Source organism: Bacillus sp. iso_77 (assembly GCF_056173625.1).
In genome coordinates this window covers 1,438,619-1,496,289 of record NZ_CM149683.1, presented here as the reverse complement: position 1 = coordinate 1,496,289, position 57,671 = coordinate 1,438,619, and the positions used below count along the sequence as shown (strand labels likewise).

The 57,671-nt window shown below is 42.1% G+C and carries 57 protein-coding genes, 1 riboswitch and 1 other annotated feature (2 of these 59 running past the window's edge); of the genes, 1 reads left to right on the top strand and 56 read right to left on the bottom strand.

All coding sequences use genetic code 11. From position 1 onward, the window contains the following. The 6 genes from coaBC to AC0VYC_RS07570 form a co-directional block, all read right to left on the bottom strand. A protein-coding gene (gene coaBC / locus AC0VYC_RS07595) for a bifunctional phosphopantothenoylcysteine decarboxylase/phosphopantothenate--cysteine ligase CoaBC (RefSeq protein ID WP_144678832.1) crosses the window boundary here: on the bottom strand, positions 1–1,020 show its 5' portion. The gene continues 198 nt to the left of window position 1, outside the view; only the first 1,020 of its 1,218 coding nucleotides appear in the window; it begins with the start codon at positions 1,018–1,020; its stop codon lies off the left edge, out of view. Positions 1,021–1,135: 115 nt separating this feature from the next. Continuing rightward, a complete protein-coding gene (gene rpoZ / locus AC0VYC_RS07590; RefSeq protein ID WP_008344896.1) occupies positions 1,136–1,339 on the bottom strand; it encodes a DNA-directed RNA polymerase subunit omega in 204 nt (67 codons plus the stop codon). Positions 1,340–1,342: 3 nt separating this feature from the next. Next, positions 1,343–1,957 carry a guanylate kinase gene (gmk, locus tag AC0VYC_RS07585; RefSeq protein WP_178896653.1) on the bottom strand — a complete coding sequence of 205 codons (615 nt, stop codon included), beginning with the start codon at positions 1,955–1,957 and terminating at the stop codon, positions 1,343–1,345. Positions 1,958–1,966: 9 nt separating this feature from the next. Next, on the bottom strand, positions 1,967–2,236 hold the full coding sequence (remA, locus tag AC0VYC_RS07580) for an extracellular matrix/biofilm regulator RemA (protein ID WP_008344898.1): 270 nt from the start codon (positions 2,234–2,236) through the stop codon (positions 1,967–1,969). Positions 2,237–2,312: 76 nt separating this feature from the next. Then, positions 2,313–3,188, bottom strand: a complete 876-nt coding sequence (locus AC0VYC_RS07575; RefSeq protein ID WP_178896654.1) for a YicC/YloC family endoribonuclease — start codon at positions 3,186–3,188, stop codon at positions 2,313–2,315. An 83-nt stretch (positions 3,189–3,271) separates the two neighbouring features. Next, positions 3,272–5,947: a calcium-translocating P-type ATPase, SERCA-type gene (locus AC0VYC_RS07570; RefSeq protein ID WP_041090558.1), complete on the bottom strand. Its 2,676-nt coding sequence runs from the start codon at positions 5,945–5,947 to the stop codon at positions 3,272–3,274. A 165-nt stretch (positions 5,948–6,112) separates the two neighbouring features. Here AC0VYC_RS07570 and AC0VYC_RS07565 point away from each other — a divergent pair, with 165 nt between their 5' ends. Beyond that, on the top strand, positions 6,113–7,822 hold the full coding sequence (locus tag AC0VYC_RS07565) for an Rqc2 family fibronectin-binding protein (RefSeq protein ID WP_268362943.1): 1,710 nt from the start codon (positions 6,113–6,115) through the stop codon (positions 7,820–7,822). 31 nt (positions 7,823–7,853) lie between these two features. On the opposite strand, the gene AC0VYC_RS07560 is transcribed toward AC0VYC_RS07565, so the two are convergent. The 50 genes from AC0VYC_RS07560 to murD form a co-directional block, all read right to left on the bottom strand. After that, positions 7,854–8,357 (bottom strand): precorrin-2 dehydrogenase/sirohydrochlorin ferrochelatase family protein, encoded by a 504-nt coding sequence (locus AC0VYC_RS07560; protein ID WP_217967228.1) that lies wholly within the window; start codon positions 8,355–8,357, stop codon positions 7,854–7,856. After that, positions 8,338–9,123 (bottom strand): sirohydrochlorin chelatase, encoded by a 786-nt coding sequence (locus AC0VYC_RS07555; protein WP_017367214.1) that lies wholly within the window; start codon positions 9,121–9,123, stop codon positions 8,338–8,340. The genes AC0VYC_RS07560 and AC0VYC_RS07555 overlap by 20 nt, the downstream gene beginning before the upstream one ends. A 76-nt stretch (positions 9,124–9,199) precedes the next feature. Next, positions 9,200–9,955, bottom strand: a complete 756-nt coding sequence (cobA, locus tag AC0VYC_RS07550) for a uroporphyrinogen-III C-methyltransferase (RefSeq protein ID WP_035700704.1) — start codon at positions 9,953–9,955, stop codon at positions 9,200–9,202. A 28-nt stretch (positions 9,956–9,983) separates the two neighbouring features. Continuing rightward, on the bottom strand, positions 9,984–10,577 hold the full coding sequence (gene cysC, locus AC0VYC_RS07545) for an adenylyl-sulfate kinase (protein WP_008344911.1): 594 nt from the start codon (positions 10,575–10,577) through the stop codon (positions 9,984–9,986). Positions 10,578–10,590: 13 nt separating this feature from the next. After that, complete coding sequence (gene sat, locus AC0VYC_RS07540; RefSeq protein WP_008344912.1) at positions 10,591–11,727, bottom strand: sulfate adenylyltransferase; 1,137 nt, start codon at positions 11,725–11,727, stop codon at positions 10,591–10,593. A gap of 57 nt (positions 11,728–11,784) precedes the next feature. Continuing rightward, complete coding sequence (locus AC0VYC_RS07535; RefSeq protein WP_008344915.1) at positions 11,785–12,849, bottom strand: inorganic phosphate transporter; 1,065 nt, start codon at positions 12,847–12,849, stop codon at positions 11,785–11,787. Positions 12,850–12,862: 13 nt separating this feature from the next. Further along, entirely contained in the window at positions 12,863–13,564 is a 702-nt protein-coding gene (locus AC0VYC_RS07530; RefSeq protein WP_008344917.1) for a phosphoadenylyl-sulfate reductase, read from the bottom strand. A 45-nt stretch (positions 13,565–13,609) separates the two neighbouring features. Continuing rightward, positions 13,610–13,756: a YezD family protein gene (locus AC0VYC_RS07525; protein WP_008344920.1), complete on the bottom strand. Its 147-nt coding sequence runs from the start codon at positions 13,754–13,756 to the stop codon at positions 13,610–13,612. A 74-nt stretch (positions 13,757–13,830) separates the two neighbouring features. Further along, positions 13,831–13,933: riboswitch (SAM riboswitch) on the bottom strand. A 158-nt stretch (positions 13,934–14,091) separates the two neighbouring features. Then, positions 14,092–14,730, bottom strand: a complete 639-nt coding sequence (pyrE, locus tag AC0VYC_RS07520; RefSeq protein WP_017359346.1) for an orotate phosphoribosyltransferase — start codon at positions 14,728–14,730, stop codon at positions 14,092–14,094. 7 nt (positions 14,731–14,737) lie between these two features. Continuing rightward, positions 14,738–15,442: an orotidine-5'-phosphate decarboxylase gene (gene pyrF, locus AC0VYC_RS07515; protein WP_046527254.1), complete on the bottom strand. Its 705-nt coding sequence runs from the start codon at positions 15,440–15,442 to the stop codon at positions 14,738–14,740. Next, positions 15,414–16,346, bottom strand: a complete 933-nt coding sequence (locus AC0VYC_RS07510; protein WP_017359348.1) for a dihydroorotate dehydrogenase — start codon at positions 16,344–16,346, stop codon at positions 15,414–15,416. Before AC0VYC_RS07510 ends, pyrF begins: the two co-directional genes overlap by 29 nt. Further along, a complete protein-coding gene (locus AC0VYC_RS07505) occupies positions 16,340–17,116 on the bottom strand; it encodes a dihydroorotate dehydrogenase electron transfer subunit (protein WP_007499709.1) in 777 nt (258 codons plus the stop codon). The genes AC0VYC_RS07510 and AC0VYC_RS07505 overlap by 7 nt, the downstream gene beginning before the upstream one ends. Further along, positions 17,113–20,328 carry a carbamoyl-phosphate synthase (glutamine-hydrolyzing) large subunit gene (carB, locus tag AC0VYC_RS07500; protein ID WP_427243689.1) on the bottom strand — a complete coding sequence of 1,072 codons (3,216 nt, stop codon included), beginning with the start codon at positions 20,326–20,328 and terminating at the stop codon, positions 17,113–17,115. Before carB ends, AC0VYC_RS07505 begins: the two co-directional genes overlap by 4 nt. After that, the gene (locus AC0VYC_RS07495; protein ID WP_019743288.1) at positions 20,313–21,407 is read right to left on the bottom strand and encodes a carbamoyl phosphate synthase small subunit; all 1,095 of its coding nucleotides are present in this window, start codon (positions 21,405–21,407) and stop codon (positions 20,313–20,315) included. Before AC0VYC_RS07495 ends, carB begins: the two co-directional genes overlap by 16 nt. Next, positions 21,404–22,690: a dihydroorotase gene (locus tag AC0VYC_RS07490; RefSeq protein ID WP_035392124.1), complete on the bottom strand. Its 1,287-nt coding sequence runs from the start codon at positions 22,688–22,690 to the stop codon at positions 21,404–21,406. Before AC0VYC_RS07490 ends, AC0VYC_RS07495 begins: the two co-directional genes overlap by 4 nt. After that, positions 22,674–23,597, bottom strand: coding sequence for an aspartate carbamoyltransferase catalytic subunit (locus tag AC0VYC_RS07485; RefSeq protein WP_427243690.1), 924 nt, complete (start codon positions 23,595–23,597; stop codon positions 22,674–22,676). Before AC0VYC_RS07485 ends, AC0VYC_RS07490 begins: the two co-directional genes overlap by 17 nt. Positions 23,598–23,727: 130 nt before the next feature. Continuing rightward, the gene (locus tag AC0VYC_RS07480) at positions 23,728–25,056 is read right to left on the bottom strand and encodes a uracil-xanthine permease family protein (protein WP_024720322.1); all 1,329 of its coding nucleotides are present in this window, start codon (positions 25,054–25,056) and stop codon (positions 23,728–23,730) included. A 155-nt stretch (positions 25,057–25,211) separates the two neighbouring features. Continuing rightward, positions 25,212–25,754: a bifunctional pyr operon transcriptional regulator/uracil phosphoribosyltransferase PyrR gene (pyrR, locus tag AC0VYC_RS07475; protein ID WP_007499718.1), complete on the bottom strand. Its 543-nt coding sequence runs from the start codon at positions 25,752–25,754 to the stop codon at positions 25,212–25,214. A gap of 170 nt (positions 25,755–25,924) precedes the next feature. Further along, a complete protein-coding gene (locus AC0VYC_RS07470; RefSeq protein WP_007499719.1) occupies positions 25,925–26,839 on the bottom strand; it encodes an RluA family pseudouridine synthase in 915 nt (304 codons plus the stop codon). Then, complete coding sequence (lspA, locus tag AC0VYC_RS07465; protein ID WP_008344942.1) at positions 26,836–27,303, bottom strand: signal peptidase II; 468 nt, start codon at positions 27,301–27,303, stop codon at positions 26,836–26,838. Before lspA ends, AC0VYC_RS07470 begins: the two co-directional genes overlap by 4 nt. Positions 27,304–27,397: 94 nt before the next feature. Further along, entirely contained in the window at positions 27,398–27,772 is a 375-nt protein-coding gene (locus tag AC0VYC_RS07460) for a TraR/DksA family transcriptional regulator (RefSeq protein ID WP_008344944.1), read from the bottom strand. Positions 27,773–27,932: 160 nt separating this feature from the next. Next, a complete protein-coding gene (ileS, locus tag AC0VYC_RS07455) occupies positions 27,933–30,698 on the bottom strand; it encodes an isoleucine--tRNA ligase (RefSeq protein ID WP_327855513.1) in 2,766 nt (921 codons plus the stop codon). 59 nt (positions 30,699–30,757) lie between these two features. Next, positions 30,758–30,995 (bottom strand) — a binding site (T-box leader). A 59-nt stretch (positions 30,996–31,054) separates the two neighbouring features. Further along, the gene (locus AC0VYC_RS07450; protein ID WP_008344947.1) at positions 31,055–31,549 is read right to left on the bottom strand and encodes a DivIVA domain-containing protein; all 495 of its coding nucleotides are present in this window, start codon (positions 31,547–31,549) and stop codon (positions 31,055–31,057) included. Between the two features lie 26 nt (positions 31,550–31,575). After that, positions 31,576–32,352, bottom strand: a complete 777-nt coding sequence (locus AC0VYC_RS07445; protein WP_057079575.1) for a YlmH family RNA-binding protein — start codon at positions 32,350–32,352, stop codon at positions 31,576–31,578. A 54-nt stretch (positions 32,353–32,406) separates the two neighbouring features. Then, the gene (locus AC0VYC_RS07440; RefSeq protein WP_268416689.1) at positions 32,407–32,688 is read right to left on the bottom strand and encodes a YggT family protein; all 282 of its coding nucleotides are present in this window, start codon (positions 32,686–32,688) and stop codon (positions 32,407–32,409) included. A gap of 6 nt (positions 32,689–32,694) precedes the next feature. Continuing rightward, the gene (gene sepF / locus AC0VYC_RS07435) at positions 32,695–33,153 is read right to left on the bottom strand and encodes a cell division protein SepF (protein WP_017359354.1); all 459 of its coding nucleotides are present in this window, start codon (positions 33,151–33,153) and stop codon (positions 32,695–32,697) included. Between the two features lies 1 nt (position 33,154). Then, positions 33,155–33,844 (bottom strand): YggS family pyridoxal phosphate-dependent enzyme, encoded by a 690-nt coding sequence (locus AC0VYC_RS07430; protein ID WP_026050091.1) that lies wholly within the window; start codon positions 33,842–33,844, stop codon positions 33,155–33,157. 6 nt (positions 33,845–33,850) lie between these two features. Beyond that, on the bottom strand, positions 33,851–34,714 hold the full coding sequence (gene pgeF, locus AC0VYC_RS07425) for a peptidoglycan editing factor PgeF (RefSeq protein WP_034647880.1): 864 nt from the start codon (positions 34,712–34,714) through the stop codon (positions 33,851–33,853). A 212-nt stretch (positions 34,715–34,926) separates the two neighbouring features. Continuing rightward, the gene (locus AC0VYC_RS07420) at positions 34,927–35,163 is read right to left on the bottom strand and encodes a YlmC/YmxH family sporulation protein (protein WP_008344958.1); all 237 of its coding nucleotides are present in this window, start codon (positions 35,161–35,163) and stop codon (positions 34,927–34,929) included. A gap of 79 nt (positions 35,164–35,242) precedes the next feature. Further along, positions 35,243–36,019 (bottom strand): ABC transporter ATP-binding protein, encoded by a 777-nt coding sequence (locus tag AC0VYC_RS07415; protein WP_019743283.1) that lies wholly within the window; start codon positions 36,017–36,019, stop codon positions 35,243–35,245. 126 nt (positions 36,020–36,145) lie between these two features. After that, positions 36,146–36,502, bottom strand: a complete 357-nt coding sequence (locus AC0VYC_RS07410; RefSeq protein ID WP_007499733.1) for a PTS glucitol/sorbitol transporter subunit IIA — start codon at positions 36,500–36,502, stop codon at positions 36,146–36,148. Between the two features lie 26 nt (positions 36,503–36,528). After that, positions 36,529–37,539, bottom strand: coding sequence for a PTS glucitol/sorbitol transporter subunit IIB (gene srlE / locus AC0VYC_RS07405; protein ID WP_475389819.1), 1,011 nt, complete (start codon positions 37,537–37,539; stop codon positions 36,529–36,531). A 13-nt stretch (positions 37,540–37,552) separates the two neighbouring features. Beyond that, positions 37,553–38,083 (bottom strand): PTS glucitol/sorbitol transporter subunit IIC, encoded by a 531-nt coding sequence (gene srlA, locus AC0VYC_RS07400; protein WP_003210918.1) that lies wholly within the window; start codon positions 38,081–38,083, stop codon positions 37,553–37,555. A 17-nt stretch (positions 38,084–38,100) separates the two neighbouring features. Continuing rightward, positions 38,101–38,532, bottom strand: coding sequence for a transcriptional regulator GutM (locus tag AC0VYC_RS07395; RefSeq protein WP_008354650.1), 432 nt, complete (start codon positions 38,530–38,532; stop codon positions 38,101–38,103). 12 nt (positions 38,533–38,544) lie between these two features. Beyond that, the gene (locus tag AC0VYC_RS07390) at positions 38,545–39,789 is read right to left on the bottom strand and encodes an NAD(P)H-dependent oxidoreductase (protein WP_429626950.1); all 1,245 of its coding nucleotides are present in this window, start codon (positions 39,787–39,789) and stop codon (positions 38,545–38,547) included. A gap of 243 nt (positions 39,790–40,032) precedes the next feature. After that, positions 40,033–40,971, bottom strand: coding sequence for a sugar-binding transcriptional regulator (locus AC0VYC_RS07385; protein WP_024720314.1), 939 nt, complete (start codon positions 40,969–40,971; stop codon positions 40,033–40,035). A gap of 150 nt (positions 40,972–41,121) precedes the next feature. Continuing rightward, a complete protein-coding gene (sigG, locus tag AC0VYC_RS07380; protein WP_003211879.1) occupies positions 41,122–41,901 on the bottom strand; it encodes an RNA polymerase sporulation sigma factor SigG in 780 nt (259 codons plus the stop codon). 144 nt (positions 41,902–42,045) lie between these two features. Continuing rightward, complete coding sequence (sigE, locus tag AC0VYC_RS07375; RefSeq protein WP_007499746.1) at positions 42,046–42,765, bottom strand: RNA polymerase sporulation sigma factor SigE; 720 nt, start codon at positions 42,763–42,765, stop codon at positions 42,046–42,048. Positions 42,766–42,824: 59 nt separating this feature from the next. After that, positions 42,825–43,754, bottom strand: coding sequence for a sigma-E processing peptidase SpoIIGA (gene spoIIGA / locus AC0VYC_RS07370; RefSeq protein WP_017367198.1), 930 nt, complete (start codon positions 43,752–43,754; stop codon positions 42,825–42,827). Positions 43,755–44,003: 249 nt separating this feature from the next. Beyond that, positions 44,004–48,323 carry a S8 family serine peptidase gene (locus tag AC0VYC_RS07365; RefSeq protein WP_475389816.1) on the bottom strand — a complete coding sequence of 1,440 codons (4,320 nt, stop codon included), beginning with the start codon at positions 48,321–48,323 and terminating at the stop codon, positions 44,004–44,006. Between the two features lie 301 nt (positions 48,324–48,624). Further along, the gene (gene ftsZ, locus AC0VYC_RS07360) at positions 48,625–49,770 is read right to left on the bottom strand and encodes a cell division protein FtsZ (protein WP_007499752.1); all 1,146 of its coding nucleotides are present in this window, start codon (positions 49,768–49,770) and stop codon (positions 48,625–48,627) included. A gap of 33 nt (positions 49,771–49,803) precedes the next feature. Then, positions 49,804–51,126: a cell division protein FtsA gene (gene ftsA / locus AC0VYC_RS07355; protein ID WP_007499754.1), complete on the bottom strand. Its 1,323-nt coding sequence runs from the start codon at positions 51,124–51,126 to the stop codon at positions 49,804–49,806. Positions 51,127–51,285: 159 nt separating this feature from the next. Next, positions 51,286–51,654 carry a small basic family protein gene (locus AC0VYC_RS07350; protein WP_003210988.1) on the bottom strand — a complete coding sequence of 123 codons (369 nt, stop codon included), beginning with the start codon at positions 51,652–51,654 and terminating at the stop codon, positions 51,286–51,288. Next, on the bottom strand, positions 51,654–52,379 hold the full coding sequence (locus AC0VYC_RS07345) for a DUF881 domain-containing protein (RefSeq protein WP_007499758.1): 726 nt from the start codon (positions 52,377–52,379) through the stop codon (positions 51,654–51,656). Before AC0VYC_RS07345 ends, AC0VYC_RS07350 begins: the two co-directional genes overlap by 1 nt. A gap of 20 nt (positions 52,380–52,399) precedes the next feature. After that, positions 52,400–53,089 carry a DUF881 domain-containing protein gene (locus tag AC0VYC_RS07340; RefSeq protein ID WP_007499760.1) on the bottom strand — a complete coding sequence of 230 codons (690 nt, stop codon included), beginning with the start codon at positions 53,087–53,089 and terminating at the stop codon, positions 52,400–52,402. Further along, positions 53,086–53,865, bottom strand: a complete 780-nt coding sequence (locus AC0VYC_RS07335) for a cell division protein FtsQ/DivIB (RefSeq protein ID WP_007499762.1) — start codon at positions 53,863–53,865, stop codon at positions 53,086–53,088. The genes AC0VYC_RS07340 and AC0VYC_RS07335 overlap by 4 nt, the downstream gene beginning before the upstream one ends. 136 nt (positions 53,866–54,001) lie before the next feature. Continuing rightward, positions 54,002–54,913: a UDP-N-acetylmuramate dehydrogenase gene (gene murB, locus AC0VYC_RS07330; RefSeq protein ID WP_007499764.1), complete on the bottom strand. Its 912-nt coding sequence runs from the start codon at positions 54,911–54,913 to the stop codon at positions 54,002–54,004. Positions 54,914–54,943: 30 nt separating this feature from the next. After that, positions 54,944–56,038 (bottom strand): undecaprenyldiphospho-muramoylpentapeptide beta-N-acetylglucosaminyltransferase, encoded by a 1,095-nt coding sequence (gene murG / locus AC0VYC_RS07325; protein WP_024720309.1) that lies wholly within the window; start codon positions 56,036–56,038, stop codon positions 54,944–54,946. 192 nt (positions 56,039–56,230) lie between these two features. Then, positions 56,231–57,331, bottom strand: coding sequence for a stage V sporulation protein E (gene spoVE / locus AC0VYC_RS07320; RefSeq protein ID WP_039166797.1), 1,101 nt, complete (start codon positions 57,329–57,331; stop codon positions 56,231–56,233). Between the two features lie 59 nt (positions 57,332–57,390). After that, positions 57,391–57,671, bottom strand: the 3' portion of a protein-coding gene (gene murD / locus AC0VYC_RS07315; protein WP_411908501.1) for a UDP-N-acetylmuramoyl-L-alanine--D-glutamate ligase. Its footprint extends 1,066 nt past the window's final position; the window shows 281 of its 1,347 coding nt (coding positions 1,067–1,347); its start codon lies beyond the right edge, outside the window; its stop codon occupies positions 57,391–57,393.

Here is a 57,671-nt window from a genome sequence, read left to right as displayed (position 1 = left end):
TTCGATTTTCTTTTTCGCATAGTATTCTACATCCTGCGTCTCAGCTGCAAAGCCGACTAGCACCTGATGTTCTTTTCTCTTCCCAAGCTCTTTTAAAATATCTTTCGTCCGCTTAAATTCAACCGCTAGTTCACCGTCTTGTTTTTTCATTTTATGAGAATACGTCGTGACAGGCGTATAATCGGCAACGGCTGCTGATTTAATCACTATATCTGCTGTCTCGTACACCTCTAACGCTGCTTGATACATCTCCTCAGCCGATTCCACTTGCACCACATTCACATGCTCAGGCGCAGTTAACGAAACAGGTCCTGAAATGAGCGTGACATCAGCCCCCATTTGCTCGGCAGCTTCTGCAATGGCATAGCCCATTTTCCCAGAAGATCGATTTGAAAGAAAACGAACAGGGTCGATCACTTCTCGTGTAGGACCAGCTGTGACCACAACTTTTTTGCCTGAAAGCGGCAAGCTGGTTGGCTCATCAAAAAACGCACGGATGTGTTCAACAATTTTTTCCGGCTCCTCTAAGCGTCCTTTTCCAATGTAGCCGCATGCTAAATAGCCTTCACTTGGCTCTATAAACCGGTAGCCGTCTTCATATAAAGTGCGGATGTTCCGTTTGACAGCTGGATGGTCATACATGTGCACATTCATAGCCGGTGCAACCCATACAGGAGCTGTTGAAGCAAGCAAGGTCGTTGTGAGCATATCATCAGCAAGTCCTGCGGCCATTTTACCAATGGTATGTGCTGTTGCAGGGGCAACAAGAATGAGATCGGCCCAGTCAGCTACATCAATATGCGCTATGACTTTTGGATTATTTTCTTTAAATGTATCCACATACACCTCATGCCGAGATAGGGCTTGAAAGGTGAGCGGAGACACAAACTCACGGGCAGATTCTGTCATAATCACTCTTACGTTTGCGCCTGCCTGTACGAGTTTACTAGTGAGTGCAGCTGCTTTATATACGGCGATTCCTCCGCTGACGCCGAGCAAAATATTTTTTGACTGTAACATTTGTTTGTCCCCCTTAACGGCCTTTTTCACAAATTCGTCTACAATTCAAAAAAGTCAAAACCAATCATAGTTTTGACTTTTTTGAACGTATCGTATCTGCATAGCAGAAGCGATGTTATTCTTGCTCTTCTTTTTCAAATGTCAAAAGACCAGCATCGATTTCTTCAAGAGCTTTCCCTACAAATTTATAGGATTTTGTGTTTTCGATTTGTTGATCTTGATGGATTTGCATTTCACGTGCACGGCGTGCAGACACTGTGACAAGTGTATATTTTGAGTCAAGTTTGTTCATCAATGAGTCAATTGAAGGATCTAACATGGTTTATTCTACCCCCAGCATTTTTTTATATCTTGGTGCGACTCTGTCTCTTCGCAGGTGCTCTGCAAGGACGATCGCTTTAATTCTTTCACATGCAAGCTCGACATCGTCGTTTTCAACGACATAGTCATAAGCATCCATCATTTCAATTTCTTCTTTTGCAGCAGCCATTCGGTTACGAATGAGATCCTCAGATTCTGTCCCGCGTGTAATAATGCGGTTTTGAAGTTCTGAAAGACTTGGCGGTGCAAGGAAAATAAAGAGACCTTCCGGGAATGCTTCTCTTACTTGAAGTGCACCTTGCACTTCGATTTCAAGGAAAACATCTTTTCCTTCGCTCAATGTTTGTTCTACATAGTCAACAGGCGTGCCGTAGTAATTCCCGACATATTCTGCCCATTCTAACAGCTTTTTGTTTTCAATCATATGTTCAAATTCTTCCCTGGTTTTAAAGAAATAATCAACACCATTTCTTTCACCTTCACGCGGTTTGCGGGTTGTCACAGAAATAGAGTATTCAAATTTCGTATCTTTCTGGGAGAAAATGGCTTGTCTGACCGTTCCTTTTCCAACTCCCGAAGGTCCAGAGAGAACGATTAAAAGTCCTCTTTCTTTCATAATGGCGTATTACCCCTGCCCTTCATCTATGATTTCTTCTTTTACAGAAAGTCTTTGCGCGACAGTCTCAGGCTGAACGGCAGATAAGATGACATGGTCACTGTCCATAATGACAACAGCACGGGTTCTTCTTCCGTATGTTGCATCAATGAGCATGCCTCGATCTCTTGCGTCTTGTATCATTCGTTTAATCGGTGCTGATTCCGGACTGACGATCGAAATCATCCGATTCGCTGAAATGATGTTTCCAAATCCGATATTGATCAACTTTATGGTCATCTTCTTTCGTCCCCCTGTAATATAAACGTCTCTAGTCTCGCCGAAAGAGACGCACTGTAAACAGCATACACAATGACTATTCTATATTTTGCACTTGTTCTTTTATTTTTTCAATAGCGCTTTTCATTTCAACCACCAGCTTTGTTAAATGGTGATGGTTTGCTTTTGATCCAATCGTGTTCACTTCACGGTTGAGCTCCTGTACAAGAAAGTCAAGCTTTCGTCCGGCAGCGCCGCCTTGCGTCAAAATTTGCTGAAACTGCTGAAAATGACTTTTCAGCCTGGTAATCTCTTCTGTAATGTCACAGCGATCAGCAAAGATGGCCGCTTCTGTGGTCAGCCTACTCTCTTCAAGCGCCTCTCCGATCCATTCTTGCAATCTTTGATTCAATCGTTCTTTGTACTGACTCACAACCTCTGGTGCAAACACTTTGATTTCTTCTGTAAATGCCTCGAGTTCAGACAGCCTGAGTTCACAGTCTTTTTGAAGTGATGTTCCCTCCCGCTCTCTCATAAAGCAAAGCTCCTTGACAGCTTCTTCACAAGTGTCTATCAGCAAATGCTCCAGCTGCTCATTTCGGCTGACTGACTCTTCCACCTGAACAGCCTGTTCCAGCTTCAGTAAGTCATGTGCATGCTGAATACCTGAAATATGATAGCGGTCCTCAAGGTCTTTTGCGGCTTTCATATATTCATCAAGCAGCGGCCAGTCAATCTGTAAAGACCGGCTTGCAAGTTTACCGCCTTCAATCGTAACAAACAGCTCAATTCGACCGCGCTGCACGTGACGAAGAATGATTTTTTTTAATGTATCTTCGAAATATAAAAGCGGCCTCGGCAAACGGGCATGAACCTCTTTAAAACGGTGATTGACCGATTTTAGCTCAACTGACACTGTCAGTTCTCCATCCGTTTTACTCGCTTGGCCGAATCCCGTCATACTGCGTATCATGTGAAAACACCCAATTCTTTCATATTAATAAAATGAAAAAGGTAATAGCAGACACTATTACCTCAAAATTATACCATAACCAATTATTTTTTTCTTGTCAAAAGTGATCCTGCCAGTAAAAAAGTTGGCAATGCAGACATACCGATGATCAGAAGCCAATCAACTGGTGCAACTGCCACCGTTTTGAAAATCGGCTGAAGCGGCGGATAATAAATGACCACAAGCATCAGCAGCAGGGAAGACACAACGGCGCCGATCAAGTACATATTCCCAAATGGATTGCGTTCAAAAATAGACCGTTCACTGCGGCAGTCAAACACATGAATGAGTTGCGCCAAAACGAGTGTGCTGAATGCAACCGTCTGCGCATATTGAAGATTGTTCGGATCACGGTGATACACAAACATAAAGGCTAACAAAGTGGCAATCCCGATCAGAAACCCTCTTGATATGACCTTCCAACCAAGCCCTCTTGCAAAAATCCCCTCTTTCATGTTCCGCGGCTTTCTCTTCATGACATCGCCTTCTGGTTTATCCATTCCAAGTGCCATAGCCGGCAAGCCGTCTGTGACAAGGTTTACCCACAAAATTTGAATTGGAACGAGAGGCAATGGAAGCGCAAGAAGCATCGCAAACAGCATGACCAAAATCTCTCCCACATTCGATGCCAGCAAATAGCGGACAAATTTGCGAATGTTTTCATAAATATTCCGGCCCTCTTTAATAGCGGATTTAATGGTCGCAAAGTTGTCATCAAGCAAAATAAGAGAAGAAGCTTCTTTGGCAACGTCTGTTCCGGTAATCCCCATGGATATACCGATATCCGCCTGTTTAATCGCTGGCGCATCATTCACCCCATCACCTGTCATCGCGACAATATGGCCATTTTTTTGATAGGCCTTCACAATTCTCAGTTTATGCTCAGGTGATACACGGGCAAAGACGTACACATCTTCTGCTGTTTGCTCCAGCTCTTTGTCGCTTAGCTGATCCAGAGCTTTTCCATCAAGCACCTTTCCTTGCTTCGGTAAGAGACTTAAATCTTTAGCGATCGCTTTAGCCGTTTCTACGTGATCGCCTGTAATCATCACTGTTTTAATGCCAGCATCCCGGCATTCTTTAATCGCTCGTCTCACTTCAGGACGAGGTGGATCAATCATGCCCTCTAGACCAATAAATGTGAGGCCAGTTTCTGCCTGCTGAACAGAGGTGATTTTTTCTGTCAGGCTTACTTTTTTATATGCAATCGCAATGGTTCTAAGCGCTTGTCTTGCTAAACCTTGAATGGCAGCTTCTGTTTCTTGCCGGTGGGCCTTTGAAAATGAGGCGGTGCGTCCGCCGTGCATCATATGACTTGAACGGTTCATCAGCACATCTGGCGCCCCTTTGGCAATGACATACCGCTCCTTCTGATTCGTTTCCACGACGACTGACATCATTTTTCTTTCAGAGTCAAAAGGGAATTCCTCCACCACACGAAATCCCGCTTCGATGAATTGCTCTGTAAAACCCGCTTTACGCGCAGCTGTTAGAAGTGCTCCTTCTGTCGGATCGCCATCAAGTCTCATCTCTCCGTCTTTTTCAACGATGGTCGATGTATTACAAAGTGCTCCGTATAATAGCACCTTTTGCAGGCTTGGATGTTTGTCTACATGGACAAGTTCTCCGTTTAAGGTAAAATCACCTGACGGCTCGTACCCAGTGCCAGAAATATTCCATGTTTTCCCCTCTGCCCATACATGTGTCACCGTCATTTTATTTTGTGTCATTGTGCCTGTTTTATCTGAGCAAATAATCGAGGCGCAGCCGAGTGTTTCCACTGCCGGCAGCTTTCTGACAATGGATTTTTGTTTAATCATCCGCTGCACACCTAGGGAAAGTGCGACAGTGACGATCGCCGGCAGTCCTTCTGGAATCGCAGCAACAGCGAGAGATACACCCGCTAAGAACATATGATACAAATCATGACCTTGCACCACACCAAGAACAACCACAAGAACAGTTAAAAATAATGCAGCAACAATTAAAATTTTCCCCAGCTGCTCAAGGCGTCTTTGCAGCGGTGTTTCCATATTACCTGCTGAATCCAGCATACCGGCAATTTGTCCCATCGCCGTATTCATCCCTGTACCAATGACAACCCCTACACCGCTTCCCCTCGTGACAAGCGTCCCCATAAAGGCCATGTTCGTCAAATCTCCAAGTGAGACATGATCTCGCGAGAGCGGACTCGCATGTTTGACCGCTGGGATGGACTCTCCGGTGAGGGCAGATTCTTCGATTTCCAAACTCTTTGTTTCTAGTAATCTGATATCTGCCCCAATTCGGTCCCCGCTTGAAAACTTCACAATATCTCCCGGCACGAGGTGCTTTGACGGGATCTTGACCCATTCATTGTTTCTCCTTGCATAGACATGCGGCGTTGATAATTCCTTTAGTGCTTGGAGGGACTTTTCCGCACGGCGTTCCTGATAAAAGCCAAGCACACCATTTATCAGCACAATCGCCACAATCGCCACAGCATCAATGTATTCACCTAAAAAAGCAGAAATAATCGTTGCCGCAAGCAGGATTAACACCATAAAGTCTTTAAATTGCGCTAAAAAAATAACGAACGCCGACACCTTTTTCCCTTCCTGTAATTCATTTGGCCCATGCTTTTCAAGCCGCTTTTGCACATCTTTTTCTGACAGTCCGTCACCTATCGATGTATTCATTGTTTTTAATAAATCGGTTTGGTTCAGTTCATGCCAATTCATTTGACCTCGTCCACTCCTCTTTTGTTCTCTCTCTTATGCAGTGTTCTATAAGCCAGTTTATTCAGACTCGTCCTAAATCATGCTATAATAATAAGACTGCCTAAAGAACGAGAAAACGTAAGGTTCTTTCAGTAGATTTGTGTGAAAGAAGAGGGTGTATCCAACATGTCATTTGACGGCATTTTTACATACGGTATGACAAATGAATTGCAAGAAACATTAACTGGCGGAAGAATTTCGAAAATACATCAGCCATACAAGCATGAGCTGATTTTTCATATCCGGTCAAAGGGGAAGAATCATAAGCTTCTTTTATCCGCTCACCCGAGCTATGCAAGGGTACAGCTCACTGAGCACCATGATGATAATCCGAGCGAACCGCCAATGTTTTGTATGCTCCTCAGAAAACATCTTGAGGGTGGGTTCATTGAACGTTTTGAACAAATCGGGTTAGATCGGGTGATCGTGCTACACGTGCGAAGCCGAAATGAAATTGGCGATGAACAAACCCGTAAGCTGTATATTGAAATTATGGGCAGGCACAGCAACTTGATTCTCGTGGAGGACGAAACGGAGCAGATCATTGACGGACTGAAACATCTTTCTCCATCTGTGAACAGCTATCGAACGGTGCTGCCCGGACATCAATATCTTCTGCCGCCGGCACAACAAAAGCTGAATCCTTTTGACGTGACGAAGGAAGATATTTTAAAGCATTTACGTTTTCAAGAAGGGAAAATTGCCAATCAAATTGTCGATACATTCTCTGGGGTTTCTCCGCTGTTTGCTAAGGAAGCTGTCCACAGGGCCGGTCTTGCCAATCAGGAAACGATTCCAAGTACATTGCTCGAGATGTTTCAGCTCATTCGGGCGCATTCTTTTACCCCTCAGCTCACGAGAAAAGATGGGAAAGAGTATTTTTATTTATTAGAACTTCAGCACGTCGATGGTGACATGAAGACATTTGATTCTCTTAGTGAGCTACTTGACCGCTTTTATTTCGGAAAAGCTGAAAGAGATAGAGTCAAACAGCAGGCGGCTGACCTTGAACGCTTTGTTGCCAATGAAAAAAAGAAAAATGAAAACAAGCTGAAAAAACTAACAAGAACGCTTGAAGAATCTCAAAATGCGCATAAGTACCAGCTTTATGGTGAATTGCTTACTGCCAATATATATGCGATTAAAAAAGGTGATAAAGAAGCGACAGTTATCAATTATTATGATGAAGAAGGCGGGGAGATCACGATCCCGCTCAAAACAAACAAAACACCTTCTGAAAATGCGCAAGCGTATTTTACAAAATACCAAAAGGCAAAAAATGCAGTAGAGGCCGTAAATGAACAAATTGAGCGAACACATGAAGAAATTGCTTATTTTGACGAGCTGATCCAGCAGCTGTCCTCTGCCTCACCAAAAGATTTAGAGGAAATAAGAGAAGAACTGGTGGAAGGAAAATATTTGCGTCCCAAACAAAAACGCAATGCCAAAAAGAAAAAACCATCGGCCATTCAGCTTGAAGCATATGAATCTTCTCAAGGTGTTCCGATTCTCGTTGGAAAAAACAACAAGCAAAACGAATATTTGACCACAAAGGCGGCAGCTCGTGATGACATTTGGCTGCACACAAAGGATATTCCTGGATCACATGTTGTCATTCGTCACAAAGCGCCTGATGAACAAACCTTGCTTGAAGCGGCACAAATTGCTGCCTACTTCTCGAAGGCAAAAGAATCAAGCTCCGTCCCTGTCGATTATACGAAAATCCGGCATGTGAAAAAACCAAACGGAGCAAAACCGGGCTTTGTCACATATGATCAGCAGCAAACATTATTTGTGACGCCTGATGAGGATGTTGTCCTAAAGCTGAGAAAATAAAAAAGAGCCGATTAAATCTTTAGATGAGATTTTATCGGCTTTTTCTTTGTCTTTTTTTTCTTTCTATATAGAGCTCATCCAGTGCATCTACATCCTCTTGTTCAAGCAAGGTCTCAATGGCCGCAGCCAGCTGTTTAGTGCGGGCTGGGCTTGCACCACTCGTAGATATGGAGATTGTCACTTTTCCTGCCCTTACAACCTTTGGCACAATCACATTGCCTAGCTCTGACTGGCTCACACAGTTGACGAGCTGATGCGGAAGCGCTGATTGCGTCATCCACTCGTTTACTGAAGCATCATCTGTAGCAGCAACAATTAAAAATGCATCCTTTACATCTTCCGCATCCACTTTCTTTTTCTTCCAAGTCAGTTGATATGTCTCAATGAGATTCGCCATTTCATCACAAATGTCAGGGCTCACAATGGTTATGTTGCATGGCTCCATGCATAGCGCACTCGTCCTTCTAGCCGCAACCCTTCCACCGCCGGCAATTAGCACGTGTTTATTGGTTAGATCAAGATGAACTGGAAGCATGGCTTTCTCCTTGAAAACGAAACGCATCCTCTTTGTTTAAGATGGTTTCCTGCACACGTTCAATATAAGCTGCTTTTACATGGGGATGAAACCCAATATATCGGCAGACACGGACATCTCGCAGCCGCTCTCTCGCCTGATTCGCTTCACTCTCAATCTCTTTCATTAAAATGCCGGTAAATAAAAGATAAGGCACGAGATAGACAGGCGTATCATCATCTACTGTTAACTGTGCTAAGACGTCACGATAATTCGGTTCACACGCTGTAATAAAACACGGAAAAACCTCTGCACAAGGTAACATGCTTCGGACATCATCTGCAATGCCAAACACATCCCGCTTTACATCTGGATCAGAGCTTCCACGGCCAATTAAGAGAATTTTTGCGTGCTCTCCCTTGTATCCTGCTTCTTCAATCCTTGCGATAACCGCTTTCGTGACTTCTTGGTTCACGCCTATAGGTCTTCCATATGTCACCTTCACTTGTGGGAAACGTTTTTGTACTTTCACAATCTCATCTGGAATATCTGATTTGGCATGCATGGCAGTTAAAAGGAGGAGCGGGACGATCGCAATGTGGGTTGCTCCTTTTTGTACACAAGTCTCAAACCCTTCTTCGATTGAAGGGTCCGTCAACTCTAAAAAACAAATTTCTTGGATATCTGCTTCCACTAACGGCATACAGCTTTTCATAAAAGAAATGGCTTTATCCTGTGCTTCTTTTACCCTGCTTCCATGCCCAACATAAAGGACAGCTTGTTTCATTTGACTCCTCCTTGCGACCTTAGTTTTATTCAGACGAAAAGACACGATGTCTACACGTGTCTTTTCACCTTTGTTCTCATTTCTCAATCAGTGCTGGTTCAAACCAGTTCAACTTTTGATGAAAGTGAACAACATCTCCTACCACGATTAAACTTGGGTGCTCGATCCCTTCTTTTTCAACCGTTTCAGATAGTGTCGCCACCGTGCAGCAAGTCGTCTTTTGCCTTGTGGTCGTTCCCCAGTGAATAAACGCAGCTGGGGTTTCAGGATTCCGCCCATTTTTCAAAAGCAGCCGCTGGACTCTTTCCACGTTTTTGACGCCCATGTAAATGACAAGGGTATCTATCCCCGTCGCCAGCGCTTCCCACTTTTCTTCAAAATGTTCATCCTTTTGATAATGCCCTGTCACAAACGCAACATTTGAGCTGAATTCTCGGTGCGTGACTGGAATGCCTGCATAAGCAGCGGCTGCAATGCCAGAAGTAATCCCTGGGACAACTTCATACGGAATACCATGCTCAGCTAAGCATTCGATTTCTTCACCGCCACGGCCAAATACAAAGGGATCACCGCCTTTTAGACGAACGACTATGTTCCCTTCCTTCGCATGAGCAACAAGTGCTTCATTAATCGCTTCCTGTCTCATCGTATGATGATTCGGCAGTTTGCCGCAATAGATCAACTCCGCCTCCGGTTTGGCATGGGCAAGAATCTCTTGATTGACAAGACGATCATATAAAATGACATCTGCCTGCTGTATTGCCTTATGGGCCTTTAGCGTAATTAAGTCTGGGTCACCCGGTCCGGCACCAACAATGTATACTTTCCCCATCTTGCTTTCTCCCCCTGCCATCAGGCGATTATTTCGTTTTATCCTTTACATAATCAACAAGGCGCTGTTTTGACTCCTCGCGTGATAATTCACCTGTATCTAGGACGAGCTCAGGCGCAGCTGGCTCTTCGTATGGTGAATCGATTCCCGTGAAAAATGGAATTTCGCCGTTTCTTGCTTTTTTATATAATCCCTTTGGATCACGCTCTTCACACACGTTCAGATCACATTTCACAAACACTTCGTGAAATTCTCCGTCTTCGACTAACTGTCTTACGATTTGGCGGTCTTCTTGAAATGGTGAAATAAAAGCAGTAATGACAATCGTTCCTTGCTCAACAAATAATTTCGCCACTTCACCGATGCGCCGAATGTTCTCTTTTCTGTCGTCATCTGAAAAGCCTAAGTCTTTATTGAGTCCATGGCGTACGTTATCGCCATCAAGGACTGTCACTTGGTACCCCTGTTCAAACAGCTCTCGAGCCGCTGCGTTGGCGATCGTCGATTTACCTGAACCGCTTAGACCTGTCAGCCAAATGATCCCGCTTGTATGGTTGTTTTTCTGTTGATATTCTTTTTTAGTAATAGATGAATCATGCCACACGATATGTTCGTTGCTCATGTCATACCCTCCTTTAAGATACCGTCGTTTTTAATCCTTCGATTAATGTTTCAATGACTTCTTTTCGGCTGAACGTGCTCGGTGGTAATTCACCATTTCTCAGCATCGTTCTGACCTTTGTACCTGAGAGAATGACATGTTCGCTTTTATCATGTGGGCATGTTTTTGGTGTTGCCATGGCTTCACATGTATTGCAGTAAAAGCTGTGCTCAAATTTTAATGGTGTGATCCCAATTTCTTCGCTTGTAAATTGTTCAAATAGCTCCTGCGCTTCGTATGTGCCGTAATAATCACCAACACCTGCATGATCTCTGCCGACAATAAAATGTGTACAGCCATAATTTTTACGCACAAGCGCATGAAAAATCGCTTCCTTTGGTCCAGCATAACGCATGGCAGCAGGAAAAACACCTAAAAAGACGCGGTCTTTCGGGTAATAACCGTTCAGTAACACTTGATAGCTTTTCATTCTTACATCTGCTGGAATATCATCAGATTTTGTTTCACCAACAAGTGGATTTAGAAATAGACCATCCACTGTTTCCAGTGCTGTCTTTTGAATGTATTCATGCGCACGATGGACTGGGTTTCTCGTTTGGAAACCAACAATGGTTTTCCAGCCGTTTTCTTTAAAATGTTTTCTTGTTTCTTCTGGCTCATACGTAAATTGCGGGAAAGGTTTTTCACTGCGTTTCGTCAGTGTAATTTTACCACCAATATACGTATCACCGCGTTCAAATAATTTTTTCACGCCTGGGTGATTGCGGTCATCTGTTTTATACACATTCACTGCTTCTTTTTCCTTATCAGGTGTGTATTGATCTTCCACCTCAATGACCCCGTATACTGTTCCATTATACGATAGACGAACAATGTCACCTTGATTGATCTCCGCTGCTTTTTCCTTTGTGACAGGCAAAGTAATCGGAAGAGACCAAACGACACCACTTGCTAGTCGCATACTGCTGACAACTGCTTCATAATCAGCTTTCGTTAAAAACCCTTCAATTGGACTATACCCGCCAATGGCGATGAGTTCAAGGTCTGCAAAAGAGATGGCATCCAGCTCAATTTCTTTCGCAGCTGTGCTTAGATCAAATTCTTCATTTACTCGATTAATTAATACGCCACCATGTGGTGTTAAACTCATTTGTTCATCTTCCTCTCAATGTTCATATTTATTAGATGTTAATAGTCGGATTTATATTTAAATCCCGCCGCCCTGTTCATGAATCGAGCTGCTCTCATTTTTAACTGCCTTCATAAGACTCAGTGCACCTAGTGAAGCAAGCAGTACACTCATCATGATAAAGATAGAGTAATAGTCTCCTTTTAAGAAAAGGCTTACCAACAAATAAGATAGACTAAGTGATAAGAAAGGTGACACAACCCATACCTTCAGCATTTTTTTCACAACATGTTTATGAAAAATGTTCGGTCCACCCTTTGCCATACCAAGCCCAATAATGGACGAGGAGGTAATTTGAGTAAGGGGAACAGGGAGTCCGAATATAGAGCTGACGATGACAAGTCCTGCACCGGTGCTCGATAATAGAATGCCTTCACCCGTTTGATAGCGTGTAATTTTCTTTCCGTTTGTTTCTAGTACCCTTCTTCCTAGAAGCAGCGCCCCAATGGCCACAAAGATTCCGCCGTAAAGGGTTCCTTGCCCGACTGATAAAACACCTGATGCGACAAGCGGGCCGACCGCATTGGCGACATTGTTCATGCCGGCTGAAAATGCTTCTAAAAACCCACTGATAATCAAAACAACAGATAAGATCAATGTACCTTTTTTGGATAATGTCCGTTTAGGGAACAATCTGATGATTTTGACAACAGCAAAGGTAAAAACAAAGGCAACAATCGGAATAATCACCCAAAAAGAGACAATGACTAAGATCGATTTCACATACAGCACTTTATATGCGGCTGCCACACCGACCACAGCTCCTACTGTGACCTCACTTGTGGATAAAGGAATGGCCAAGAGGTTCGCTATGAAAAGTGATAATGCGGCCGAGCCAATGATGATACACACAATTTCAAGTGTGATGACAGATTCAGGCATAATCCCGGAGCTGATCGTTTTGACGACCTCGCCGCCGCCAATCACTGAACCTGCTAATATTCCAACTGCACAAACGCTGAGCGCGTATATTGGCTTTTTGATCGCACCTGAACCATATGCGATGCCCATCGAAGCGGCTGCTCCGCTTGCGCCAATATTTAAAGCAAAGAATAAGCTAAATAAAATTGCGGCGATTTCCATACATTATGCTCCCTTACTCATGTAATCCGCACTCAGTCTTTGCTGTCCCTGACCATCTTCCAGAACGCAAATCATCAGCAGTAAATGCCGGCTGTGTACAAGGTGCACACCCGATGCTTGGATATCCTTGGTCATGCAGCGGATTATAAGTAAGATCCTCTCTAGACGCATATCTCCATATGTCCTTCCACGTCCAGTGGATGAGCGGACATACTTTGACTGATTGGAATTTTTCATCCTTATTTAAGAAGTTCGTACCTGCTCGTTTAGGCGACTGCTCTCTTCTTAAACCAGACAGCCATGCCGGATAGCCAGATAGTGCCTCTTGCAATGGAATGACCTTTCTCATATGACAGCAGCTTTGAGGATTCGTTTCCCATAATTTATCACCATGCTGCTCATTCTGCTCTTCCACCGTCAGCTCAGGTGTTTTCAGCACGATGTCTAAACCAGGATATCTTTCCTTAACTGCATCAATGGTGTCGTATGTTTCCTTGAAATGCAGACCTGTATCTAAAAAGACAATTCTTGCATCTTTTTTTACTTTCGCAATAAGATCGATCAGGACAATGCCCTCAATGCCAAAACTGCATGCATAAACGAGCTGATCACCATAGTGGCCGTACGCCCATTTCAGCACAGATAGGGCCCCTTTATACAAATCGTCCTCTTGAAATGTAATGGACGGCTCTTGCCAATTTTCATAAGTTAACATTGTTTCTCCCCTTCCGGAGTACTGCTTCTATTGCTATTCTCCGCACTACTTTAATCTGATTTTTTCATTTTTTTCCACTTGAATCACTTGACCGTCCTGAACGATCAACGTAATTGAACCGAATTTCATATCCCCAATCAGCTCTTGCATATGCTTCACTAAGTCCTCATCCTGGTTTTGTTTCAGTTCCATCTCCTCTTCCTCCTCACCGTTAAAATAAAAAAACTTTCTTTCAGTCCGAAAGAAAGATGAGGAAGCTCACGATTTCCTTATCTTTCAAAATAGAATCATTTTGCAGGAAGTAGCACCTTGCAAATCGCAGGTTGCCGGGCTTCATCGGGCCAGTCCCTCCACCTCTCTGGATAAGAGTTTTAATTTGTATTAAATATTAACACAATTCAAACAAAAGTCAACCCGACTTTATTGATAGGATTAGTTTTTATTTAAATTTGAGTCTATTTTACTATTTTTAACCAAATAAAAAGCTGTGCAGTGCAGCACAGCTTTTTTAAAACAAGACAAGCTTTTTAGACCGTTTCTTCCATCCAAGATTCAGACGAAGGATCCTGTCTCCAGCGTTTTAGTTTATTCATAGCAGAAGGCTCAATTGCTTTTAGCTCAAGTGCCACTTCTGTCAGTGTGTCATAGTCTGTCAGCGTGACATAGGGAATGTTTTTCTCTTGAAAAGCCGCAGCTGCTTTTGGCAGTCCATAAGTGAAGATCGCAACAACTCCGAGTACGTCACAGCCTTCTTCTTCTAGCGCAGCCACAACTTCAAGAACGCTGCCTCCAGTTGAGATGAGGTCTTCTACGACAACCACCTTTTGTCCAGGTGATACGGCTCCTTCAATTTGATTTCCTTTTCCGTGTGCTTTTGGTTTACTTCTTACATAACACATCGGTACATTCAGACGATCAGCTGCTAATGCCGCATGAGGAATGCCAGCTGTAGCTGTACCTGCGACAACTTCCGCTCCTTCAAAATGAGTGAGAATCAAGTCTTTTAAACCTTCCGCAATGTCCCCTCTGACCTCAGGATAAGACAAGGTGAGGCGATTGTCACAGTAAATCGGTGATTTGATACCGCTCGCCCATGTAAATGGTTCGTCTGGTTTTAAAGAGACAGCTTTGATTTGTAATAAATGCTTCGCGATTTTCGTTTTCATCCGGCAGTCACTCCCACTCTTTCAAAATTTGTTGATAAGCTTCCACTGGGTTTGTGGCTTTTGTGATCGATCTTCCCACAACAATCTGTGAAACACCCTGTTCTTTGGCAAAGGCAGGTGTCGCCACACGCTTTTGGTCATCCGTTTGATCATTTGGTAAGCGAATTCCTGGTGTCACAGTGAGAAAGGAAGGAGAGATTTGTTCATGAAGCTGTTTTGATTCATGAACAGAGCACACCACACCATCAAGTCCACTTTCATATGCCAATTGTCCATAATGAAGCACAGCCTCTTGCAATGGGCGGTCAATTAGTAATTCTTTTTTCATCATATCTTCTGACGTGCTTGTCAGCTGGGTCACTGCAATAATGCCTGGGCGATTTTGCCCGGCAGGGGTTCCGCTTTCAAGCCCCTCTATGGCCGCCTGCATCATTCTTTTCCCGCCGGCTGCATGCACATTCACCAAATCAACACCAAGTGCAGCAAGCCTGTTCATCGCTTTTTGCACAGTTGTTGGAATGTCATGAAGCTTCAGATCAAGGAAAATACGGCAATTTTTTTCTTTCAGTGCATCAATAATGGCAGGACCTTCTTGGTAAAACAGCTCCATGCCGACCTTTACGAATAATGGAGTGCCTTCAAAACGATCTATAAAGGCGTGCGCCTCCTGTCCTGACGGAAAATCAAGCGCGATGATGGGCAAGTGCTTCATGTTTCCAGCTCCTTCCGATGCATTCCTCTACAGATGAATACCCATAAGCCGCTAACACATTCGGCAGTTCATCAATGATTTCCGGGCAAATAAATGGGTTCACAAAATTGGCTGTCCCAACAGCTACCGCACTTGCGCCAGCTAGTAAAAATTCAAGTACATCTTCAGCGCTTTGCACCCCGCCCATTCCAATAATCGGAATAGAAACGGCCTGACTGACCTCATGCACCATTCGGATGGCAACAGGTTTTACAGCAGGACCTGATAATCCGCCTGTTTTATTGGCAAGAATGGGTTTGCCTGTTTTTAAATCTAAACGCATCCCAATCAAGGTATTGATCATGGTGAGTCCATCCGCTCCAGCCGATTCAATCGCTTTAGCAATCTCAACGATATTGGCTACATTAGGTGACAGTTTCACATAAACAGGAACGGAGGAAACTTCCTTAACAGCTTTTGTCAATGTAGCCGCCATTTCTGGATCGGTCCCAAAGGCAATTCCGCCTGTTTTCACATTCGGACACGAGATATTCAGTTCAAGGGCGTGAACATTGCTTGCTTGACTAATTTGCTTTGCTACTTCAACATAATCATCAACTTGTGATCCAGCAACATTGGCAATAATAGGGGTATCGAACTGCTCAAGCCAAGGTAATTCATGTTCAAGCACGCCTTTTAGACCTGGATTTTGGAGACCAATCGCATTCAGCATACCGGCTCCTGTCTCAGCTACCCTCGGTGTCGGGTTGCCAAATCTCGGTTCAAGGGTCGTGGCTTTAATCATGATGCCACCCAGCAAGGAAAGGTCATATAATGATGCGAATTCTTTTCCAAATCCAAAACAGCCTGATGCAGGAATGATTGGATTTTTTAAAGATAAGCCGGGTAATTCGATGTTTAGCATGATAGCGCCACCTCCTCCGCTTTAAAAACAGGTCCATCCAGACAAACTTTAACGTACGGTTTCTCGTGCTGATCGGTATGACAGACACAAGCAAAGCATGCACCGATTCCGCAGCCCATTCGTTCTTCCATTGAAATATAGACAGGCTTATCGGGATAAGAGTCTTTTAGTGCTTTTAACATAGGTGTCGGTCCACAGGAAAGCAAGACATCAAAGTCCAGCTCATTCTCTTCAATGACATTTGTCACGAAACCTTTCGAACCATATGTCCCATCAACGGTTGCGATAAACGTATCTCCGAGTGCTTGAAACTTCTCCTCATAAAATACATCCTTTTTCGATTGAAAACCGAGAACATGTTTTACGATGACGCCTTTTTTCGTTAACCGCTTAGACAGTTCATATAGCGGAGGCACACCGATTCCTCCACCGACTAATAATGCGGTCTGTCCGGCCTGAACGACTGAAGGGTCATAGCCGTTTCCAAGCGGTCCTAACACATCGACTGACTCTCCCGCACGCTTTTGGGAAAGGAGCTTTGTGCCCTCTCCCTCTGCGCGGTAAATGATGGTTGCTTCTTGCTTTTCGGCATGAATGTTGGCAATACTGATCGGTCTTCTCAGCAGCGGTGTCATGGATTCACTGACCTTTATATGAAGAAACTGTCCAGCTGTTTGAAAGGATTCAACAAGATCACCCTTTAATGTCATTTCGTAAATATGATCAGCGATCTCTCGGTTTGAGACGACCGTCAAGTATGCTTTTTTCATATCGTTACTGTCACCTCAGCATTCGTTTTCACTTCTGGCATTTCATCTGCTCTAAATGTCATGCTCTCTAGCACTCTTAAAATCGCTTCCGCTGTATCTAGTGACGTTAAGCAAGCGACACCATTTTCAACAGATTCACGTCTAATTCTAAAGCCGTCTCTTGCTGGCTGTTTTCCTTTTGTTAAGGTGTTGATGACAAATTGGGCTTCACCATTTCGAATGACATCCAGCAGATTCTTTCCTTCTTCTCCTATTTTGCCGACAACACTTGATGGAATGGAGGCTTGTTTTAAGTAATTCGCTGTTCCTTCTGTTGCTAAAATATGATAGCCGATGGAATGGAATCTTCTTGCAATCTCAAGTCCTTCTTCTTTATCTTTATCAGCCACTGTCAGGAGAACCGTTCCGTCTTTTGGAATTTGAATGCCTGATGCAATCAGCCCTTTGTAGAGGGCTTTTTCGATTGTGACATCTTTCCCCATGACTTCACCTGTTGATTTCATTTCAGGCCCTAGTGTAATATCTACTCTTCTTAGTTTTGCAAAAGAGAAGACTGGAACTTTAACATATACGCCTTCTTGCTCAACATGAAGCCCTTCTTGGTAGCCATAGTTTTTCAGTTTTTCTCCTAAAATAACCTTTGTAGCTAAGTTCGCCATTGGAATGCCTGTAATTTTACTTAAGAATGGGACAGTCCGGCTTGAACGCGGATTCACTTCAAGTACGTACACTTCACCTTTTGATAGAACAAATTGAATGTTCAAAAGCCCAATGATGTTAAGGCCTTTTGCGAGTTTAATTGTGTATTCTGCGATTTTCGCTTTGATGTCCTCAGACAAAGTTTGCGGCGGGTAGACCGCAATGGAGTCTCCAGAGTGAACGCCGGCTCTTTCAATGTGTTCCATAATGCCTGGTATGACAACCGTTTCTCCGTCAGACACAGCATCTACTTCAATTTCTTTTCCTGTCAAATACTTGTCAATGAGCACTGGGTGCTGCGGATTGACTTTCACCGCATTCTCCATGTAGTGAAGGAGCTCAGCTTCTTGATACACAATTTCCATTGCACGGCCGCCTAATACATAGGAAGGACGGACAAGCACGGGGTAACCGATTTGATTCGCAATCGCTACTGCCTCTGGCACAGACGTTGCTGTCTTACCATTTGGCTGCGGCACGCCGAGAGTTTCTAATGTTTGTTCAAACTTGTCACGGTTTTCCGCACGGTCAAGGTCTTCAAGCGAAGTTCCAAGAATCTTAACCCCTCTATTTGATAATTCATCTGCTAAGTTAATCGCTGTTTGGCCGCCAAACTGAACGACGACACCTTCTGGCTGTTCAAGGTCGATGATGTGCATCACATCTTCTACAGTGAGTGGTTCAAAGTAGAGCTTATCTGAAATACTAAAGTCTGTTGAGACGGTTTCAGGGTTGTTGTTAATAATAATGGCTTCATAGCCTGCTTGTTTGATTGCCCACACTGAATGAACGGTCGCATAATCGAATTCTACTCCTTGTCCGATTCTGATTGGACCTGAGCCTAGCACGATGACACTTTTCTTATCTGTTCGTTCGGATTCATTTTCATCTTCATATGTGCTGTAGAAATACGGTGTTTCTGATTCAAATTCTGCCGCACATGTGTCCACCATCTTATACACAGGAACGATGCCTGCTTCTGTTCTTAGGTTATAGACATCTGCCTCATTCATATTCCATTCGCGGCTAATATAAATATCTGAGAAACCTTTTTCTTTCGCTTCTTTTAAAACGTATACATTGCCTTTGTTTTCTTTTAGCGTCTTTTCAAATGCGATGATGCCTTCCAGTTTATGAAGGAAGAAATAATCAATTTTCGAGAATTCATGAATCTGTTCGACAGTATAGCCTCTTCTTAGCGCCTCAGCGATATAAAACAGACGCTCATCTCCTGCTTTGATAATCCGCTTTTCAAGCACTTCGTTCGTAATGTCCGCTTCGTCTTTTAATTCAATGTGATGCACATCCGCTTCAAGTGAACGCACAGCCTTTAAAAGAGACTCTTCTAATGTGCGGCCAATCGCCATGACTTCACCCGTTGCTTTCATTTGTGTTCCAAGTCGTCTGTTGGCAGATTCAAATTTATCGAACGGCCAGCGCGGGATTTTTGAAACAATATAGTCAAGTGCTGGCTCGAACGCTGCATATGTTTTGCCTGTGACTGGGTTCATCATTTCATCAAGTGTTAGGCCGACTGCGATTTTCGCTGCAAGTTTTGCAATTGGATATCCAGTTGCTTTAGACGCAAGAGCAGAAGAACGGCTCACGCGAGGGTTTACTTCGATAATATAGTATTGGAAGCTGTCTGGGTCAATCGCCAGCTGTACGTTACATCCGCCTTCAATGCCAAGTGCACGGATCAGCTTGAGTGACACATTACGAAGCAGCTGATATTCACGATCACTTAGCGTTTGACTTGGTGCCACAACGATACTGTCGCCTGTGTGGATGCCGACAGGATCAAAGTTTTCCATGTTACAAACCACAATGGCATGATCTCCGCTGTCACGCATGACCTCATATTCAATTTCTTTAAAGCCTGCGATACTTTTTTCAAGCAAACATTGTGTCACCGGACTTAACTTCAGTCCATTCTCGACGATTTCTTTTAATTCTTGCTCATTTGTACAAATTCCGCCGCCTGTTCCGCCTAGTGTATAGGCTGGTCTAACAATGACCGGGAAACCGATTTGATCTGTGAATGCCATCGCTTCTTCAAGGTTATGGATGATTTCACTTTCTGGTACAGGTTCATTTAATTCATTCATTAGATTACGGAATAAATCTCTGTCCTCTGCTTTTTGAATAGCTGACAGCTTGGTGCCTAGTACTTCAACACCGCATTCAGCGAGTACACCAAGATCTGATAATTCAACAGCAAGGTTCAATCCAGTTTGTCCGCCAAGTGTCGGCAAAATCGCATCAGGACGTTCTTTTCGAATGATTCGTGTTAAAAATTCTGGTGTCAGTGGTTCGATGTATACCTTATCGGCCATTTCTGTATCCGTCATGATCGTCGCAGGGTTAGAGTTCACAAGAACGACTTCATAGCCCTCTTCTTTTAGTGCTAAGCAAGCCTGTGTGCCTGCATAGTCAAACTCCGCTGCCTGACCGATGATGATTGGACCTGAACCGATCACTAAAATCTTTTTGATATCTACGCGTTTTGGCATACTTCTTCCCCTTCTTTCTCAGTTGTATGAATCATGTCCATGAACTCGTCAAATAAGTAGTTCGCATCTTCTGGACCCGGTGATGCTTCTGGGTGATACTGGACAGTGAATGCTGGTGCTTCTTTATGTTTTAATCCTTCAATGGTATTGTCATTTAGCGCAATATGTGTGACTTCAAGCACGTCTTCATTAATGGCGCTAACCGTGTAGCCATGGTTTTGAGACGTCAAGGTTACCTTGCCAGTTGCTAGTTCTTTGACTGGATGATTGGATCCTCTATGCCCAAATTTCATTTTTTCTGTACTTGCGCCGCACGCAAGCGCGAATAACTGGTGTCCTAGGCAGATACCAAAGAGTGGTACCTTTCCAATCAGCTGCTGAATCATTTCAACCGCTTCTGGCACATCGACTGGATCCCCAGGTCCGTTTGAAAGCATGATGCCATCTGGTTTTAACTGTAATACTTCATCTGCCGTGATATTGTATGGCACCACAATGACATCACAATCTCGCTTATTGAGTTCGCGCAAAATGCCATGCTTCATGCCGAAATCGACAAGCACAATTCTTTTGCCTCTTCCTGGGCTTGGATACGCATTTTTCACAGATACTTGGCTTACTTGATCTGTTGGTAGCTGCATCGTTTGAAGGCGGCTCACAACGTCTTCTACTTGTTCATCCGGTCCTGCAAAAGCTCCTCTTAATGTACCTGCACTTCGAATCATGCGCGTGAGCTTGCGTGTATCAATGCCGCTAAGGCCCGGGATATTTTTCATTTTTAAATACTCATCAAGTGAGTATGAAGAGCGCCAGTTTGAAGGCTTTTCACAAAGCTCTTTCACGATCAGCCCTTTCACAAACGGTGTGATCGATTCAAAATCATCACGGTTAATGCCATAGTTGCCGATCAACGGGTAAGTGAGTGTGACAATTTGTCCGCAGTACGACGGGTCAGACAAAATTTCTTGATAGCCTGTCATCCCTGTGTTAAAGACGACTTCTCCGACTGACGGTTCTAAGCTGCCAAAGCCTGTTCCTTCGAATACTGTTCCGTTTTCTAGCACTAAGCGTCTCTTCATTTTACTAGTCTCCCCTCTTCATAAACGACTTTCCCAGATGCAAGTGTCATGACCGGCCATCCTGATACAGTCAATTTGTCAAACGGTGTATTTTGTCCTTTAGATAAGAAGCTTTTTTTGTCAATTGCCATTTCTTTGTTTAAATCAATCAGTGTGATATCAGCGATTTGACCTTCTTCCAGCTTTCCGTATGGAAGAGCAAAGGCTTCTGCTGGTTTGATGGTCATATAATCAACAAGTTCTTTTAATGTCCATTCCCCTGTTTTCACAAAACGTGTGTACAGAAGCGGGAACGCTGTTTCAAGTCCGACAATCCCAAATGGTGCCCTCTGCATCGTTTCGTTCTTTTCTTCTTCTGTATGCGGTGCATGGTCTGTGGCAATAAAATCAATCGTGCCATCTAAAAGTCCCTCGATCAGTGCCTCGCGATCTTCTGCTCCTCTGAGCGGCGGATTCATTTTATAGTTTGTGTCAAGACCTGGAATGTCTGCATCACATAAGAGAAGGTGATGTGGAGAGACCTCAGCCGTCACACGAATGCCTGCTTTTTTTGCATCGCGTACCACTCGGACGGATTCCTTTGTACTGATATGACATACATGATAATGACAATTCGCTGCTTCTGCTAAGAGGACATCTCTTGCAATATGCACCGATTCACAAATGGACGGTATTCCGTTTAACCCATTTGCTTTTGAAAAGTCTCCTTCATGAACGCATCCTCCATAAATGAGTGAGTTATCTTCACAGTGCGCCACTATGGCTTGATCAAGGCTTGCTGCCTTTTTCATTGCTTCGTACATCATGCCTGCGGTTTGAATACCAACACCGTCATCCGTAAAGGCAAAAGCGCCCGCTTCTTTTAACGCTGCAAAGTCTGTCATCTCTTCGCCAATTTGTCTCGTCGTGATGGAAGCGTATGGCAGTACTCTTACAGATGAGGTCTCTTTGATTCGATTCATCAGCCATTCCATTTGTTCTTTTGTATCTGGAACTGGTCGTGTATTCGGCATTGCTGCAATGGTCGTATACCCGCCTCTTGCTGCTGCCTTAGAACCTGTTTCAATGGTTTCTTTTTTCTCGCCGCCTGGCTCTCTTAAATGCACATGCAGATCAATCAAACCTGGTGATACAAATAGCCCTGCTGCATCAATGACTTCTTCTCCGTCTTCTCTTTCTAAGTGACCCATTGCTTGAATCACTTTTCCTTCTACCCTAATATCCTGCTGCACTCTTTCCCCTGTGCTTGTTAAGATAAAACCGTTTTTAATGAGATATGACATAGACAGAATCTCTCCCTTTTTGATGTAGTCTGCTATTTTGAAAAGCTCTTTTTAACACAGCCATTCGGATATACACACCATTTTCCATTTGTTTGAAAATCCTTGACTGTTTTGACTCTACTAATGAATCATCTATTTCAACACCTCTATTTACTGGTGCTGGATGCATAATAATTGCTCTTTCTTTCATTTTGCTTGCCCTGTCTACTGTTAATCCATAAGTCGATAAGTAACCCTCGTTGCCCATCTTTTCTGAGTGTCTTTCATGCTGAATTCTCAGCAGCATCACCACGTCAGACCGCTTCATGGCTTCGTCCACTTCGACATACGTTCCATGAGGATTTTGTTCATCTTGGAAGGATGCTGGTCCTGAAAAGAGCACTGTCGCTCCTAGTCTTGCGAGGACTTCAGCATTGGACCTTGCCACCCTGCTATGTTTGATATCACCATGAATCGAGATCGTTAAGCCTTCAAAACCGCCAAACTCTTCGAAGATCGTCATCAAATCCAGCAATGATTGTGTAGGATGCTGTCCGCAGCCATCTCCCGCATTAATGATTGGAATCCCGACCTTCCCAATCAGCTCTTTGTAATATTCGTCGGTACTGTCTCTGATGACACATGCCTTGACTCCGATGGATTCAAGTGTTTTCACTGTATCGTAAAGAGTCTCTCCCTTTTGAACAGAGGTACTTGCTGCGTCTAGGTTCAGCACATTCATTCCAAGTTTCTTCTCTGCCACCTCAAAGCTAAAACGCGTTCTTGTACTTGGTTCAAAGAAGAGGTTCGCTACAAATTCACCTGCTAAACCATGTTTCTGTTTCCCTTTTTTCAATGCACATGCTTCTTCAATCAGCTGTAAAATTTCTTCCTTTGACAAGCTGCTCATTGTCGATAAATCATTCATTTTTTCTGCCCCCTCTAGTTTTTCATCACTTTCAGGTTCAAAAAAACCCTAAGCCTCGGCAGCTTAGGGTTCTCCAAAAGAAGCAGGGGTGCTTTCGCACGTTCTGCTCCGTTTAGAACCCTTGTCAGCCTCACTGGACTTCTTTTAAAAGGTTTTCGGTATTCGATTCATTTGACTCATCATCTTCTGCCTTCTGATGCGGCAGAATCATGTTTAACAGGACGCCAGTAATGGCAGCGAGTGCCATTCCTGACAGCGTCAGATTGATTTGTTTCACCTCAATGAATGCCCCGCCAATTCCAATGACTAAGATGACTGATGCGATAATGAGATTTCGCTTTTCTTCAAAGTTCACTTTATGATCAATCAGGATTCGCAGTCCGCTTGAGGCTATGATTCCAAAGAGCAGGAACGAAACGCCCCCCATAACCGCGGATGGTACTGTACTGATTAATGCTGAAATTTTCCCAACAAAGCCGAAGCAGATCGCAAACACCGCTGCTCCGCCGATAACGAAGATACTGAACACTCTTGTGATCGCAAGGACGCCAATGTTCTCTCCATAAGTCGTTGTTGGAGGTCCGCCGATGAGTGAAGCGAAGATTGTCGCCGCACTGTCTCCTAAAATGGAGCGATGAAGACCTGGCTTTTTAATAAAATCTTGTCCAACAACTTTGCTTAACACGACTTGATGGCCGATGTGCTCAGACATGGTCACAAAGGCAACCGGCACCATCACTGTGAGAATGCTTAAGGTCACAGCAGGTGTATAGTCGACAAATGGCACAACAAAGTCTGGTACAGCAAACCATTTTGCGTCAATGACTGGCTGGAAGTTCACAATACCTTGTGTTAAAGCAAAAAGGTAGCCGCTGATAATGCCGATTAAGACTGGAATCAAGCTAAGGAATCCTCTTAGGAAAATCATACTAATAATGGTGACAGCGAGCGTGAAACCTGCAACCATTAAGTGCTTCAGGCTGTAAACAAGCTCCTTTGCATTTGGATCCACGTACATCGCCATGTTAACAGCTGTTCCAGCGAGTCCGAGTCCGATGACCATAATGACGGGTCCTACAACGACAGGCGGCAGAAGCTTCATTAGCCAGCCTGTGCCGAGCCATTTGATAAATAATGCAATGAGTGCATATGCCACACCCGCCATAAAGGCACCTACCATTGCGGCTCCAGGGCCGCCGGTGGCTTTTACATTCAAGATAGGGGCGATAAAGGCAAAGGACGATCCAAGATACGCCGGAATTTGCCCTCTTGTGATGATTAAGTACACAATGGTTCCAACCCCGCTTGAGATGAGCGCAACGGCTGGGCTCATATCAATGATCTTTGGTACAAGAATGGTTGCACCAAACATGGCAAACAAGTGCTGCAGGCTGAGTGACAGCCATGTGAACGGTTTTGGGATATCTCGAATGCCTAAATTGGCTTTTTGCTGACTCATGATTTTCCTCCTAGATGTGTCCTTTTTCATTAAAAAAGCCTCTTTGCGAGTATGCGCAAAGAGGCCTAGAAAAACCGTACACGTCACTTTAGTCGTGTGCTCGGTGTCTCTGTTATTGCCCTCTTTGCAAACTCTCTGGAATGCATTTAAAAAGGTTATTTTTCATATATAGCGACAAGGTCGTTTTGATCTACTTCATTAAGCTGAACCATGACTGTCTCTGCTTTTGATGTCGGGATGTTTTTTCCGATATAATCTGCCCGAATCGGCAGCTCCCGGTGTCCCCGGTCGACTAGAACAGCCAGCTGAATGGAAGATGGTCTTCCTACATCCACAAGCGCATCCATAGCTGCTCTCACCGTTCTACCTGTGAACAGAACATCATCCACAACAATGAGTGTTTTGTCATTAATGTCAGCTGGAATGTCTGCACCCTTGACAAGCGGGTCTTGATTCTCTGTCTTTTTTGTCAGGTCATCACGGTATAGCGTAATATCCAGTTCACCCACAGTCACGGGGTTTCCTTCTATTTGCTCGATGCGCTCTGCAAGGCGCTTTGCAAGATGAATACCTCTTGTCTTGATCCCGGCCAGGATGACATCCTTCATCCCTTTGTTGCGCTCAATCATTTCATGTGCAATACGGGTAAGCGCTCGTCTTATCGCTTGTTCATCAAGAATAACTGCTTTTTGTTCCATCTTTTACACCTCTTTTTGACAAATAAAAAGCCCCTTCTGCAAAGGGCAGAGAGGGGCACTCATTTGTGCATACTCGTGCACAAATTGATCCGTTATCCTTCTCAGCCTCTCTGGACTGTTTTAAAGAATCTCAATTTCTTCGTTTATTATTTCAAAAAAAGAACGGCCTGTCAATCGTTATTTCTTAATGAATCGATAAAGCCCCGCATATCAGCTGGAATTGGAGCTGTAAACTCCATATATTCTCCTGTTCTAGGGTGATCAAATCCTAACACGCCTGCATGCAGCAGTTGTCCATTGAAATCAACAGTTTTTCTCGGGCCATATTTTGGATCTCCTGCAAGCGGATAGCCAATGTATTTCATATGAACACGAATTTGGTGGGTTCTTCCTGTTTCAAGGCGGCATTCTACAACGGTAAAGTCTTTAAAGCGCTCCATCACATCAAAATGAGTGACCGCCTGCTTTGCATTTTCTTTTGTGACCGTCATGCTTTGGCGATCTTTTTTGTCTCGACCAATTGGTGCATCAATCGTTCCAGTATCATGCTGAATGATGCCATGAACAACGGCTGTGTATTTTCTAGTGACCGTTTTCGCCACCAGCTGATTGACGAGTGATTCATGCGCCATATCATTTTTTGCGACCATTAAAAGCCCTGACGTATCTTTATCAATCCGGTGGACAATTCCTGGTCTCATCACACCATTAATGCCTGACAAATCATTGCAATGAGCCATGAGGCCATTAACAAGAGTACCTGTCACATGTCCTGGTGCTGGATGAACGACCATTCCTCTTGGTTTATTGACCACTAGTACATCTTCATCCTCATAATAAATATCAAGATCCATTGATTCCGCTTCTACATCTAGTGCTTCTGGATCTGGAATCTCTACTTTGATTTGATCTCCAGCTTGTACTTTATAATTGGCCTTCACTTGTTTTCCATTTACTTCGATGAGCCCATCTTTCACCCACTGCTGGACTTGGGTTCTTGACCATTCTGGTTCAGTTGTGCTTAAAAATTTATCAAGCCGTTCACTCGTTTGTTCTTCTGAAACGGCAATGTTTACTTGATTCATGTAGTTGACTCCTTATTTTTCTTTCCATCTAACAGCATTTGAATAAAGAGCAGAATGACCCCCACACATAGAGAGGAATCTGCGATATTAAAGATTGGATAATGATAATCCCCAAATACGAAATGAGCAAAATCAACCACTTCTTGACGGAAAATACGGTCAATAAAGTTTCCAATCGCTCCGCCAAGCATTAAGGCAAGCGCTACGCCAAGTAGCTTGTCCTTTTGTCCATGTTTTTGCAAATAATAAACAATTCCTGCAATAACAACGAGTGTGATCACATAGAAAAACCACATTTGTCCTTGGAGAATCCCCCATGCGGCTCCTGAATTTCGGTGGGATGTGATGTAAAAGAAGCCATCAATCACAGGAATAGAATCACCGAGCATCATATGTTTGACAATGAGCCATTTTGTTAATTGATCTAAACAAATTATCACGAATGCGATTATGTAATAGAACACACACGTTCCTCCATCTTCATACTTTGGTCTTTAAGCATTTTATCAAGAAAACAGGAAGGAGTAAAGAAACTTTAGTTGACAGACAAAAACCTCCCTACATGTGGAAGGCTTCAAAATGAGAATCGTTTGATTCATAAGGATAAGGGGTGAATGCTTTTTTCTCGTATTGCTTATGATATAAAAAGTCGTCAGTCGTACGAGCAGTCGGAAGAATACTCATTTGTTCAATAGGCATTGTATGCCCTGTCGCCTCGCATATGCCATAAGTTCCTTGTTCAATTTTTGCAATCGCGAGCGAAACATCTTGCAGTTCTTCTTTGATGTGATAAAGAAGCGTGGTCGTTTTTGCTTGATCGAACGTGACATGTTCAGCGGGTGAACGCAATGATGCATATTCAAACAGTTTCGATTGCAGTTCTTCTCTCATTTGAAGGAGTTCCATGTAAATCGTCTCTAGATCGCCATTCATGTCGCTGTTTCAACTCCTGCCCTGTCGTGATAATCATATTGTTGCCCCGCCTGTTCACTTTAAAGCCATAAGATTTTTCCTTTCGTTCTAAACGCTGTCATTTTCTCTATATCAAAAACGCCCCGCTATATGCGGGGCGCTAGTTGGTGATATCACGCTGTTAATTCTGGTAATATTTCTCCACGATTTCAGCATTTTTGAGTGACAATGTTGGGTATTTTGGATTTGCGCCAACATCTTTTGAAATAATGCGGGAACGTTCGCACAGTTCGCCTTCTGCTTTTTGAACAACAATACGTCCTGATGTGTATTCAGGCGCTGATGCGTCTGCATGCTTCTCATCTTCTACTGTTAACTCAGAAATGATAAAGAGTTGCTTCACATCTTCTTTAATGGATGCAAGAAGGTTTTTCACTTCCTCTGTTGCATAAAGGGTCACACTCGCTTCAAGTGAACGTCCGATGACTTTCTCATTACGCGCAATTTCCAGCGCTTTTAGCACATCGTCACGTACTTCCATAAAGCGGTCAAACTTCACTTCTGTCGCTTCTGCTTGAGGAACAGCTACACCTTCTGGCATATCTGTTAACTGAACACTTGGCTCTTCAACAAAGCTTAAGTGGCTCCACAATTCATCTGCTGTATGCGGAAGAATTGGTGCTGTCAACTTCACTAACGCCATTAATGTTTCATAGAAAACCGTTTGCATGCTACGGCGGTCTGGATGATCCGCATGCTCAATGTATACCACATCTTTTGCAAAATCGAGATAGAAAGAGCTAAGCTCAATCGTACAGAAATTGTGGATGGCATGATAGACAACCGCAAATTCGTAATCATCATATGCTTTTTTCACTTTATCAATCAATTTGTTTAATTTGATTAAGATATATTGATCCACTTCGCGAAGCTCTTCGACTGGTACTGCATTGACTGCTGGATCAAAGTCAAACAGGTTACCATGCAAGAAGCGGAACGTGTTACGGATTTTACGATAAACTTCTGCGACTTGTTTTAAAATGTCGTCAGACACTGGATGATCGGCTTGATAGTTGACAGAAGATACCCAAAGTCTAAGAATTTCCGCACCAAGCTGCTTCGCCACTTTCGTCGGATCAATCGTATTGCCTAATGATTTACTCATCTTGCGTCCTTCTTTATCAAGCGTAAAGCCATGGCTGAGAACACCTTTATATGGCGCTTTTCCAGTGACAGCAACTGCTGTAGATAAAGATGAGTTAAACCAGCCGCGATATTGATCAGAACCTTCAAGGTAAAGGTCTGCCGGACGAGCGAGGTCATCTCGTTCTTCTAATACCGCTTGGTGAGAAGAACCAGAATCAAACCATACATCCATGATATCTTGCTCTTTTGTAAATTCACCGTTCGGGCTGCCTGGATGTGTAAAGCCTTCAGGCAATAATTCTTTTGCTTCTTTTTCAAACCAAATATTCGAGCCATGTTCTCTAAATAATTGAGAGACGTGCTGAATCGTTTCATCTGTGATGATTGGCTCACCATTTTCAGCATAGAAGACTGGGATTGGAACGCCCCATACACGCTGTCTTGAAATGCACCAGTCACCTCTGTCACGCACCATATTGAACAGGCGCGTTTCGCCCCAAGCTGGAACCCATTTCGTTTCTTTAATATTATCTAATAGTGCTTCTCTGAAATCTTTAATGGAAGCAAACCACTGAGCAGTTGCACGATAAATTGTTGGTTTTTTCGTTCTCCAGTCATGCGGATAGGAGTGCGTGATAAAGTCGAGCTTTTTCAATGCGCCTTTTGCTTCAAGCTGTTCTGTGATGGCTTTATTGGCATCCTCATAGAATAGTCCTTCAAAACCAGGTGCTTCTTCTGTCATCACACCTTTTTCATCTACTGGACATAACACATCAAGACCGTACTTCATACTTACGATAAAGTCATCTTCCCCGTGACCTGGCGCTGTGTGAACACAGCCTGTTCCTGCATCTGTTGTGACGTGATCGCCAAGCATCACTAGAGAATCTCTATCGTAAATTGGATGTGCTGCAACGACCTTATCTAATTCTTTACCTTTTAAGGTTTTCACAACTTCGTACTCTTCAAATCCAAGTGTTTTTGCCACTTGTTCAACTAGCTCAGATGCGACAACATATCGCTCAGCACCCACTTGAAGCACACTGTACTCTAGGTTTGGATGTACACAAATGCCAAGGTTTGCAGGAAGTGTCCAAGGTGTTGTTGTCCAGATGATGAACTGCTCGCCGTTTTCAAGTACGCCTTTGCCATCTTTCACTTTAAATGATACGTAAATCGATGGTGAACGTTTGTCCTTGTATTCAATTTCTGCTTCAGCAAGTGCTGATTCACTTGAAGGAGACCAGTTAACAGGCTTAAGACCTTTGTAAATATAGCCTCTTTTCGCCATTTCACCAAAGACAAGAATTTGCTGCGCTTCGTATTCAGGCTTCAATGTCACATATGGATTATCCCAGTCTGCTCTTACGCCCAAACGTTTAAACTGATTGCGCTGACCTTCGATTTGTTTCCAAGCATACTCCTCACATAGTTTACGGAATTCTGCTGTCGACATTTCTTTGCGTTTGACTTTTTTATTTTTCGTAAGGGCTGTTTCAATCGGTAAGCCATGTGTATCCCAGCCCGGTACGTACGGTGCATGGAATCCATTCATTGATTTAAAACGGACAATAAAATCTTTGAGGATTTTATTGAGTGCGTGCCCCATATGAATGTCACCATTCGCATATGGAGGTCCATCATGCAAAATAAAGGTCGGGCGTCCTTTTGTCCGCTCTAAAACCATTTGATAGATGTCTTTTTCTGCCCACTCCTCTTGGATTTCAGGCTCTTTGTTCGGCAAGTTCCCTCTCATCGGGAATTCTGTTTTTGGCATTAATAAGGTGTCTTTGTAGTTCATACCTATTCCTCCACATGCAAATTCGTATTAAAAAACAATAAAAAAAGCCCTCTCATCCCATAAGGGACGAGAAGGCTTGTCTCGCGGTACCACCCTTTTAGACAAGCGCTTTGAAATTGCCGCTTATCCACTCTAAAATCGTAACGTGATCTGACGCCTTTTCTTACTCATTCATTTCAGAAAAGGAACTAAAGGGGTGATCTCATTGCAGCGTTTCGTAATGTCAGGCTTCCACCGTCCCTGATTCGCTTTATTACGCATGTAACCGCTGCGAGTGTCCCTTTCAAACGTTTATCTCTTGTTAATTTATGATGGTATTATATGCAACATGAGCACGTCATGTCAAGGTGATGCGTTTATTCTTTTTCGTCAAAGACAGCATCAACTTCATATTCCAGCAAATGATCCCAATCATCATTTTTCAGAAGATCAAGCTGAGCTTCGATGAGCATTTGGAAACGAGTTCTAAAGACTTTCGACTGTTTCTTGAGCTCTTCGATTTCCATTGCAATCTTTCTTGATTTTGATAACGCTTCGTTGATAATACGGTCTGCATTTTTCTCAGCTTCACGAATGATCAATTTCGCTTCTTTATCAGAATGACGCTTCACGTCTTCTGCTGCTTCTTGCGCCACAAGAATGGATTTGTTTAATGTTTCTTCAATTGTTGCAAAATGGCCTAGTCTTTCATCAAGCTCGTTGACTTTGTCTTCAAGCTCGTTCTTTTTGCGAAGTACGATCTCGTAATCTTTACGTACTTGGCTTAAAAACTCATTTACTTCATCTTCGTCATAGCCGCGAAAACTTTTTGTGAACGTTTTATTATGAATATCATTAGGTGTTAATGGCAATCTTGCCACCTCCAGATTCAAATTCGTTATGTCAGAAGCTCAAATGTTACTTTGAATTTATCTTTTTTCGTCTTCCCATCAATTGTTTTTAAGCTAAAGCGGCCAAATCCCCTGACAGAGAGCTGATCACCTTCACCAATTGTAAAGGAAGGGTCTTCAGTGACTTTCCAGTTTACTTTGACAAGACCATTTTTGACCAAAAGCTGTGCTTTTTGCCGAGACTGACGGCTGACAGCAGCACATACAGCGTCAAGCCGCAGTGAAGAAATCGTATCTTCTTTGATATCGGTTTTGCTGATGACTGGCTGAAGATCTGCCTTGCTGATTTCCTCTAATGAAACAGATGCTCTGCCGACATGCGTCAGCTGAGCCCGAACAAAATCGGCAACATCGCTTGTACAAATAAATTGCACGTTGTCCTCTGAAAACAACAAATCACCGAATTTTTGACGCTTCAGGCCTGTCCCAATGAGCGAACCGAGAAGGTTGGGGTGTTCTATCGAAATAAACTTTTTCGCATAGTTCACCTGAAAATAAGTCAGTTCAAAATCCTGTATGGTCGGTGCTAAATAGTCAGGATAGATCAAAGCCCTTTTCCGCTCCGCTTCCTCATAACCGCCAAAAAACATGAGACCCAGTTCATCAGAATGCTGAATCACGGACTGGGTAATGAACTGCTCACGCGGATCAAGAAAGTCTGTTAATTTCATTCGATATTGTTCGAGTGCGATGTTTTTCCAGCCTAATACTTGGTCGACAAATGGCTGTTCGTCTTTTCTAAAATGTTGATAAATATCGCTCATTTTGTTCCCCTTTTATGTAAAAGAGCCTGGCAGATGCCAAGCCCGGCAGCCTGTTTACATGAATCGTACAATCATATTATAAAGACCAGTTAGCCCATAATCTGAAGCGAAACGGATCACAAGCAATGCCACAATCGGCGAGATGTCAATCATTCCAATTGGCGGTATAATTTTACGAAATGGCTCTAAATATGGTTCACAAATGTTTGCCAAAAAACGGCCGACCTTTGTTTCTCTGGTAGCTGGCACCCATGACATAAAAATGTAAATAATGATACAGAATAGATAAAGCGTCAATACGCTTTGTAAGGTTTTAAAGATAAGATAGAGAGTCACTTTATTTTACCACCTCTGAGGTTCTTCCTCTGTCAATAGCTCTGATATTGTGCCAGATACATCCACATTATCAGGAGTGCAGAGGAATATATTCGAGCCAATACGCTGAATGTCTCCACCGATTGCATAAACCGTTCCGCTTAAGAAGTCGATGATTCGCTTTGCTTGATCGTGCTGAATGCGCTGCAAATTGACGACGACTGCACGCCGATTTTTAATATGATCTGCAATCTCTTGAGCCTCTGCATAAACACGCGGCTCACTTAACACCACTTTAGAGGATTTTTGCACGCTTTGCAAGCTGACGACATTTTGTTTTCCTGCCTGAGGACGCTCTTGAAATGCCGCTTTATCTTTTGTGTTTTTTTCTTCTTGTGCTGGTTCTCTTTCTTCATCAATATATTCGTACTCATACTCTTCATCATCGAGTGTGAAGAAGCTTTTAAACTTATTTTTTATGCTCATGTCACGCACCTCCTGTTTCATTTCCAACAAGTGAAGAGCCAATCCGAACAAATGTCGCACCTTCTTCAATTGCGATTTCAAAATCGTTTGACATGCCCATCGATAAATGCTGACAAGGTGCATTTACTTGGTTCAGTTGTTTTACCTCTTGTTGAAGGCTTTTTAATGTTTTAAAACAGTTTCGTATCACAGTATGATCATCTGTAAATGGAGCCATCGTCATGAGTCCAGCAATTTCAATATGTTTGAAATCAGCGAGCTGTTTGACAAATGGAATCACGTCTTCGCTTTGTAAGCCGTGTTTTGACTCCTCAAGTGATGTGTTCACCTGTACAAAACAGCGAACCGTGTGATCCGCTCTTTTTTCAATTTCATTCGCAAGGGACATTCTGTCTAGCGAATGTAAGTAATCAATGGTCTGAATGACAGATTTCACTTTTCGCGTCTGTAAACTGCCGATGAAGTGCCAGCTAATGTTTTCATCGGTTATGGCTGCCTGTTTTTCAAGTAACCCTTGGTCACGATTTTCACCAAAGTGCAAAATTCCGGCATCCTTTGCTTCTAATGCTCGTTCAATCGAGACATACTTTGTGACAGCGACAACCGATACATCGTCTGGATGTCTACCTGCTCTTTTACATGCTTCGTTGATTTGTTCATTTATTTGTCTGAGATTCTCTCGTACATTCAATTGCACTTATGCCTCCTTAAACCCGACAAAAGACATCATACGTCCTGTTTTCCCTTGATCACGCCGGTGTGAGAAGAAATGCTGCTCATTGCAACTTGTGCACATCGAACTGACATGTATGTTTTCTTCTTTTAATCCTGCATGAAGTAATACGTTTTTGTTTAGTGTTTTTAAGTCAATTTTGTATTGTCCTTGTGACATCTCGGAATACACATCCTCTGTTGAAAAAGGAAGCTGTTTCACTTGATCTATGACAACATCATCTACTATGTAGCAGCAGCTGCCAATGGATGGTCCAATGACGACTTGTATATGATCGGCATCAGCGCCTTCTTGGCGAACCCATGCATCAACCATGTTGGCGCCAATTTGTTTGACGGTTCCTTTCCAGCCGGCATGAGCCGTTCCAATCAGCCCAGATTGCGGCGCTAGAAAATAAAGCGGAACACAGTCAGCGAAACAAAGAGCGAGCATGATGTTTGGTTCAGAGGTGTATAAACCATCTGTTCTAGAGAGCGCTTCATCATACTGAAGACTTCCTCTTCCCTTTTGTTCCTTCGTGACTTTCATGATGCGATCCTCGTGTGTTTGGTCAGCAAACACCCAATTAGAGAGCGGCACAGCAGTAGCATCTGCAATGACTTGACGATTCATTTGGACACTAGAAGCATCATCTCCTACATGGAGTCCAGTGTTCATTGATTGATATGGAGAAAGACTAAAGCCGCCATTTTTTGTCGTAAAACCGGCCAATATCTCTTTTCCAGAACATGTCATGTTCGTCCAATCATGAATCAGCATTGCATCAGGTGATTTCTGCTGAAAGGGGTCATATTTGTCTATCAAAGCTGCCTCCCACCTTTCATTCATCTCTCTTTATATCGCTCCTATTTTACCACAAGACCTGCTAAGACAGTTAGTGGGATTCATTAAATATTACACTCAAATGTGCCCTTTCTACAGGTTTTTTTTCAAATTGATATGAAAACGTAATCTTTTTACCCGAAAAAGACATTGATTGCTGAGAATGGAGAGGTTGTTTTAAGGAAAATTTGATCTATTAGTTGAGGAATTTACACAAATTAAGAAGACAAACGGACAAGTATCACATCTTCGCCAATTTTTACTATATTTCGCCACGGGACAATCATTTCCTCTTCTTTTCCGAAAAATCCCATCATTTTACCTGTACCGCCAATGATAATCGCTTGTATTTTACCGCTCGTGACATTGATATCGATGTCTCCAATAGTACCTAATTTTTTTCCGCTGGACACATCGACGACATCTTTGATTTGGAATTCAGAAATACTGATCATCTGTCCTTCCCCGCCTTTCGTTTTCTACTATAATATGTATGATGGAAAAGCAGGGAAGCAGACCAATAGTTTCTCTTATCTACAATTTACTTAAGTGAGGACGGCCGTTTTGCCACATGACTTCGACTGGACATTCAAAAAAGGAAGAAAGCAAGTCACTTGTCATCATCTGCTTTGTCTCCCCTTTATGAAAAACAGTACCTTCCTTTAATAATAAAGTGTGCTGAAAAATCGGGAGAATCTCTTCTGCATGGTGGGTCGTATAGAGCAATGTGGGCGCATCTGGTTTTGATGCAATCAATGAGATCGTCTCCAGCACTTGTTCTCTTGCTAAAAAATCAAGACCCGTCACAGGTTCATCTAAGATTAGAAGCTTCGGATCATTCATTAAAGCTCTTGCGATGAGCACTTTTTGTTTCTCTCCTTGCGACAAGGTTTCATACGTGCGATTGGCATATTGAAACGATCCAAATGTTTTTAATAAATCAATCGCCTTCTCTCTTATCTCATCTGTCGGTGTTTCATAAAGTCCGATGGAAGCAAATGCCCCGCTCAAAACAATTTCAAATGCATTGTCATCTCTGTGCAGCTTCTTTTCAAGACCAGCAGAGATGAGACCAATTTTCTTCCTTAGTTTTTCACCAAGCGCTTCCTTGCCAAACACATGGCCTAACACCGTCATCTCACCTGACGTTGGAAAATAATATGAGCAAAGCATATTTAATAAAGCCGTTTTCCCAGCACCATTTAAACCATAAAGCACCCAGTGTTCCTGGTTTTTCACCTGCCAGTCAATAGAACGAAGCAGCCATTTTCCATTTCGTTTTAAAGAAACATCCTTCAAGTCAAGCGACACGATCTTTTCCCCCTGAATAAAAATTCTGAATATACAAATAATAACGTCTACAGCATATCGCAAATGTTTCAATCAGTAAACCTAACGCAAAAAAGCTGCTCCTTATAAGGAACAGCTTTTCCATGGTTACGAAATTTCAATTCGTACGCCTTCTTTAATATCAGGAAACGTATGCGGGGATGCAAAGACAGCTCCCGGTAATACATCATCAAACGGCTCTTGGAAGTAGATCGAAATATGGCCGAGTTCCTTAAAGTTGTCATTTGCTTTATTGCCTAAAGCAGTAATGGTATAAGTTTGGTCGCCCACTTGAATCGTTCCGCCTAATTTTAGCGGCTCTTCTTCTAAGTGTTCAAACTCATGAATGACAGACATATCTCTTAATTCCTGCGGCGCTGCTGGTCCAAATAAAACAATCAGCTTATCTTCTTTAAACTGCGGGACTAAGATCCCAATTTCTTTTACGACAGATTGTGTTACCATGTATCTCGATTCCTCCTTTAATACGTTTAATACATACCGAAGCTGGCAGCGTATGCGATCACAACAGATAGAACCCCTGTAATGAGACGGCTATACAAAACAGCTGGTACTCCATATTGTACCGTTTCCGGCTTCGCTTCACCAAGTGATAGCCCAACTGGAATAAAATCACACCCTACTTGACCGTTGATGGCAAATAGTGCAGGAAGTGCAAATTGAGGCGGGATATTCCCTAGTGCAATTTGACTACCAATAAGAACACCAATTACTTGTGCAATGACTGCACCAGGTCCTAAGACAGGTGATAGGAATGGCAATGTACAAACCACAACGAGCAGTAAGAGTCCCCATACAGATCCTGCCAGTGGTGATAGAAAATGGGCAATCAAGTCACCAATTTTTGTATAATTGATAATTCCAATTAACATACTGACAAATGCCATGAATGGAATAATGTTTTTAAGGAGCATATCAACAGAATCACGACCAGCTTGATAGAATGTGCCGGTTACTTTTCCGATTCCTCTTGAGAATCTCATGAGGAAATTCCCTTTTTCTTGACGCTCGATATTTTCCTCTTTCAGTTTTGAATAGGTTTCTTTGAAATTCTCTTTGTCAATTGGGCCGCTGCTTTCTTGACCTTCTACGTTCCCTTCACTATCAGATGCTTCAGCAAAGGAAATATCTTTTTCTGTGACACCTGATACGAAGATATCCTCTGTAATATGTTTTGCAAGCGGTCCAGAAGGAGAGGATGCCAGCACATCGACAGTAGGAATGCGTTTCATTGGATAAAGCCCAATTCGCGCTGTTCCTCCGCAGTCAATGACAACACACATCATTTCATCTTCTGGTATAGAATTTTTAAAGCCATCACATGCTTCTGTCCCTGTCATTTCTGCAATTTTTCGTGCAACTGGGTGAATGCCTCCTCCTGTAATGGAAACGACCTTTCTTCTTTTACCGGTTGGTTCAAGCTCTAATCCTTTTCCCCATCCGCCAGCACCTTTTGCAACAAATACTTTGTGGTTTGTCATGTCTAACCCTCCCCTATTGTGAATTCGCTTTCATTTTTCCTGCTAAGTACTTTGTGATCCATTCCGTAATGATTCCGCGAAGTAAAATGACAACGATCCCGACTAAGAAGTAACGAACAGCCAGCTCTGACATAGAGTATCCAGCTTCTTTAATCCCGTTCGCAATTCCTAAGTAGACAAACAGTTCTCCTGCGTTGGCATACGGGAACAGCGATGTCACCGGATGAACAAATGAAACAGCTGAATCATAGAATGCTGGTTTTTGTTTTTCAGGTAAGAAGCGGCCAAACGTATAAGCCATTGGGTTTGTCAAAATAAGAACGGATAAGATCGGCATTAACGTATAGCGCAAAATGGTATATTTCGCTGCAAACTGAATCGCTCTATTCACTCGCTCTTCTCCAATAAACTTCATGACAGCATAAGTGAAAGTAAGTAACACAACAAGCGTTGGAACGATACCTGTCACAAGACCCATGAACTGCTTTCCGCCGGCTTCAAACATCCCGATAAAGTGCTCTCCAAACCATTGAATCCATTCCATGTTTCATCTCCCCTTTCTTAGTTCACATTTGTTATATTTTTTTTAGAAATCGAGACAAGCGCCTGCTCCGCTGCCATGGAGAGTGCTTGCATGACAGCTGGTCCCCTTTTGCGCTTTTTCAATGTTTGTTTCATCATGTGATGCTCATCAAGCACAGCCCCCACATGTTTTCCTTCATAGGAAGGCAGTTCCTTAAATTTAGACAAAATCGAGACGCCACCCAGCACATGACACTTTTGAATGATGTATGATTCATCGACAATGATGAGCGCAATGGCTCCAGGACCAAATTTGCGCCGCTCCATTCCTGAAAACAAGTGATAGCCTTGTTTCCCTTTATAGTCGTCAATCAGTGAATCCATGCTCTTGCGGTAGTACTTGATTTGAATAAACGATAAACCATACTGCACAATCAGAATAATGCAAAGTACGATTGCTAATTTTTCCATAGCCTCACGTCCTTATGATTGAAATAAGTGATCTTGTAATGAACGCAGCTTCCAGACCGTTGTGCTTGCATCAAGTTCTACATCATCATGAGATAGGAATTGCCCCAATTTGATATCTTTTTTCGCTACCACTTTTCCGCTGATTAAGCCAATTGGGATGTGGCCGTTCGCTTTCATGTCTTGATGTGTTTCAAGTACACCTCTTACGGAGTATCCGCCAATACCATCAAGTGTTTCTCCTGCTTTAATATCTCTTTTCGCCACAGCGACAGTTTCTGATACTGGTACACCAATTGGATGGATTGAAGAATCGTGTTGTAAGACTGCTTTTGCGATCGTCACTGGTGTTTCAAGACTTGCTAAGTGGAAAGGACGATACAGTGTGTAGTGAGGACCTTTTCCAACTTTTAAGTAGCGAAGTTCTTCATCTACTGGCTCAAGATCACTCTTGACGATGACAAAGACACCTGGTGCCAGTCCGTTTACATATTCAACGACTCCGAAGTTATCCAGTACGCCGCCTTGCTGTTTTTGATTTAATTTATCTGCTACATTTTCTAAATTCGCTTCTACTCCATGCATGCCGACTTTATCAGGCAAAAGTCCTGTTGCATTACTTAATAGGTTCATTTCTGCCATCGTTTTTGTTCCGTCTTGGAATGCTGCCAGCATGTGGGCACTCATATGTTTACTATCTGCTTCAGCTTTACACGTATCTGGGTTTGCTTCTGGGAAGAATGGGTTGTTCTTACCTTTCCCAGCAACCAATACTTCAAGCCCCATTGTTTTTGCAAATTCGTATAGTTCTAGCGTTGCTGCTGGTTCATCTCCAGCTGATCCAGAGTAAACAAGTCCTGCATTCGTGAATAATTTATGCATGACCAAGCCGATCGTAATATCGACTTCTACATTTAAAAGAACGAGATGTTTTTTTGAATTAAGCGCTTCCAAAGAAATGTTTGCTCCGACCTCTGGAACACCTGTTGCATCCACAACGACTTCCACAGAATCTGATTGAATCACTTCTCTGTAATCATTTGTGACGACCATTTGATGTGGTTTCGCATGGTGCTTGTAAAAATTCGCTGCTTTCTCAGCTGCACTAAGATGAATATCACAAACACCTGCGACAATCATGCCTGGAATTTTAGAAATTTGTGAAATGAGTCCAAACCCCATTTGGCCTGCCCCGATAATCCCAACTTTGATTGGATCTCCGCTGCGTTCTCGTGCTAACAATTGTTGATAAATTGACATCTAAATCATCCTTTCAGGTTTTCTTGCTTCACAATAGATTGCTAGAAAAATAATCTGAAACTTTTAACAAATGTTATAAAAATTAACAAAAATCTGTTTCTTGTAACATTTGTTATTTTATTTATCATTTGTTATGAACTTAGTTTATATGATGTGTCAACTTTGTGTCAAGATAAAATCGATAAAATTCTCAATCTTTTTGAGTCTAAAGACTCAAAAAAACTACCTAATCGGCTTAGGTAGTTACTTTAATAGGGCATCTCCGGTTTGTTCATCTGTAATTAACACATGAATTAATCCACCTTCTAACGCTGCCCTGATCGCTTCAATTTTTTCTTCTCCTCCAGCGACACCAATCACAAGAGGGATCTCTTTCAGTTTTAGAGGACTGATCCCCATCACCCGGTCGTTCCACGGATGCGGATACACTTCACCTTTATGATCAATAAAGTTATAACAAATGTCACCCGCGACATCTTTCGCTTGCAGGATATCTTCCTCACCACTTGTCATATAGGATTTCACCATCGTTGAATGTTGCGGAACACCGCCTATTCCTACGACCGCGATATTTGATGATTCTCCTAATTCAATGACTTTTTTGATCGACGGCTGTCTAATGAGTACATCTTTCGCTTCTTTCGTATCAAGCATGACAGGCACATGTAAAAACTCACATTTGGATTTGAGTGCTTCTGAGCATCTTCCAATAATATAGTTGGCATGAATATCAACATCTTCATTTCCGACGCCTCCGACAAGCGGAACAAATGTCACAGATGGAAAATGCTGAACAGACGTAAGCGCTTTCGCCATTTCATGCAAGGTTGTCCCTGATGAAAAACCGATGACTTGTCCATCCTTCATGACTTTTAATAAAAAGCCCGCAGCCGCAGCTCCTATTCGACTTTTTGTTGTTTCTTGACTGAGAGATTCCACACACACGACTTCTCGCAACCCGTATTTCCGCTCTATTTTTCTTTCTAACGAACCATATTGTTGATTTACTTCATCATGAATAATGATTTCCACGATTCCTGCTTCACGTGCTTTTGCCAAATATTTCGATATGAGCGAACGGCTAACCCCAACAGCTTCTGCAATTTTAGATTGAGTGGCGCCTTCTTCATAGTACATATGCGCAACCTTAATGAGCAGCCTTCTTTCATCATGGAATGTCATAATAACCCTTCTTTCCGCTTCTCTATTCCCTCACAAATGATATTTTAAATAACATTTGTTAAAAACAGATTAAATGAAAAAAATAACAGAGTCAATACTACAGATGGGTTCTCTAAAAAGAATGAAAAAAGCCGCACATTAGCGGCGGCTTTAAAAAATATTTTTATTCATTTGTTTGATTGCTGCTTTTTCAAGCCTTGATACTTGTGCTTGAGAAATGCCGATTTCTTCTGCCACTTCCATTTGTGTTTTACCTTGGAAGAAGCGTTTGCGAAGAATCATTTTTTCTCGATCATTCAATCTGCGCATTCCCTCTTTTAAGGCCAATTCTTCTACCCATTGTGTATCTTTGTTCCGTTCATCACTAATTTGATCCATTACATAAATCGGATCTCCTCCGTCATTATAAATCGGTTCAAACAAAGAAACAGGATCTTGAATGGCATCTAGGGCAAAAACAATTTCCTCATGAGGGACTTCTAACACTTTGGCAATGTCTTCTGCCGTTGGTTCCTTGCTTGTCTCACTAATTAGTCTCTCACGAACTTGAAGCGCCTTATAGGCAATATCTCTTAGTGAACGAGACACCCGGATAGGGTTGTTATCGCGCAAGTATCGACGGATTTCTCCTATGATCATAGGGACCGCATAAGTTGAAAATCTGACATTGTGGCTTAAATCAAAATTATCAATTGATTTCATTAATCCGATACAGCCTACTTGGAAGAGATCATCAACATACTCGCCTCTGTTGTTAAAACGCTGAATCACACTTAAAACCAACCGCAAATTGCCATTGACTAGCTTTTCTCTTGCTGTATCGTCACCTTCATCTTGCAGCTGTCTGAATAATTTTCTCATCTCGTCGTTTTTCAGAACAGGCAGTTTGGAGGTGTCGACTCCGCAGATTTCCACTTTATTTCTGGACACTTTTTTCCCTCCCTACAGGAGCTGTTGTACAAAGTTCAGTATCTCCGCGGGATGGAAAAATATGCACGGTCTACGACGAGAAATATGTGAAAAAATGGTGATCCCTTTGACAGTACAGGGATAAAGCTTTCAAAAAATTTTTTTTTAGACCATCTTATTAAATTCTTTTTGCAATCGTTTAATAATTCTTTTTTCGAGCCTTGAAATATAGGACTGAGAAATACCAAGCATGTCGGCAACATCTTTTTGTGTCTTTTCTTCACCGCCAACTAAACCGAATCTCAGTTCCATGATCTGTTTTTCACGATCGTTTAATTGTTCTAACGCTTTTTTCAGTAATTTTTTATCGACATTTGCTTCAATATCCCGGGTGATAATATCATCATCTGTCCCAAGAACATCTGATAAAAGCAATTCATTGCCGTCCCAGTCAATGTTAAGCGGCTCATCAAACGATACTTCTGAACGGATTTTATTATTTCGGCGCAAATACATCAAAATTTCATTTTCAATACACCTAGACGCATATGTGGCCAGTTTGATCTTTTTTTCTGGATTAAACGTATTTACTGCCTTTATGAGGCCTATCGTTCCGATACTAATCAAATCCTCAATATTAATGCCTGTGTTTTCAAATTTTCTTGCGATATAAACGACCAATCGCAAGTTTCTTTCGATCAAAATGGCTCTTGCTGTTTGATCCCCTTTAGGTAATTTAACGAGCAATTCTTGTTCTTCATCCTTTGATAATGGCGGAGGCAGTGCCTCACTTCCACCAATATAATAAATCTCATCACTCTTTAGCCCTAGCTTCATGAGGAGTTTATACCAGTAGTAAGTGAGTTTAAATTTTAATTTTTTCATCTTCTTCTCCCTTCTAAATGTCCAGTTGACTTCGTAAGATAAAAGACATCACAAAAAAACTACGACACCCCTTGTATCATTTTTCCGTCTAACATCTCTGGATGAATGATGGATTGAAATTCCTGATCTGCTGATAATCCACTTAGACTCATCCCAACAAAACACTTCGCTGGCTGGATCATATGCGTTTTTGTATAAAGGACGACCGTATCTGGTTTAAAGCATAGTAGAAACCCGTGATCATGACCGACTGCGCGATACGGAACGAGTCTTAAACGATCAAGCAGCGGAAAATGGTCATCGAGCTTTTGCATCACTTCAACAGGATGAAACTGTTTCATTTTTTCTATAAATGGCTCTCCAAAAATAGATGTGAGCTGATCGAGCTGGACGATCATGACAGGTGTTTTCGTCAATGGATCATACAGCTGATTTCCAGAATCGACCAGACCATTTAAGCGGATTGTTTCTCCTTGAATGTGTATCTCCACAAGTACTTGTTCGTCATATTGTCTTTTTTTCGCACCAACCTCTCCTAATCGTTTCTTTGAAAACAGCCAAATGGCCGGAAAGCCAGTGAGAACAAAAAGCCAGCTAATGGGATCACCAAATCCATCATTTTGTGAAATAAGCAGTCCATCTTGAATGACTGTATTTGTCTGCAAAAACGAATGAACCCCGATCATGCCCCCTCCCATCAAAAATGTGACAAAGTAAAAAGCAAACAGGTTTTGAAAAAAGGAACGAAATCTTTGAAAGCCAAAGGTTCCAAGCACGATCAAGACAGAAAAAAGCAGTTTACCTAAAGGATGCGACACAATCATTGCAAATGGCGTAAAGAGCAAGAGAACAATGCTCGATCCAATGAGAGCTCCTAACATATATCGCCTTTTTTTCACTTGTCGTTTGAGAATAAATGCCGTGAGTAAGAGCAGCAATAGATCAAAACAAAAGTTTAACAGCCAAATGACATCTAAATAAATGACCACCTTCTGCTCCTTTCATCTGAAACAAAGAATCAAAAGCAGTACTTGCACTTGTTTGTACCAGTATAAAACAGTCATCGGATGGAAGTCTGTCAATTCTTGTAGGGGATGATAGAGAACTTTTGGTGGATTGTTATCGTTTTTGTCGACGTATGAGACAGAAAGAACATCCGAATGATTTGTTGGACAAGTGTCTCCTCTATCCATTGCACAAAAAAAGACACGCTCCGAAGAGTCGTGTCTTTTTCGCTGTCATTCTTTCTCATTGATGGTGAGTGTTCCTTCTGCCTTCTGTCTTGTGACATTTCCATAATCATCTTTGACAATGACTTCAATCACTGCACCTTTTGCTTTTGCAATAGATGTCGCCGTCCAGTAGCCTTCATACGTTCCCGGTGCTACTTCACGAATCGGCAGTTCGGTTGTGTTTTGAAGTTTTGATCTAGCATTTGTTAGCGGCATATGAAGAACAAAGGTGGCATCTAGCTTTTCCCTGCTTTTAAATGAAATCTTAACCGATTCACCTGATGATAGATTCATATTATCTTTTGGCGTTAATTCAGAAATGACAGGTGCATCATATTGAACATCGATGTCGACCTTTTTAGTCGTTTTGTTTCCAGCTGCATCTTTTGCTGTCACTTTGATTGTATTTTTCCCGTTCTCAAGCAGCACCCTTGCAGAATATGCCCCATCCTTTACAGTCGCTTTTTTTCCATTGACTGTGACTTGATCTAGATAATCATCCGCTACTTTCCCTTCCACCGTGAGTGATTCTCTATTAGACTTGTCGCCTTTTTTCGGTGTATCAATGGTCAACGTCGGTGCTGTTTGATCGATGATCACCTTGACTGGCTTGGAATGTTTTGTTGAGCCTTTATCCGTTACAGTCGCCGCCGTGAAGACATGCTCTCCACTTGGAACAGATACATTTTCTTTGAAAGTACCCGACTCATCTGATTTGACGTTGGCCACCTCTTCATCATTCTGATAAATGGCCACATCGAGACCCGGAGAGGCTGTGCCTTCAATCGTCAATTCACCTTGATTTGTAATGGTTCCTTCCTTTGGAGAAGTGATTTCTGGTACATCTGCTTCATAGTTTACGAGCGCACGAATCATATAATTCCCCTCTTCTTTCGGAGAAGGAGAAAAAGCACCGCTCGTCAGCTGCCAGCTTCTTTCAGCATTAGGGCCATCTTCATCTGTGGCAAGTCCCGGAGATTCGGTATTCTTTTTCGTTTGAATATAAACAAGATAGAAATCTCCATCCACTGTAATGGCTTGATCTTCTAAATCTACTTTTGTCCATTCACCATTACGCAGCGCATTTGCTTTTAAAGGTCCTGCGATTTTCTCACCTGGTGCGCCACCCTTCCCAGAAGCATCATATACTTCAACAGCAAATTCATCGCCTCCAGGAGCTGGCCATTCTGATGTCCAAAACCGGAAAAGACCACCTGTGACCTGTGCTTGTTTCTTTCCTTTTTCTAATGAAAACTTCACAGCCCAGCCATTGCCAGGATCGTAGAAAGCCCGTGCATTTTCAGCCGTTCCATCATCGTAGCCAATCTCTCCCGGAAAACCGATAAAAGGCTCAAGTTTCACTGACTTTTCAAGTGGCTTTGCCGTCACATCCGCTGTAAACGTATAGCCTTTAAACCCCTTTGCAAAAATTTTGACTGTATAGACACCGCTTAATGCCTCTAGAGAAAATTCACCGGATTCATCTGTTTTCACCGGCTCAATTTTTGCGTCCTCCACAAGATAAACAGTTGCATTCTTCACCTTTTCACCAGTTGTTTCATTGACGACCGTGCCGGAGATCGTTCGTTTCTCTAGCGGCTGTAAGGAGAAATTCGCTTCTGCTGTTTCTTTTGATGCCACTTTGACTTTTTGGGACCGTGATTCAAAGCCGTAAGCTTCCGCTTTCACTGTCCATTCTCCTGCTCCTTGAGACAGCTGATATTTCCCTGTCGCTTCATCGGTGGAAGTTGATTTTCCGCTTTCTAGAACACTGATTTGCGCTTTCATTGGAAGAGCTTGAATAGACGGAGCATCATGACTGTTTTGCTTTTGAAGTTGTACATGTTTATTTTTTACTTTAGCAGGCTTTGCCTTTTTTGGATCAACTGATTTCTTATTCTGGCTTGTGGATTTTTCTTTTTTGATCACACCTAGCTGGTTCTTAGCTTGTTGAGACAAAGCCTCATCTGTGATTTTCACATCATCTAAATAAAAGCCATCTTTTGTGACACTGCCATCTGTTCTTATCTGAAACAGGACTCTCACTTTTTGCCCTTTATAAGCAGATAAATCAACTTCGCCTGCTGTCCACGCATTTGTTTTCCCCGTATAAGCTGTCACTTGAACGGCGTCTTCCCCCTCTGGCTGTACATAGACATGCACATAATCATAATTGGCTTCGAGATCATGCCAGTATTGATATTGCAGGTAGGAAGAACCTGAATCTGATACAGCAATGAGCGGCATAGACAAATTGGCGTCCGTTTTATTTTCATAAGGACTGTCTAAATTGGTGGCATAGACATGTTCCCCGCTAAATGCTTGTTTTGGACCTGTGGACGGTTTTCCCCACTGCCACGGATCTTTGGTTCCACCACTGAACCATCCACTTGGCCATGCTTCAAAATCTTGTGAGTAGCCAGTGGTGATGGATGTTTTAATTGGAAGTGTATAAGAATCTGATGCCGCTTCATTTTCTCCAAAATCTTTCACAATCCATCGGTACGTCACGTTTTCCCCCTCAAGTTCAGGGAGCTGTACCGTATAGGTTCCTTTTAAATGATTTCCATCCGTGCGGTCGGCTTGCAACGTCTCCCATTCACCTTGATCTACTCGGTAAGTCAAAGAAACATTTGCCACTGCTATCTCATCTTCTGCAGTGATGGTCAATGGGGTTGGCGTTGCAGCAAAAATTTCATTCGGACCTTTATGTGAAAAAACAGGTGGTTCTGTATCTTCTCCCTCTTTTGTCACCTGGCCTTCAATCGTACCGATTCCATTGGTTAAGGCCGTAATCGCCTCTCTTGCATCAACTAACCCTGCCCCATAGCCGTTGTTAGGGGATTCAGGAAATTGCTGATCTGTCAGTGGTTTCGCTGTCTCAATGAGAATTTGCTGAATTTCATCAACAGAAAGGTCTGATTGCACTTGGCGAAGAAGAAGAACAACAGCTGAGACATGCGGACCTGCCATCGATGTACCATTCCACCCATCCTCATATCCTTTTCCCGGGATCGAAGAACGAATGTTTACTCCCGGAGCAGCAATATCTGGTTTCATTACGCCATATGGAGAAGGACCCTGAAGGGAGAAAGACCCTAACTTGTTGTCATGATCTGTTGCGCCTGTAGCAAAGGCTTCTTGATAGTTAGCAGGATTTGCAATCGAACCCGCACCGCCTGGATTGAATAAATCGGTATTACCGGCTGAAAATTCTGGAAAGATGTCTGCTGCTCTCCAAGCATTCACTACATCTTTATACCAATCATCAAGACCTGGGCCACCGCCCCACGAATTATTCACAACATCAGGTGCCTTTTCTGGGTGAGGATTTCCGTTTTGATCTTTCGGGGCTAAAATCCACTCACCGGCATCTAACAGATCAGCATCTGTACCGCCATCTTCTGAAAAAGCTTTCACTGCAATCCATTCTGCTCCCGGTGCGACCCCAATTTGATTCTTTCCATCTGGCTCAGAACCAACCATTGTGCCTGTCACATGGGTCCCATGCTCCAAGTCATCATAAGGGACTTCAGAGCCTGTCGTGGCATCATACCAATTCAGTTCATGAGATGGTTCGTTCGGACGAGCAGGGTCAAACCCGCGGTATTTTTCTTTTAGCGCAGGATGATCCCATTCGACACCTGTATCAATACTTGCCACAACGGTTCCAGTCCCGTCATAGCCTAAATCCCACGCTTCTGGTGCATGCACCTGAGCAATATTCCATTCGACTCCATCTACTGCTTTGATTTGTTTGTTTGGCTTAGCATGCTTCAAATCAACAGGACGATGAAGTTGACGTGTTTCATTCGGCAGCACTTGAGCTACTTCTGGAAAAGAAGCAACCTTTTCCATCACTTCTTTTGTTGCCGTCACAGCTAGACCATTCACAATATAGTAGGAATGAATATCTTTCACTTGCTTATTCTTTTTTTCCTTTTGTAAATACGCTAGGAGCGCTTGCTGCGTTTCATCAGATGTTGCTCTCAGCTCAGATACAACGGCTGATCTTTTTGTGTACTGCATTTTAGCCGCGGTTAATTTTTGTTTTTTTGCTTTTGATACAGCTTCTTTTGCTACTTTTTGTACATTCGTTTGTTCCTTCATTTTGACTAAGAAGGTCACCTTATCTTCCTTTTGAAACTGCTTCTTTAATCTCGAAGAAATCTTGGCTTTTGTTGTCTTAGAGGAAACGGCTTCCTCCTGATATGAGGTAGAAGTCGATTTTGCTTGAACCATCCCAAAGCTTGTCATCGTTAAAGTACCAATCACCAAAAGACTCATGAAACGATAGACGGCGGTTTTGCGAAACTTCACTTTCAATAAAATCCCTCCTCCTCAAATGGTCAAACAGTGTGTATCCTGCCCCTCCCCCTTCTTTTTGATCATGACAAGTTTCATGGTGTTCTCATTAATGTAGTCAAATAAAGTTCAACATTTTGTCGTTTTTTGTAAAGGGAATTAAAAATGATTCTTTTGACTTAAAAGACTCAAACCAAAACACATACGATAGTTCCAAATAACACGTCGGAAACAAGACTTTTATATCAATCAGGCTCAGGATCTTCTCACCATGCAGACATAAAAAAACCCCTTCCAAAGGAAGGGGATGAATCGTGCTTGCTTATCGTTTGTTGCGGTTACGTAAGAACGTTGGGATATCCAATGTATCATCACTTGACTGTGTATTTTGTCTTGGTTGTGATGATGTTTGCTGATGTTCCTCACGTTTTACTTCACGCTTTTGTGGAATGGATTGATTTTGCTTTAATCCTTGTCCTAATGGATTTCTTTGAGGTTTTGTCACTTCCGGCTCTTGCTCAATAAAACCGGTTGCGATGACTGTGACCACAATTTCATCCTTCAAGTTATCATTAATGACAGATCCAAAGATCATGTTGACATCTTCATCAGAGGCTGATGCAACAATATCCGCTGCTTCTTGTACCTCATAAAGACTAAGGTTCGTACCACCAGTAATATTCATGATAACACCTTGTGCTCCATCAATGGCTGTTTCAAGAAGTGGTGAAGAAATGGCTTTTTTCGCTGCTTCAGCAGCACGGTTTTCGCCTGTTGCGACACCAATTCCCATAAGAGCTGAACCTTTGTTAGACATGATCGTTTTCACATCAGCAAAGTCAAGGTTAATTAAACCTGGTGTTGCAATGAGATCTGAGATCCCTTGAACACCTTGTCTTAACACGTTATCTGCTGCACGGAATGCTTCAAGCATTGGCGTGTTTTTATCGACAATTTCAAGCAGGCGATCGTTTGGAATCACGATTAACGTATCAACTGCTTCTTTCATAGAAGCAATCCCTTCAACTGCTTGAAGCTGACGCTTTCTTCCTTCAAATGTGAAAGGACGAGTCACAACTCCAACTGTCAAGGCTCCAGAATCTTTTGCGATTTTCGCAATGACAGGTGCAGCACCCGTACCAGTTCCACCGCCCATACCGGCTGTCACAAAGACCATGTCAGCGCCTTTTAGGACTTCTTCAATTTGTTCTTTGCTTTCTTCAGCAGCTTTTTTACCGACTTCAGGATTCGCACCTGCTCCAAGCCCTCTTGTCAGCTTAGCACCGATTTGCATTTTTGTTTCTGCTTTTGATAAGTTTAACGCCTGTGCATCTGTATTCACTGCAATAAAATCGACACCCTGTACGTCATTTTCAATCATTCGGTTGACAGCGTTATTTCCGCCGCCACCTACACCGATTACTTTAATTGATGCTAGGCCGTCTATATTTGTTTCAAACTCCAACATGCTGAATCCTCCTAATCCGTCGAAAATCTAGTTCTATTCCCAGAACATATTAAATAGTTTTTTCATTTTGCCCGGTTTTTTATTTGTCTCTTGTTGCGCTTTTTGTTTCACTTTCGGTCTTGGCTGAGCTTCTTTTACTTGTGGTGTAGAAGAAACCGGCTCCATGGACGCGCCTACTTCATGAAATGCTTCATCCGGCATTTGGAATCCAACCTGTCTGCCCTGAATCTTTGCATTGCGATAAGCAAAATGGATCAGGCCCACTCCTGTCATATATTGAGGTTCCCTGACCCCAATATAATTAGGACTTGCGATTCTTACATTGTTTTGTAAGACCGTTTGTGCCAGAGAAAGGATACCTGGTATAGCTGCCTGTCCACCTGTTAGAACGAATCCGCCAGGCAAATCATGGACACCCATATTGCGTAATTCCTCTGCCACAAAAAGCAGAATCTCTTCTAATCGTGCTTCAATGATATTGGCTGCTTCAAGTTGTGTATACGTCTGTTTTTGGTCCGTACCGATGACGGAAACTTCAAATGTCTCCTCAGACGATGCCTCATCATAGAATGCATGCCCAAATTGCTTTTTGATTCGTTCAGCTTCTTCAGTGGAAGTTCTAAGTCCTATAGACAAATCTTTTGTAATGTTCTCTCCGCCCAATGGGATACTGTGAGTAGAATAGAGATGCCCGTTTTCAAATACGGATATCGTAGTAGAGCCGCCGCCAATATCGACAAGAGCTACCCCTAGATTTTTTTCATCTTTCGATAACGCTGCTGAACCCGATGCGAGTGGCTGCAAGCAAATATCCATAATTTCAATACCAGCCCGCTCTACACATCGGAGCCAGTTATGTAGAATCGTTTTAGAACCTGTGATTAACGATCCATCCACTTCTAGCCGTACACCTAGCATTTTTTTCGGATCTGTGATCTCATCTCTTCCGTCGACGATAAATTGTCTCGGAATTACGTCTACTACGAGATGTTCTTGCGGAATAGATACTACTTGTGCAGCATCCAAGACACGTCTCACATCTTCAGCATGTATTTCTTTATTTTCACTAGACACTGCGACCACGCCGCTCGTATTCTGAATATGAATGTGGTTTCCGTTAATTCCGACTATCGCCTTTTGTAAAGGAAAACCTACCATTCTCTCAGCCTGTTCAAATGCTTGTCTAATAGAATGAACTGTTTCATCTATATCAACAATCGATCCTTTTTTTAACCCCTCTGAAGGGACATTTCCAACACCTATAATGTTAAGCGAATCATCCGCCATTTCTCCGACGATGACTTTTATATTGGATGTACCGATGTCAAGGCTGACGTAAATTTCATTGTTGTTCATTCTATGGCACCTCCTCACATATCAATACTTTCTATTCTATTATTTGCTGAACAACAATACAATGAATGTGTTTTTACAAGTGTGTAACAAAACTTAAAAAATCAACATTTTTTATTAGGATTACTGAAAATATTCGTTACATCATATGTATATCCTTTTTTATGACTCACTTTTTTTCTTTTTTTCTCTAGAAATTGTCCATTTTGTTAGTAGAATTCTTCGAATAACGGCGATATTTTGAAACAATCTAACACCGAATGCAAACATTCCGACTAAATACAAGTCTACACCAAGATGGACGCCCAGAAAAGCTAAACTTATTGCGAGTATAATATTAAAGAAGAAACCTGATACAAACACTAGTTCATCGTATGCCCCTTGCAGATGTGCTCTGATTCCACCAATCAATGTATCAAGCGCAGCAAGTACGGCGAGGGAAAGATAGTTAGAATACTCATTCGGTATCGTAAAATTCGTTAAGAAACCGATCGCAACTCCTATGATTAAACCAAGTACAGGAAGCCACATTAAGATTTTCCCTCCTTTACATCGTCAAGAGGCTTCAATTCATTTAATTGAATTGTACCGTCAAATGCTTTTAAATGAATTTTTTTCTTCGGCGGTCTAATACTCAAACTGAAATTTTCCTGAGCAAACAAATCACCAATATCTGATACATTTAAACGGCTGTATAATTTATCGGCCTGCTCACTGACCATCTTAATCGTGACTGTATCACCATCTATGCTGTAACCATCCATTTTCGTCGTACCATTAATATCTCGAATAACACTGGTGTTAATCACCCGGTGTTCATTAATGGAAATATGTTTTGCCCCAAACATATTGGCTTCGTTGATTAATTTTTTCAGAAGATCAGGTGGTATATTTTTGACTTCTTCTCCGGTAAGTTCCTTAGAAAAAAGCTGAGTAATTTCTATTTCAACTCCTTCACCCGTTACCTCTGTAAAACCAGCCTTTTCTTTCAAATCCTTCAACGTTTTTGTTAATTGTGCTTCTTTTGATTGATCTTCTTGGTTGCCATACTTTTTTAGCATTTCATCATATTTATCAATTTCTTTCAATAAATCCAGTTCTTTACTTTTAGATGCAGATAAATCCTCTCTTAATTCCCAAACGTCTCGAGTATCGCGAACTTTAGGCTTTTGTAGAGAGTTAAACTGGATGGAGACCATGATGCCAAATATGACCATCAGGACTGTCAAACTAAGTAATGGCTTCTTTTTCCTCAACACCACTCACCTTTTCACATTTAATCTTTGTTTCTTAGAAGAGGATTCATACGAATATCCTTCTTTTCAATCGTCATGGAAATATGATCACTTGTCAGCTGATCAACCACCCCGCCTGCAATGTTTAATGCAGGAATTAAAACAGCTGGATCTCCAATAGCAGAAATGACAAATGGTGCTGGATGTTGAACACCATCAACCGTGACGACTGGACCGTTACAATGTATGTATGATTGGTGTGTGATTCTTTGTCCGTTTATAGCTACAGCAGATGCCCCTGATATAAATAGTTCGTTTATCACATGGAAAATGTGGCTCTCATGCACAATGTAATTATTGACATTTTGTCCACTCGGGATATAAGATGCATCTTCAAGAGATACTTTTACCCCTTTCCCTTTTACACCTATTTCTCCTGTAAACATTCTGTATTTCTCAACATCTTCCAAAACATTAAAATACTGCTCTTTTTCATTTTTCAAACCAAACTCTGTTTCTTGGACTTTTGATTGAAGACGATAAAGTTCTTTTTCAAGTTTTTGATTCGCCTTTTCTTGCTTTGTTAGCTGACTTTTCAAAGAATATTCTTTTTTCCATTGTTCTGTTCGATTGACATCTGCTCGATGCTGCTTCGTATATTGGTATGAAAAAGAAATCAGAAATCCAAGAACAAGCATTACAATTGAGAATATGACGGTTTTGCCTCTCAACGTTCATCTTCCTTTTTCTTAGATTTAAAAGCTTCAAAATACGTAGCTACTTCCATATGAATCGTACCTTTCTCAGAGGACGAAAGCTCTTTGACAATGGCAGGGTACGTCGTCATTTTATCTGCGAATGTTTTAATTGATGCAATAACGGTGTTTCCATCATTCATATAAAATTTAACGAGCCACTGATTGGAGCTAGTCGGTACGTAATATACTTCTGAGATTAGTTCCTGAATAGAAGCCGGCAGTTGATTCAGAGCTTTCACTGTTTGCTTCAATTTCTCTTTATTGTCCCAATCGACAAAAATAGGTCCTGCGTGACTTGGTGTTACTTCATCTGGCAAAGCCGTCCCGTTTTCAAGAAGCTCATAATAAAAATGTCCCTTTTGCAGATACGCAATATTTGCATACTCTTTGACAGCAATACTGACCTTATTAGGGAAATGTTTTTTGATACTGACACTTTTAATCAATTTATTTTGCTTTATATGGTCTGCTGTCATATCTTTATTTAAATTCCAAAACTCTGTCTCGCCTTCTTTAATTTGCGAAAGTTTAACGAGCTGTTTTGTTGGTACATGTTCATTACCGGTAATGGTTAAAGAAGAAATTTTACTGATTGGTGTTTGCAAATAGACAATAATTAAAACCATGATAAAAAACAGCAAAATAAAAGAGATTAATCTCCGATTCGCTTTCTGCTTCCTTTGTTCTTTAATTTTAGGGATTCGCTCTTCTATATTGACGATCTTTTCATTTTCATGATCAGGCCGCATATATACTCTTCACCTCATTCAAAGCTGCTTGTCCGCACCTTTGGATCATTCTTTATCTCATATTGATTAGAAAACAAACGGCATGAAAAAATGCCGTTTGTTTTCCTGTGATACCATCATTCATAAGTAGTAGCCTTTAATTTGCTTCACCAATAATTTCTACTTCTGTATGCATCTCTACATTGTAGTCATCTTTGATTTTCTTTTGAATGTACTGAATTAAGTCGAGCACATCTTGAGCCTTCGCCCCACCAGCGTTGACAATAAAGTTTCCGTGCATATCAGAAATTCTAGCGCCGCCAATCTGATATCCTTTTAAATTCGCCTTTTCTACAAGCTGTCCTGCATATTCAGGTAATGGATTTCGGAAAATACTGCCGGCGCATGGTTTATTATACGGTTGTGTTTCCTTGCGATAATCTTTATTTTGCTGCATTTTCTTTGTGATTTTCTCACGTTCGTCCTGTTTAAGCTTGAACACTGCTTCGAGAACAATTCCAGGGCGTTCCTTTTGAAGCACAGAAGTTCGATAGCTAAAATTCATTTGCTCATTAGTTAACCACTCGATCGTTCCATCTTCAAATAAGACTCTCGCTTTCACAAGAATCTTGCTAATGTCAGATCCATGTGCCCCTGCGTTCATATAAACAGCACCACCAATAGATCCTGGAATACCAGCTGCGAATTCCAATCCTGACAGCCCCTGCTTACTAAGAGACGTCGCGAGTCTTACAACTGAATAGCCTCCACCAACTGTAATTTCTTCATCATTGACAGTTAAGTGATCAAGCCCAGCGCCCAGCTTTAAAACGACCCCGCGAATTCCTTTATCAAGGACAAGTAAATTGGATCCTCTCCCAATGACCGTCCATTGAGTATCATGTTTTTTCACCTGATCCATAATTGTTTTGACAGCATCGACATCTTTAGGGATGACTAATAGATCGGCCGGTCCGCCTATTTTCATTGTCGTATGATTTGCAAGCGGTTCATTTTCAAGTACTTTACCAACTTGCGCTTCTAATAATTCATTCTTCAAGTTCTCCATATTACCCTCCGCCTTACCTCATATCATTCATCATGAAGTCGTAATTTCTTTTAACACATTATATAAACGTGTGGCCGCATCTGGTACTCCAAGTTCTTTTGTTAAACGGCTCATTTGATGTAGTTTTTCGTCATTACCAGCAATTTCATCAATTGCATGAAGCAAGCGATCTCCAGAAAGCTCTGATTCTCTTAAAACGATCGCAGCATCATGTTTTTCAAGTGATCTAGCGTTAATTTCCTGATGATTTGCGGTCACGTATGGACTTGGAATGAAGATAGTCGGAATTCCAAGTGCCGTCACTTCAGCAATCGTTGTGGCTCCCGCTCTTGCAACAATGACATCAATTGATTTTAAATACTCCGGCATTTGATGCAAGAAAGGCTTTGTGATCATATTCGGTGCTTCACCTTTTTCTTTTAATTCGTTCAGCACTTTTTCATAATGAACCTCACCTGTAATATATAAAAGCTGATAGTTCTTTGCCTTTAATTCATCTTGCATGTCAATCACTGCTCGATTGATTGGAGCTGCACCTCTGCTCCCGCCAAAAATAAGAACCGTTTTTTTCTTCTCATCCAGCCCAAACTCTTTAAGAGATTTTCCCTCTTTAATAGAGACGACTTCAGAGGCTCTTGGGTTTCCCGTAAAAACAACCTTTTCTGAAGGAAAGTGTTCCTTTGCTTCTTCAAAACAGATGGCTACTTTATTCACATACCGTGCCAGAAACTTATTTGTGATGCCTGGCAGGCTATTTTGTTCGTGAATGATCGTTGGGATTTTTAGCTTAGACGCAGCATAAACAACTGGACCACACACATAACCACCTGTTCCAATAACAGCATCCGGCTTAAATTCTTTTAAATAAGATTTACTTTTTTGGACGCCCTTTAGAAACCTCATCACTGTTTTTACATTATCAAAGGAAAGCTTTCTTTTAAAACCTGAAATTTCAATTGATTTAAAAGGGATATTTTCTCTTTCTACAATTTTCTTTTCAAGCCCATTCTCAGTGCCAATATATAAAAATTCCACATCAGGATGCAGTCTTTTCACTTCTTTAATAAAAGCTAGAGCAGGATAAATATGCCCGCCTGTTCCGCCTCCACTAATAACTATACGCATTATACCATTTCCCCTCAATTTTTTTCTGCTCTGAACAAAGTATAAACCCTGTTTTAAACAACAGGGCTCCGTCAAAACCTGTAAAGAAGAGTCAATCATCATGTTTTCGAAACAGAAACTGCCATTTTCACTCTTCAAATCATTTTTTCATACTTTATAAAAGTCTATATGGTTTCATGAACTATCAGCACATTAATATCTAGCATACCTGCTTACATTCAAAAGTACGCCAATTGCCATCAGCATTAATGTCAGTGATGAACCGCCATAACTTATGAATGGGAGTGTGATGCCCGTCACAGGGATGAGACCTGTGACAACTGCGATATTAATCATTACTTGAATGGCAACCATTGAGATGATGCCCACTGCCAAGAAACTTCCATATAAATCTGGTGCACCGAGGGCTATTCTAATGCCTCTCCACAATAGAACACTAAAGAGCAGCAAAATGAGTGATCCACCTATAAATCCAAGTTCTTCAGACAATATAGCAAAGATAAAGTCTGTTTGAGGCTCAGGCAAATAGAAGAATTTTTGTCTACTCTGACCTAGCCCCATTCCAAACAGACCGCCTGGACCGACAGCGTATAAGGATTGAATAATTTGAAACCCGCTGCCAAGTGGATCCTCCCAAGGATTTAAATAAGATGTAATTCGTTTTATTCGATAGGGTGCTGATAAGACAAGTGCGGCAAATCCGCTAAGCCCTAAAAGACCGAGAAAGATAAAGTGAGCGATTCTCGCACCTGAAACAAATATCATAATAATACAGGTTCCAACCATAACCGTTCCTGTACCTAGGTCCGGCTGTAGCATAATGATGGCAAATGCAGAAAACACAATGCCTAGTGCTGGGGCGAAACCTTTACGAAAGGATGTGATATTCTTTTGTTTTTCAGATAAGAATTTTGCAAGAAACGCAATCATCGCAAGCTTCATAAATTCAGATGGCTGAATACTAAACGCACCGACACCAATCCAGCTTCTTGAACCATTTCTCTCCATACCGATACCAGGAATCAAGACAAGCACGAGTAGGAGAAAACACACTGCAATCAGTATCTTTGACCAAGTCCGCCACGTCCAATAATCGACCCGCATAATGAAAAACATTGCGATAACTCCGATTCCGGCAAACAAAAGCTGTCTTTTTGCAAAATAAAACGAATCATCAAATTTATACGATGCCCACACAGCACTTGCGCTGTACACCATAATTAAACCAATCGTCAATAAAAGTAACGTAATGACAACAAGCAAAAAATCCGGAGAAGTTTTCTTATTCGTCAAGAGACCGACACCCCAAGCATAATTTCATTTGGGCTGTCAGTCATATGAGAGACAAGCCCTTATTTAAGCATATGCACGGCGTTTACAAACATGTCTCCACGTTCTTCAAATGTTTTATGCTGATCCCAGCTTGCACAAGCTGGAGACAATAAAATCACGTCTTCTTCTTCAGATATGCTAAACGCCGCAGGTACTGCTTGTTCAACATTATCGACATGTTTTACGTGATGTATTCCCAGCTCTTCACCAAGCTTCACAAACTTAGGCGCAGTCTCACCAAATGTAATTATTCCTTTTACATTCTTCATAAAAGGTTTTAATTCATCAAATTCATTGCCAC

Excerpts from the sequence above, each read along its gene's own strand:
- rpoZ (WP_008344896.1), bottom strand. The coding sequence starts at position 1,339 with ATGTTAGATCCTTCAATTGACTCATTGATGAACAAACTTGACTCAAAA.
- gmk (WP_178896653.1), bottom strand. The coding sequence starts at position 1,957 with ATGAAAGAAAGAGGACTTTTAATCGTTCTCTCTGGACCTTCGGGAGTT.
- remA (WP_008344898.1), bottom strand. The coding sequence starts at position 2,236 with ATGACCATAAAGTTGATCAATATCGGATTTGGAAACATCATTTCAGCG.
- AC0VYC_RS07575 (WP_178896654.1), bottom strand. The coding sequence starts at position 3,188 with ATGATACGCAGTATGACGGGATTCGGCCAAGCGAGTAAAACGGATGGA.
- AC0VYC_RS07570 (WP_041090558.1), bottom strand. The coding sequence starts at position 5,947 with ATGAATTGGCATGAACTGAACCAAACCGATTTATTAAAAACAATGAAT.
- AC0VYC_RS07565 (WP_268362943.1), top strand. The coding sequence starts at position 6,113 with ATGTCATTTGACGGCATTTTTACATACGGTATGACAAATGAATTGCAA.
- AC0VYC_RS07560 (WP_217967228.1), bottom strand. The coding sequence starts at position 8,357 with ATGCTTCCAGTTCATCTTGATCTAACCAATAAACACGTGCTAATTGCC.
- AC0VYC_RS07555 (WP_017367214.1), bottom strand. The coding sequence starts at position 9,123 with ATGAAACAAGCTGTCCTTTATGTTGGGCATGGAAGCAGGGTAAAAGAA.
- cobA (WP_035700704.1), bottom strand. The coding sequence starts at position 9,955 with ATGGGGAAAGTATACATTGTTGGTGCCGGACCGGGTGACCCAGACTTA.
- cysC (WP_008344911.1), bottom strand. The coding sequence starts at position 10,577 with ATGAGCAACGAACATATCGTGTGGCATGATTCATCTATTACTAAAAAA.
- sat (WP_008344912.1), bottom strand. The coding sequence starts at position 11,727 with ATGAGTTTAACACCACATGGTGGCGTATTAATTAATCGAGTAAATGAA.
- AC0VYC_RS07535 (WP_008344915.1), bottom strand. The coding sequence starts at position 12,849 with ATGGAAATCGCCGCAATTTTATTTAGCTTATTCTTTGCTTTAAATATT.
- AC0VYC_RS07530 (WP_008344917.1), bottom strand. The coding sequence starts at position 13,564 with ATGTTAACTTATGAAAATTGGCAAGAGCCGTCCATTACATTTCAAGAG.
- AC0VYC_RS07525 (WP_008344920.1), bottom strand. The coding sequence starts at position 13,756 with ATGGAACTGAAACAAAACCAGGATGAGGACTTAGTGAAGCATATGCAA.
- pyrE (WP_017359346.1), bottom strand. The coding sequence starts at position 14,730 with ATGAAAACGAAAATCGCGAAGCATTTATTACAAATCAAAGCTGTCTCT.
- pyrF (WP_046527254.1), bottom strand. The coding sequence starts at position 15,442 with ATGAAGCACTTGCCCATCATCGCGCTTGATTTTCCGTCAGGACAGGAG.
- AC0VYC_RS07510 (WP_017359348.1), bottom strand. The coding sequence starts at position 16,346 with ATGCTAAACATCGAATTACCCGGCTTATCTTTAAAAAATCCAATCATT.
- AC0VYC_RS07505 (WP_007499709.1), bottom strand. The coding sequence starts at position 17,116 with ATGAAAAAAGCATACTTGACGGTCGTCTCAAACCGAGAGATCGCTGAT.
- carB (WP_427243689.1), bottom strand. The coding sequence starts at position 20,328 with ATGCCAAAACGCGTAGATATCAAAAAGATTTTAGTGATCGGTTCAGGT.
- AC0VYC_RS07495 (WP_019743288.1), bottom strand. The coding sequence starts at position 21,407 with ATGAAGAGACGCTTAGTGCTAGAAAACGGAACAGTATTCGAAGGAACA.
- AC0VYC_RS07490 (WP_035392124.1), bottom strand. The coding sequence starts at position 22,690 with ATGTCATATCTCATTAAAAACGGTTTTATCTTAACAAGCACAGGGGAA.
- AC0VYC_RS07485 (WP_427243690.1), bottom strand. The coding sequence starts at position 23,597 with ATGAATGATTTATCGACAATGAGCAGCTTGTCAAAGGAAGAAATTTTA.
- AC0VYC_RS07480 (WP_024720322.1), bottom strand. The coding sequence starts at position 25,056 with ATGAGTCAGCAAAAAGCCAATTTAGGCATTCGAGATATCCCAAAACCG.
- pyrR (WP_007499718.1), bottom strand. The coding sequence starts at position 25,754 with ATGGAACAAAAAGCAGTTATTCTTGATGAACAAGCGATAAGACGAGCG.
- AC0VYC_RS07470 (WP_007499719.1), bottom strand. The coding sequence starts at position 26,839 with ATGAATCAAGTAAACATTGCCGTTTCAGAAGAACAAACGAGTGAACGG.
- AC0VYC_RS07460 (WP_008344944.1), bottom strand. The coding sequence starts at position 27,772 with ATGAATGGCGATCTAGAGACGATTTACATGGAACTCCTTCAAATGAGA.
- ileS (WP_327855513.1), bottom strand. The coding sequence starts at position 30,698 with ATGAACTACAAAGACACCTTATTAATGCCAAAAACAGAATTCCCGATG.
- AC0VYC_RS07445 (WP_057079575.1), bottom strand. The coding sequence starts at position 32,352 with ATGAGCGATATTTATCAACATTTTAGAAAAGACGAACAGCCATTTGTC.
- sepF (WP_017359354.1), bottom strand. The coding sequence starts at position 33,153 with ATGAGCATAAAAAATAAGTTTAAAAGCTTCTTCACACTCGATGATGAA.
- pgeF (WP_034647880.1), bottom strand. The coding sequence starts at position 34,714 with ATGAATGAAAGGTGGGAGGCAGCTTTGATAGACAAATATGACCCCTTT.
- AC0VYC_RS07420 (WP_008344958.1), bottom strand. The coding sequence starts at position 35,163 with ATGATCAGTATTTCTGAATTCCAAATCAAAGATGTCGTCGATGTGTCC.
- AC0VYC_RS07410 (WP_007499733.1), bottom strand. The coding sequence starts at position 36,502 with ATGGTAACACAATCTGTCGTAAAAGAAATTGGGATCTTAGTCCCGCAG.
- srlE (WP_475389819.1), bottom strand. The coding sequence starts at position 37,539 with ATGACAAACCACAAAGTATTTGTTGCAAAAGGTGCTGGCGGATGGGGA.
- srlA (WP_003210918.1), bottom strand. The coding sequence starts at position 38,083 with ATGGAATGGATTCAATGGTTTGGAGAGCACTTTATCGGGATGTTTGAA.
- AC0VYC_RS07395 (WP_008354650.1), bottom strand. The coding sequence starts at position 38,532 with ATGGAAAAATTAGCAATCGTACTTTGCATTATTCTGATTGTGCAGTAT.
- AC0VYC_RS07390 (WP_429626950.1), bottom strand. The coding sequence starts at position 39,789 with ATGTCAATTTATCAACAATTGTTAGCACGAGAACGCAGCGGAGATCCA.
- AC0VYC_RS07385 (WP_024720314.1), bottom strand. The coding sequence starts at position 40,971 with ATGACATTCCATGATGAAAGAAGGCTGCTCATTAAGGTTGCGCATATG.
- sigE (WP_007499746.1), bottom strand. The coding sequence starts at position 42,765 with ATGAAAAAATTAAAATTTAAACTCACTTACTACTGGTATAAACTCCTC.
- ftsZ (WP_007499752.1), bottom strand. The coding sequence starts at position 49,770 with ATGTTGGAGTTTGAAACAAATATAGACGGCCTAGCATCAATTAAAGTA.
- ftsA (WP_007499754.1), bottom strand. The coding sequence starts at position 51,126 with ATGAACAACAATGAAATTTACGTCAGCCTTGACATCGGTACATCCAAT.
- AC0VYC_RS07350 (WP_003210988.1), bottom strand. The coding sequence starts at position 51,654 with ATGTGGCTTCCTGTACTTGGTTTAATCATAGGAGTTGCGATCGGTTTC.
- AC0VYC_RS07335 (WP_007499762.1), bottom strand. The coding sequence starts at position 53,865 with ATGCGGCCTGATCATGAAAATGAAAAGATCGTCAATATAGAAGAGCGA.
- murB (WP_007499764.1), bottom strand. The coding sequence starts at position 54,913 with ATGGAGAACTTGAAGAATGAATTATTAGAAGCGCAAGTTGGTAAAGTA.
- murG (WP_024720309.1), bottom strand. The coding sequence starts at position 56,038 with ATGCGTATAGTTATTAGTGGAGGCGGAACAGGCGGGCATATTTATCCT.